This is a genomic window from Actinoplanes lutulentus, assembly GCF_003259845.1.
Taxonomy (GTDB): Bacteria; Actinomycetota; Actinomycetes; order Mycobacteriales; family Micromonosporaceae; genus Actinoplanes; species Actinoplanes lutulentus.
The window spans coordinates 230,687-288,357 of sequence record NZ_QLMJ01000009.1 but is presented as its reverse complement, the minus strand read 5'-3'; the positions used below and the strand labels follow the sequence as shown (position 1 = coordinate 288,357).

Annotated in this window: 42 protein-coding genes (2 of these 42 running past the window's edge); 25 read left to right on the top strand and 17 right to left on the bottom strand. The window is 70.8% G+C overall.

What is annotated here, in order from left to right:
• Positions 1–466, top strand: partial view of a GTP-binding protein gene (locus B0I29_RS21260; RefSeq protein WP_111650769.1) — the 3' portion only. Its footprint begins 146 nt before the window's first position; 466 of the gene's 612 nt are visible here — the last part of the coding sequence; its start codon lies beyond the left edge, outside the window; the stop codon is at positions 464–466.
• Positions 460–1,416, top strand: a complete 957-nt coding sequence (locus B0I29_RS21255; RefSeq protein ID WP_111650768.1) for an ABC transporter substrate-binding protein — start codon at positions 460–462, stop codon at positions 1,414–1,416. The genes B0I29_RS21260 and B0I29_RS21255 overlap by 7 nt, the downstream gene beginning before the upstream one ends.
• Positions 1,417–1,439: 23 nt before the next feature.
• Here B0I29_RS21255 and B0I29_RS21250 read toward each other — a convergent pair whose 3' ends face one another.
• The gene (locus B0I29_RS21250; protein ID WP_111650767.1) at positions 1,440–1,853 is read right to left on the bottom strand and encodes a hypothetical protein; all 414 of its coding nucleotides are present in this window, start codon (positions 1,851–1,853) and stop codon (positions 1,440–1,442) included.
• A 172-nt stretch (positions 1,854–2,025) separates the two neighbouring features.
• Between B0I29_RS21250 and B0I29_RS21245 the strand changes: the two genes are divergently transcribed.
• Positions 2,026–3,243 carry an IPT/TIG domain-containing protein gene (locus tag B0I29_RS21245; RefSeq protein WP_111650766.1) on the top strand — a complete coding sequence of 406 codons (1,218 nt, stop codon included), beginning with the start codon at positions 2,026–2,028 and terminating at the stop codon, positions 3,241–3,243.
• A 6-nt stretch (positions 3,244–3,249) separates the two neighbouring features.
• Here B0I29_RS21245 and B0I29_RS21240 read toward each other — a convergent pair whose 3' ends face one another.
• Genes B0I29_RS21240 through B0I29_RS21230 form a run of 3 tightly spaced genes read right to left on the bottom strand, consistent with a single transcriptional unit; the run spans position 3,250 to position 7,245 of the window.
• Positions 3,250–4,257 carry a lipase family protein gene (locus B0I29_RS21240; protein ID WP_111650765.1) on the bottom strand — a complete coding sequence of 336 codons (1,008 nt, stop codon included), beginning with the start codon at positions 4,255–4,257 and terminating at the stop codon, positions 3,250–3,252.
• The gene (locus B0I29_RS21235; protein ID WP_111650764.1) at positions 4,257–5,927 is read right to left on the bottom strand and encodes a CHAT domain-containing protein; all 1,671 of its coding nucleotides are present in this window, start codon (positions 5,925–5,927) and stop codon (positions 4,257–4,259) included. The genes B0I29_RS21240 and B0I29_RS21235 overlap by 1 nt, the downstream gene beginning before the upstream one ends.
• Before the next feature lie 10 nt (positions 5,928–5,937).
• The gene (locus B0I29_RS21230) at positions 5,938–7,245 is read right to left on the bottom strand and encodes a CHAT domain-containing protein (protein WP_111650821.1); all 1,308 of its coding nucleotides are present in this window, start codon (positions 7,243–7,245) and stop codon (positions 5,938–5,940) included.
• Here B0I29_RS21230 and B0I29_RS21225 point away from each other — a divergent pair.
• Positions 7,219–9,195, top strand: a complete 1,977-nt coding sequence (locus tag B0I29_RS21225; protein ID WP_181557905.1) for an NACHT domain-containing protein — start codon at positions 7,219–7,221, stop codon at positions 9,193–9,195. The two genes, B0I29_RS21230 and B0I29_RS21225, sit on opposite strands and share 27 nt — an antisense overlap.
• Here the strand turns inward: B0I29_RS21225 and B0I29_RS21220 are convergent.
• The 8 genes from B0I29_RS21220 to B0I29_RS21185 all read right to left on the bottom strand — a co-directional run bounded on the left by B0I29_RS21220 (position 9,167) and on the right by B0I29_RS21185 (position 19,019).
• Positions 9,167–9,607, bottom strand: coding sequence for a hypothetical protein (locus B0I29_RS21220; protein ID WP_146616844.1), 441 nt, complete (start codon positions 9,605–9,607; stop codon positions 9,167–9,169). The genes B0I29_RS21225 and B0I29_RS21220 overlap by 29 nt on opposite strands.
• Positions 9,604–10,314, bottom strand: coding sequence for a PP2C family protein-serine/threonine phosphatase (locus tag B0I29_RS21215; protein ID WP_111650761.1), 711 nt, complete (start codon positions 10,312–10,314; stop codon positions 9,604–9,606). Before B0I29_RS21215 ends, B0I29_RS21220 begins: the two co-directional genes overlap by 4 nt.
• A complete protein-coding gene (locus B0I29_RS21210; protein ID WP_181557904.1) occupies positions 10,311–10,751 on the bottom strand; it encodes an FHA domain-containing protein in 441 nt (146 codons plus the stop codon). Before B0I29_RS21210 ends, B0I29_RS21215 begins: the two co-directional genes overlap by 4 nt.
• Before the next feature lie 71 nt (positions 10,752–10,822).
• A complete protein-coding gene (locus B0I29_RS21205) occupies positions 10,823–11,458 on the bottom strand; it encodes a 4Fe-4S single cluster domain-containing protein (protein ID WP_111650759.1) in 636 nt (211 codons plus the stop codon).
• Complete coding sequence (locus B0I29_RS21200) at positions 11,455–13,308, bottom strand: AAA family ATPase (protein WP_111650758.1); 1,854 nt, start codon at positions 13,306–13,308, stop codon at positions 11,455–11,457. The genes B0I29_RS21205 and B0I29_RS21200 overlap by 4 nt, the downstream gene beginning before the upstream one ends.
• Positions 13,305–14,585, bottom strand: coding sequence for a hypothetical protein (locus tag B0I29_RS21195; protein WP_111650757.1), 1,281 nt, complete (start codon positions 14,583–14,585; stop codon positions 13,305–13,307). The genes B0I29_RS21200 and B0I29_RS21195 overlap by 4 nt, the downstream gene beginning before the upstream one ends.
• A gap of 25 nt (positions 14,586–14,610) precedes the next feature.
• Entirely contained in the window at positions 14,611–17,142 is a 2,532-nt protein-coding gene (locus tag B0I29_RS21190; RefSeq protein WP_111650756.1) for a protein kinase domain-containing protein, read from the bottom strand.
• Complete coding sequence (locus tag B0I29_RS21185; protein ID WP_146616843.1) at positions 17,139–19,019, bottom strand: hypothetical protein; 1,881 nt, start codon at positions 19,017–19,019, stop codon at positions 17,139–17,141. The genes B0I29_RS21190 and B0I29_RS21185 overlap by 4 nt, the downstream gene beginning before the upstream one ends.
• A gap of 205 nt (positions 19,020–19,224) precedes the next feature.
• Between B0I29_RS21185 and B0I29_RS21180 the strand changes: the two genes are divergently transcribed.
• From B0I29_RS21180 to B0I29_RS21150, 7 genes are all read left to right on the top strand, one after another.
• Positions 19,225–20,523 (top strand): sensor histidine kinase, encoded by a 1,299-nt coding sequence (locus B0I29_RS21180; RefSeq protein WP_146616842.1) that lies wholly within the window; start codon positions 19,225–19,227, stop codon positions 20,521–20,523.
• The gene (locus B0I29_RS21175) at positions 20,511–21,164 is read left to right on the top strand and encodes a response regulator transcription factor (RefSeq protein ID WP_111650753.1); all 654 of its coding nucleotides are present in this window, start codon (positions 20,511–20,513) and stop codon (positions 21,162–21,164) included. Before B0I29_RS21180 ends, B0I29_RS21175 begins: the two co-directional genes overlap by 13 nt.
• 184 nt (positions 21,165–21,348) lie before the next feature.
• A complete protein-coding gene (locus B0I29_RS21170; RefSeq protein ID WP_111650752.1) occupies positions 21,349–23,367 on the top strand; it encodes a hypothetical protein in 2,019 nt (672 codons plus the stop codon).
• Entirely contained in the window at positions 23,364–26,285 is a 2,922-nt protein-coding gene (locus B0I29_RS21165) for an acetate and sugar kinases/Hsc70/actin family protein (protein WP_111650751.1), read from the top strand. The genes B0I29_RS21170 and B0I29_RS21165 overlap by 4 nt, the downstream gene beginning before the upstream one ends.
• Entirely contained in the window at positions 26,285–27,562 is a 1,278-nt protein-coding gene (locus B0I29_RS21160) for a hypothetical protein (protein WP_111650750.1), read from the top strand. The genes B0I29_RS21165 and B0I29_RS21160 overlap by 1 nt, the downstream gene beginning before the upstream one ends.
• Positions 27,563–27,567: 5 nt before the next feature.
• Positions 27,568–29,085 carry a vWA domain-containing protein gene (locus B0I29_RS21155; protein ID WP_111650749.1) on the top strand — a complete coding sequence of 506 codons (1,518 nt, stop codon included), beginning with the start codon at positions 27,568–27,570 and terminating at the stop codon, positions 29,083–29,085.
• A 17-nt stretch (positions 29,086–29,102) separates the two neighbouring features.
• Positions 29,103–32,162 (top strand): tubulin-like doman-containing protein, encoded by a 3,060-nt coding sequence (locus tag B0I29_RS21150; RefSeq protein ID WP_181557903.1) that lies wholly within the window; start codon positions 29,103–29,105, stop codon positions 32,160–32,162.
• A gap of 24 nt (positions 32,163–32,186) precedes the next feature.
• On the opposite strand, the gene B0I29_RS21145 is transcribed toward B0I29_RS21150, so the two are convergent.
• Both B0I29_RS21145 and B0I29_RS21140 read right to left on the bottom strand, forming a co-directional pair.
• Entirely contained in the window at positions 32,187–34,346 is a 2,160-nt protein-coding gene (locus B0I29_RS21145; protein ID WP_111650747.1) for a putative bifunctional diguanylate cyclase/phosphodiesterase, read from the bottom strand.
• A 79-nt stretch (positions 34,347–34,425) separates the two neighbouring features.
• A complete protein-coding gene (locus tag B0I29_RS21140; RefSeq protein WP_245972657.1) occupies positions 34,426–35,208 on the bottom strand; it encodes an IclR family transcriptional regulator domain-containing protein in 783 nt (260 codons plus the stop codon).
• A gap of 100 nt (positions 35,209–35,308) precedes the next feature.
• Here B0I29_RS21140 and B0I29_RS21135 point away from each other — a divergent pair, with 100 nt between their 5' ends.
• Genes B0I29_RS21135 through B0I29_RS21120 form a run of 4 tightly spaced genes read left to right on the top strand, consistent with a single transcriptional unit; the run spans position 35,309 to position 38,643 of the window.
• The gene (locus B0I29_RS21135) at positions 35,309–36,283 is read left to right on the top strand and encodes an ABC transporter substrate-binding protein (RefSeq protein ID WP_245972656.1); all 975 of its coding nucleotides are present in this window, start codon (positions 35,309–35,311) and stop codon (positions 36,281–36,283) included.
• On the top strand, positions 36,280–37,083 hold the full coding sequence (locus tag B0I29_RS21130) for an ABC transporter permease (protein ID WP_181557902.1): 804 nt from the start codon (positions 36,280–36,282) through the stop codon (positions 37,081–37,083). Before B0I29_RS21135 ends, B0I29_RS21130 begins: the two co-directional genes overlap by 4 nt.
• Positions 37,080–37,856, top strand: a complete 777-nt coding sequence (locus B0I29_RS21125; protein ID WP_111650746.1) for an ABC transporter permease — start codon at positions 37,080–37,082, stop codon at positions 37,854–37,856. The genes B0I29_RS21130 and B0I29_RS21125 overlap by 4 nt, the downstream gene beginning before the upstream one ends.
• 10 nt (positions 37,857–37,866) lie before the next feature.
• The gene (locus B0I29_RS21120) at positions 37,867–38,643 is read left to right on the top strand and encodes an ABC transporter ATP-binding protein (protein ID WP_111650745.1); all 777 of its coding nucleotides are present in this window, start codon (positions 37,867–37,869) and stop codon (positions 38,641–38,643) included.
• Positions 38,644–38,691: 48 nt separating this feature from the next.
• Here the strand turns inward: B0I29_RS21120 and B0I29_RS21115 are convergent, their stop codons facing one another.
• On the bottom strand, positions 38,692–40,293 hold the full coding sequence (locus B0I29_RS21115; RefSeq protein ID WP_111650744.1) for an alpha/beta hydrolase: 1,602 nt from the start codon (positions 40,291–40,293) through the stop codon (positions 38,692–38,694).
• Between the two features lie 174 nt (positions 40,294–40,467).
• Between B0I29_RS21115 and B0I29_RS21110 the strand changes: the two genes are divergently transcribed.
• From B0I29_RS21110 to B0I29_RS21090, 5 genes are all read left to right on the top strand, one after another.
• Positions 40,468–42,036 (top strand): M28 family metallopeptidase, encoded by a 1,569-nt coding sequence (locus tag B0I29_RS21110; protein ID WP_111650743.1) that lies wholly within the window; start codon positions 40,468–40,470, stop codon positions 42,034–42,036.
• Between the two features lie 165 nt (positions 42,037–42,201).
• Positions 42,202–42,825, top strand: coding sequence for a DUF2510 domain-containing protein (locus tag B0I29_RS21105; RefSeq protein WP_111650742.1), 624 nt, complete (start codon positions 42,202–42,204; stop codon positions 42,823–42,825).
• Between the two features lie 920 nt (positions 42,826–43,745).
• Positions 43,746–44,354, top strand: a complete 609-nt coding sequence (locus B0I29_RS21100; protein ID WP_146616841.1) for a hypothetical protein — start codon at positions 43,746–43,748, stop codon at positions 44,352–44,354.
• Between the two features lie 20 nt (positions 44,355–44,374).
• Positions 44,375–45,103 carry a class F sortase gene (locus B0I29_RS21095; RefSeq protein ID WP_111650740.1) on the top strand — a complete coding sequence of 243 codons (729 nt, stop codon included), beginning with the start codon at positions 44,375–44,377 and terminating at the stop codon, positions 45,101–45,103.
• A gap of 204 nt (positions 45,104–45,307) precedes the next feature.
• Entirely contained in the window at positions 45,308–47,137 is a 1,830-nt protein-coding gene (locus B0I29_RS21090; protein ID WP_111650739.1) for an adenylyl cyclase, read from the top strand.
• Here B0I29_RS21090 and B0I29_RS21085 read toward each other — a convergent pair.
• Complete coding sequence (locus B0I29_RS21085) at positions 47,134–47,553, bottom strand: universal stress protein (protein ID WP_111650738.1); 420 nt, start codon at positions 47,551–47,553, stop codon at positions 47,134–47,136. The genes B0I29_RS21090 and B0I29_RS21085 overlap by 4 nt on opposite strands.
• 97 nt (positions 47,554–47,650) lie before the next feature.
• Between B0I29_RS21085 and B0I29_RS21080 the strand changes: the two genes are divergently transcribed.
• The 3 genes from B0I29_RS21080 (at position 47,651) to B0I29_RS21070 (ending at position 50,502) form a co-directional block, all read left to right on the top strand.
• Positions 47,651–49,009 carry an APC family permease gene (locus tag B0I29_RS21080; protein WP_111650737.1) on the top strand — a complete coding sequence of 453 codons (1,359 nt, stop codon included), beginning with the start codon at positions 47,651–47,653 and terminating at the stop codon, positions 49,007–49,009.
• Positions 49,010–49,113: 104 nt separating this feature from the next.
• Positions 49,114–50,085, top strand: coding sequence for a helix-hairpin-helix domain-containing protein (locus B0I29_RS21075; protein ID WP_146616840.1), 972 nt, complete (start codon positions 49,114–49,116; stop codon positions 50,083–50,085).
• A gap of 171 nt (positions 50,086–50,256) precedes the next feature.
• The gene (locus tag B0I29_RS21070; protein WP_111650735.1) at positions 50,257–50,502 is read left to right on the top strand and encodes a hypothetical protein; all 246 of its coding nucleotides are present in this window, start codon (positions 50,257–50,259) and stop codon (positions 50,500–50,502) included.
• A gap of 138 nt (positions 50,503–50,640) precedes the next feature.
• Here the strand turns inward: B0I29_RS21070 and B0I29_RS46820 are convergent, their stop codons facing one another.
• Positions 50,641–51,060, bottom strand: coding sequence for a DUF559 domain-containing protein (locus B0I29_RS46820; RefSeq protein ID WP_245972655.1), 420 nt, complete (start codon positions 51,058–51,060; stop codon positions 50,641–50,643).
• 1,309 nt (positions 51,061–52,369) lie between these two features.
• Between B0I29_RS46820 and B0I29_RS47480 the strand changes: the two genes are divergently transcribed.
• Both B0I29_RS47480 and B0I29_RS21045 read left to right on the top strand, forming a co-directional pair.
• Entirely contained in the window at positions 52,370–56,932 is a 4,563-nt protein-coding gene (locus B0I29_RS47480; RefSeq protein WP_146616839.1) for a beta-propeller fold lactonase family protein, read from the top strand.
• A gap of 23 nt (positions 56,933–56,955) precedes the next feature.
• A protein-coding gene (locus B0I29_RS21045; RefSeq protein ID WP_111650731.1) for a transaminase crosses the window boundary here: on the top strand, positions 56,956–57,671 show its 5' portion. 652 nt of this gene lie beyond the right edge of the window; 716 of the gene's 1,368 nt are visible here — the first part of the coding sequence; the start codon lies at positions 56,956–56,958; its stop codon lies beyond the right edge, outside the window.

Sequence of the window (57,671 nt, the reverse complement as noted above, 5' to 3'; positions counted from 1 at the left end):
GAAGTCGATCGGGATCGACGACACCTCCGCGGTGTCCGGCAAGACCACCACCACCGTCGCCCTCGACTTCGGCCGGATCACTCTCGACGACGCGTTGCTGCTCTATCTGTTCGGCACGCCCGGACAGGACCGGTTCGCGTTCCTCTGGGACGACCTGGTCGACGGCGCGCTGGGCTCGATCGTGCTGGTCGACACGCGGCGGATCGAGGACTCCTTCCCCGCGATCGACTACTTCGAGGAGCACGAGATCCCGTTCATCATCGGCGTCAACCGGTTCGGCGGCGCGCAGCGTTTCCAGCTCGAGGAGGTCCGCGACGCTCTCGGCGTCGGTGCGGGCGTCCCCCTGGTGGAATGCGACGCCCGCGACCGCGAGTCGGTGAAGAACGTCCTCGTCTCGCTCACCGAAGAGGTCCTGGTCAAGCGCACCGAGAAGGCCAACCGGGAGCGGGCGGGATCAGCATGGTGAACTCATTCGTTCGTCTCGCGGCCGCCTTTCTGGGTGTGGTCACTCTGGCCGGCTGCGCCGGCTCCGAGGCCGCGATCACCGCGCCACCCGGCGTCCCTGCCGCGACTTCCTGCGGCGAGGTCAACATCGCGGTCAACCCCTGGAGCGGGTACGCCGCAAACGTCGCCGTGGTCAAGTACCTGCTCGAACAGGAGGTCGGCTGCACGGTCGGCGCCATCGAGCTGAGCGAGACCAGCTCCTGGGCGGGTCTCGCGGACGGCAGCATCGACGTGATCCTGGAGAACTGGGGACACGACGACCTGAAGAAGAAGTACATCGACCGTCAGAAGGTGGCCGTCGAGCTCGGTCTCACCGGCAACAAGGGTGTCATCGGCTGGTACGTCCCGCCGTGGATGGCCAAGACGTACCCGGACATCACCGACTGGACCAAGCTCAACGATTACGCCGAGCTCTTCCAGACCGCGGAGTCCGGCGAGAAAGGGCAGTTCCTCGCCGGAGACCCGTCGTTCGTCACCAACGACGCCACGCTGATCAAGAACCTCAAGCTGGACTACACCGTGGTCTACGCCGGCAGCGAGGACAAGCTGATCGCCGCGTTCCGCAAGGCGCAGACGAAGAAGACCCCGCTGATCGGGTACTTCTACGAGCCGCAGTGGCTGCTGTCGGACATCAAGCTGGTGCACATCCCGCTGCCGAACTACACGCCGGGCTGCGACGCCGTCGCGGACGCGGTGGCCTGCGACTACCAGCCGTACGACCTCGACAAGATCGGGCGCAAGGCGTTCGTCGACTCGGGCAGCCCGGCCGCCACGTTCCTGAAGAACTGGACGTGGACCAACGCCGATCAGAACGCCGTCGCCAAGGACATGACAAAGGGTCTGACCGCCGAGCAGGCTGCCCGCAAATGGGCCGACGCGCACCGCACCACGTGGGAGAAGTGGCTGCCCTAGTCTCCGGCTTCCGTTTTCGCAGCTCAGCAGGCCGCCGCGGCATAGAGCGGGCGGCCTGCTGAGCGGCAGCCGAGCCACGTCTCGGTGTAGCCGTCGTTACTGACCACCCAGGTGTCGGCGGACTCCGAGTAGTCCACGCCGGTGATCCGCTGGGTGCCGCCGTACACGAAGGTGTGCAGTGTGTACTCGGCGCCGGATTTCTCGAACGTGAAGTCGGTCTGCCGCTGCACCGGCCAGCCGGTGAGGCTCGGCTGGTAACTGCGCTTGAAGCCGGCGCCGCTGTCGAAGTCGAACCTCCACAGCGTCGCCGGGGCGAACTGGTCGCCCGGGTGGAACCAGACCCGGACCCCGGACGCGGCGTGGGCGGTTCCGGGAACGGCGGTGAGGATGCCCGCCACGACGGTGGCGGTGGCGATGGCGATGCTCTTGATGTTCATGAGGGCTCCCTCTTCGCTCCTGCTGACTGGTCGCCATTGAGAGAGAGCGGTGCGGCAGAAAGTTCCCGGGTCACTCGTTCGGGGTTCACTGATATGCGCAAATCGGGACCAACGTGAACGTTACGCTGTTTTGCGGTATCAGCTCTGATCCGGCAGGCCCTGGGGAGATCCGATGATTCGCCGCATAACCCGTGCCGTCCTCGCGTCGGTCGTCCTGACCGCCACCGTTCTGGTGGGCGCCGGCTCACCGGCGTCGGCGGCCGCCGTGGCGATGACGCTGAGCAAGACGTACGGAACCAGCGGCGCCGGCGGCACGATCGTCGGATCGGTCCCGCCCACCGCGATCGCGCCGTTCCCGGCCGGCAGTGTTACCCCGGTGGTGCAGTTCCAGTTCGTCGGGGCCGCGACGACCGGGTGCGCGCTCAAGGCGCAGACGCGTACCCAGATCGCCGGCCCGGCCGCGGTCACCACCGCCGGGGTGCTCACCGCGGAGCTTGCCAAGGTCAAGCGGATCACGCCGTGGAAGATCGTGTTCAAGGTGCCGACCGCGGCGTACCCGGGTGACTCCATCAACCCGACCGGCCTGGTCCTGACCGGCACCCAGGCACAGGCCCGGTGGTACGTCTGCGTCTACGACACCGAGTCGACGACCACCAGCACCCTGCTCGCCACGTCGGTCTACACGATCACGCTGCGTCCGACCATCACCTCGATCAGCCCGGCGAGCAGCCCCGCCGCCGGCGGTCAGACGATCACCGTGAACGGCACCGGCTTCTCCCCCGTCACCACCGCGATCACCGGCTCGATCGACGGCGCACCCCTCTCCAACATCAGGGTCGCGTCGAACGGCAACAGCTTTACCGCCACCACCGGCGTACGCGCGGCCGGCACCGGCCTGGCCCTCACCGTGGTGGCCCCGGGCGGCACGGTCAGCAGCCTCGACCCGGACAACAACCCGGTCACGCTGACGACGTACCCGTTCGCGTACACGAACGGCATCACCATCTCGCCGAGCACGGGTGTCACCGGCGCCCAGGTGACGGTCTCGGTGACCGGCGCCGGCTTCTCCGCCCTGATCTTCGACCCGGCGGCCGCCGCCACCAGCTCCGACCCGCACGTCTTCCTGGTCGACGGCGCCTACGACGCGGCCACCAACCGCGGCGTGGCCGAGTGCACGGTGGGCATCGTGGTCAGCGACACCGAACTGATCTGCGACCTCGACCTGACAGCGACCCAGCTGAGCCCGACGACGAGCGCGCCCACCTCCGGCGTGGTCCCGGACGGCGCCTACATCATGACCGTCGTGGCCAACGGCGACACCGGAGCAGCCGGCGCCGCCAGCCCTTCCATCATCAGCAGCGGGGCGGCCTTCGTGGTGGGTCCGTACTGAGTCCGGTCACGGGCGGCGGGTGAAGGTCTGTGACATGGCGGCCACCAGCTCGGGACGGGTCCAGTAAACGGAGTGGGCGTACAACTCCTCGGAGAACAGGTAATCCACCCGGATGTCCTCGACGCCTGAGAAGATGCGGCCCGCCACAAATCCCAGCGGGTCCAGTGGATGCCACAGGTTGGTCCAACGGCCGACAGTGGGCGGCAGCGAAACCGGCGAACCCTGGTACGCCTCGACCCCCGCCCGGGGATCGACAACGTGAATCAACGGCCACTGGCACCCGAACGTCACCAGACCAGACACCCAGACCGGCTCGTCCACCGCGGTGGCCAGATCCAGCGCGATCACCGCACCGAGACTGTGCCCGACCAGATGCACAGCGGTCTCCGGTGACCGCCCGGCCCCCGGAACGGCCGCCTCGATCTGCGACCGGATCCGCGCCCGGATCTGCTCACCGTGCCGCTGGTACACGAGGATGTCCCCGAGCGTCTTGGCGACGTACTCGGCGTGCCGCGTACGGAACCACGTGTAGAACCGCTCCCCCGCCGACCCGATCGCAGCACCGGCGACCCGATCGAGCTCCGGCAACCGCTCCCCGATCAATCGCCGGATCCGCCCCGGCTCCCGGACCACGTAGCCGTCCGGAGAAGACGCCGCAACGGCCGCGGCGAGAACGGCACCCACCTCAGCGAGCACCGCGGGATCCTCGGTACGCGACAACCACCGGGTCTCCTCCCACCCCTCGGCGATCGCCTCCCGGGCCTCCTGATCGTCAACCGCCTCGAGAACGACGGCGAGCCCCTCGGCGGAGTCCCGGACCACCGGCCCGCCACGAGCGGACGGCGGCATCACGAGATCCACCCCGAGATGCGCCGCCCCCAGATCCCCCCAGAAGGTCGGATGGAGGTCCCACCGCCCGAGCGCCGCCTCCCGCAGAGCCGCCACCCGTTCCTCCAGCACCGACGGATCACGGTTGCTGATCCCATGCACCACGAACACCGGCCGCCCCGCCACTACCGCTCCCCTCCGGTCACCACCACCGCCGACGGATCCCCGTAGACGGCGTACGCGAGCCCGGTCGGGTCCGCGTCGTCACCACGCACCGCACGCCGGGCGGCGAGCGAGGCCGCACCCAGCGGCACACCGGCGACGAACTTCTCGTAGAACGCCGACGCGAATGCGAACGCGGTTTCCGACCGCACCGCCCACGACGAGCCGACGAACGCGCCGGCACCGGCGCGCATGAACTGTTCCGCCCAACCACCCATCACCGTGTCGTAAGACCCACCGTCCACGCTGCGGCACGCGTTGAAGAAGACCAGTGGGCAGCGCCGGCCGAGCGCCGCACTGCGCACCGCGCGGGCCAGCGACACCGGCTGGAACGGCCCGTCACTCATCGCGACGCCACCCTGCCCGGTCTCCGGATGCGTCTGATGGCAGGCCAGATGCAGCAGGTTGAAGTCACCGGCGTCGATGCGCTCCAGAAGGTCGCGCTGACGCATGACCTGTGCCGGCTCGCCCGGGTCGGTGAGCAGCCGGTACACCGCCCGGATCTCGGCCTGAGCGTCCGGCGGCGGGTTGCTGCCGTGCACGAACACCGGATCGACGAGTGTCAGGGCACGGGCGGGTGGCCGCGCGCCGGTCTGCCGGACCAGCGGCATCCGGTCGACGAGGAAGCCGTCGGACAACGGGTCGGTGAGCAACTCCCACGGGAGCGCGCTCACGTCGGTGCACAGCGTCAACCCGGTGACGCCATCGCGTTTCAGCCGTCCGGTGACCTCCTCACGCACCTCACCCGGCAGGAGGTCCCACATCGTCAGGCCCCAGTCCGTGAGCCGCCGCCGCGCGCCCATCGAGTCGAACAACGTCCGGCCGGTGGCCATCCGGTGCGCGTCACCGAGGATGTCGCGGATCATGTCGGGCGGCGCGGCCGCCGAGAACACCGCCGGCATGTCCGCGCCGACCACCCGGAACTTCAGGCCGCCGGCCGCGCGGTCGATCTGCAACGTGACGCCGTCCGGGTCGGCGGTGAGGTGGTCCAGCCGGGCGGTCAGCGTTCGCGGCGTCTCGGTCGAGCCTTCCGGATCAACCACGAGCGTACGCGTCATCGCGCTGATCTCTCCGCCACCGCTGGCGACGTACGCGCGTACCCGGAGCTCATGCCGTCCGGGTGCCGGGGCCGTCACCACGAACAGCACGGTCTCCGAGTCGGCGGCCGGGCGTACCCGTACCGTCTGCACCTCGTCGTTCTCGAACAGCAGCGTCTCGGAGGCCACCGAGATCAGCACGTCCACACCGGACGGCGGGATCGGAAACGGCCGGGCCGGCACGCTGCCCGGCCCTCCGTCCAGGGTGATCGCGGCGTGCAGGGCGAGCCGTTTGCCGCCGCGGGCACGGGCCGGCATGGCGGTGGTGAGGTACCGGGCGGGCGGCGCGGTACCGGGCTCGGCGCGCAGCCGGCTCTCGGCGACACGCATCGCGGACCGCGCCCACCGTTCCAGCCCCGGGTCGGCGCGCAGCGCCCGGTGCAGGGCGAGCTGGCTGAGCGGCCCGGACGGGCGGGCCAGGGCGTCGTCCAGCAGCCGGGCGATCCGGTCCGCCGCGCCCGCGTTCTCCAGCAGCGCGGGCAGCTGGGCCCGAGCCTGCTCCGCGACCTTGCGGAGCGCGTCCTCGTCACGATTCATCGACGGCCTCTCACGCGCCGGTGAACGTGAAGGCGGCCCAGAGCGCCGGCTCGGACCAGGGCCGGCTGCCGGAGTCACCGGCCGTGAACACGCCGTTCAGCAGCGCTTCGGCCACCTTCTCGGGCAGCCATCGCTCACCCGCGTCCAGCGCCGCGGCCCAGTGCTCCTCGACCCCGGCCGGGGTGGCGTCGCGCAGCCATCGCTGTGCTTCGGCGAGCGCGACCGCCGGGTCCCGCGCCGGATCCCACCGGCGGTAGAACTCGATCATGAGCAGTGCGGTCGCGTGATCGTCGATCGCCCACATCGACGCCACCACACCGGCGACGCCGGCCTGCAGCAACCCGGTCGGCAGGTTGATCACCTCGTCCGGCAGGGCACGGCCCGGCACGAACGTGTCGCACGCCGACAACACGGCCAGCCGCAGGCGCAACCGCAACGGCAGCACATCGGCGAGCCGCAGGGACGCGCCACCGGCGAGACGGACGGCGCTCTGCAACGGTTCGGAGTCGGCGACACCGTGACAACCGAAGTGAACGGCGTCGGCTTCACGCAGCTCCGCGCGTACCGCATCGATCGTGGCGTCCGCACCCACCAAGATCTTGCTGACCGGGAAGGCCGCCGCGGCGGCCTGTCCTTCCCATCGGGAATGCGGCAAGCGGGCCGCGAGCGCGGCCTCCGGGTCGGTCACCGCGAGAAGCCGCCGGGGTACGGTCTCCGCGGCCACCACCCGCGCGGCAGCCAGCGCCCGTGCGTTCGGCGTGTACCCGGGCGTGACCTCGTCGATCAGGTAACGGTGACCGGAGGGCCGGCTCGCGTCGGCGGTACGGGCGGCGTGCAACGGCAGCAGCCCGGTGTGCCCGGCCGGGATGAAGGTGATCCGGGAGCCGGCCGGCAGTGCGCCGAGCAGCGGGCCGGCCATCGCGTCCCACAGCCAGTTCGTCAGCCCGGCCAGATGTCGTGACCAGACGCTGCGAGAAGCCGGGAAGTTCTCGCGATGCCGCTCCGCCCACTCGTGCACCCGCCGGTCGGTGAGACCCGGCAACGGCACGTCCACGATCTCGTCACCGCGCACCACGAGAGCCAGCCCGGAGCGTTCGGACGGCACCAGGTACACCAGCGGGTGATCCGCGGTCGCCGCGACATCGGCGAACCGGACCGGTGCCAGGAAGGTCTCGAAGCCGGGAATCTCCTGAATGGCCTGGATGGCGCCGCCGAGCTCGGCGTGCGCCTCCCGCAACTCCGCGTCGAACGAGGGCAGCGCGGATTGCCCGGAACCCCCATCATGGGAACCGTGCGGCGGCTGGCTCGGGGAAACCATCGGAACCTCATTCCGTTCATCGTCACGGCCGTCGTCGCGATCGCCGTAACCCTGATCTGGCAGTCCGGTCTGGACACCGCGGACAGGCTGGCCAGCGTGGGCAGTTTCGTGCTCGGCGCGGCCACCCTGCTCGCCGCGCTGCGCTCCCGTGGATCGTTCACCGCCGTGCCGCTCGGCGAGCAGGCCGCCGCACTGCGGGAAGCGGTCCGCGAGCAGTGGCGCGCCGAGGAACGCATCCGCCGGGTGCAGGACCCGGCGCCGATCCCGGTCCGCTGGGCGGTTCCCGAACCCGCCGCCGGGGTGCAGGACCACTGGGCCAACGTGCGTCGTGCCGGCGGACCCGGCATCGCCGCCCTGGACCTGGCCGGGCGGCTCGACGAGATCACCACGGTGTTCCGGCGGGTGCCGTCGCGGCGGCTCGTGGTGCTCGGTGAGGCGGGCAGCGGCAAGTCCGTGCTGCTGATCCGGCTGCTCCTCGACCTGATCGAAACCGGTCAGGCGGAGGAGCCGGTCCCGGTGCTGCTGTCGCTGACCACGTGGAGCCCGGACCGGCAGAGCTTCCCCGACTGGCTCGCCGAGCGGCTCGCGGCCGGCTATCCGGCCCTGTCCGCCGGGCATCGCGGTTTCGGTACCGCGGCGGCCGCGCTGGTCGCCGGCGACCGCATCCTGCCGGTGCTCGACGGGCTCGACGAACTGCCAACGGCGGCGCAGGCCACGGCACTGCTCGCGCTCAACGCGGCGCTCCCCCAGCCGGCCGGGTTCGTGCTGGCGGCACGGACCGAGCCGTACCGGGCCGCGGTCAGCGCCGGGGATGTGCTCACCGGTGCCGCCGTGGTCCGCCTGCAGCCGCTGACCGCCACCGATCTGGCCGCGTACCTGCCGCTCACCGCACGGCCGGCCGGCGCCGCGCCGGCCACCCGCTGGGATCCGGTACTGCGGCGGCTCACCGCCGGGCCCGGGGACGAGCCGGCCCGCCTGGTCGCCGGGGTGCTGTCCAGCCCGTTGATGACGTCGCTGGCACGGGCGGCGTACAGCGACACCGGCGCGGACCCGGCCGAGCTGTTCGATTTCCGGTCCCCCGGTGACCTGGAGGAACACCTGCTCGATCAGGCGGTGCCGGTGGCCTACTCCGGTGACCCCCGGCCGGCCGGGGAATGGCTGACCTGGCTGGCCGGCCACCTGCCCGCCGACATCGCGTGGTGGCGCCTGACCACCGCGCTCCCCCGGCCACTGCTCGGCGCGACCGGCGCACTCATCGGCGCGGTGACACTCGCGGCCACAGCCTGGTTCGTCGGCGGCGGCCCGCTCGCCGCCGCGGGGACCGGAGTGCTCGGCGGGGCAGCGACCGCGCTCGTCGTGCTCCACCAGCCGATGGTGCCGACGGGTGCACGGCTCGGGATACGGCGTACCCGTGGGCTCTGGATCCGGGGCCGCACCGGCGCGCCCACCGCCGGCGTGCTCGGCTGGCTGGCCGGCGGCACCGCCCTGGCCGTGGCCCTGTGGTTCACCGCCGGTCCGCTCGCCGCCCTGGCCGGCTGTGGCGCGATCGCCGCGGCCCGCGCCCTCGACGTCTGGCTGGACGTCCCCGCCGACGTGGGTGCGGCCGGCCCGGACGAGCTGCTGCGCTCCGACCGGCGCACCGCCCTGTCCCGCGCGGTGCTCCGCGGCGGCATCCTCGGCGCCACCGCGGCCGCCTTGATCAGCGTCCCCGCCGGCCTGGCCGTCGCCACCGCCGCGGCGGTGACCAGCGTGCTGTTCACCGCGTGGGGCCGCTTCACGATCGCCCGCTGCTGGCTCGCCCTGCGCGGCCACCTCCCGTGGCGCCTCATGCCGTTCCTGTCCGATGCCCACCGGCGAGGCCTGCTGCGCCAGTCCGGCGGCACCTACCAGTTCCGCCACGCCCGCCTCCGCGAACGCCTGCTCAGCCACCAGCACGCCGAGTCCTCCTGAACCGCCCCCGCAACAACCCGTCCGAGCGGCCGCCGTCCCCGGCCCCCCACCCGATCCGGCTGCCGAAAAACGGATGCCGGAAGTGGTAGACCGGCCCGACCCGGCGCAACACCCCTCGGTCACACACGTCGTCGAGGAAGCCCAGCAGGCGCAGCGGAAGCCGTCCGCACGCCGCCAGCAGCGCGGCGGTGAGGAGATACCAGACCCCGGCCAGACCCAGGGCGGCGCGGAGCAGGAACCGGGGCACCAGCCAGTCCTCCAAGGACTCCCGCTCGGGGTGCCAGGTCGACGCGGAGACGAGGATCGGCACCGGATCGTCCGGTCCGACGTGCCCGAGCAACTCCCCGGCGGGAACGGCGGCGAAGACCAGGAACACCGGCAGTGCGAACTGGGCGAACCGTGGTGATCTCACGTCGTGAGGTCGGCCACGAGCACGGAGAGGTTGTCCGGGGCGCCGGCCGCGTACGCCTCCGACCGCAATGCCTCCACCAGTTCCCGGGAGTCCTCGAGACGGCACGCCTTGCGCAGGATCCGCTCGTCGACGGCGCCGTGGATCCCGTCGGTGCAGAGCAGGTATCGACCCGGCTCCCGCGGCGTGAACAGCACGAACGGGTCGAGCGGGTCGGCCGGCGGGTCACCGAGGGCCTGGGTGACCGTCGACCGGCCGGAGGCGTGGTCGACGGTGAGCTGCTCCAGGTAGCCGTCGGTGATCCGGTAGACGCGGCTGTCCCCCACGTTGAACACGCCCACCGCGTCCGCCGTCACCAGCACGCCCGCCACGGTGGTACGCATACCGGCGGTGGCCGCCGCCCGCGCCCCGGTGTAATGCAGCGTCTCCCCGGCCGCGATCAGCCCCGCGTGCACCGCCTCCGGCGAGTCCCATCCGGGATGGCGGGTGGCGAGTTCGGCGGCGGCGAGGCGGCTCGCGAGGGCGCCGGCGTTGTGGCCGCCGAGGCCGTCGGCGACCGCGAGGAGCAGCGGGGGTTCGCCGTCGGTGGCCAGCTCGACGACGCGCGGGCGGGCGGCCTGGCTGATCCAGCCCAGGGCGAGGACGGCGTCCTGGTTGTCGGTGCGGACCGCGCCGCACTCGGTGAGCGCGGCGACCCGTACCCCGGTCATGCCGCCGCCGATCGGCGGACCCGGACCCGGAGCACGCTGGCGAAGCGCACCTCGTCGCCCTCCTGCAGACGCCGCCGGTCGTCGTCGGTGAGCCGGCGGTCGTTGACGAACGTGCCGTTGGTGGAGCCGAGGTCGCGGACGAACAAGTCGCCGTCCTCGATCCAGAGGACGGCGTGCTGGCGGGACACCTTGTCGTAGTCACGCAGGGACTCGGCGATCGCGCCGAACTCCTCGGAGCGGCCGATCCGCAGTTCGCTGCTGCCGATCGGTATCGGCCCGAACGGGAAATCGAGCTGGAACCGGGCCGGGTCGGCGTAAACATCGGCTTCGGCCGCCAGGTCGAGGTTGTGCAGCGGGCAGGTGCCGTCCGGATCGAGCTGGTTGCCGCAGCCGGGCACCGGGCAGACCGGATCGGCGATGGCCGCCGGCGCGGGCATCAGGAACTCCATGCAGCCGGGTTCGGTGCACATCGAGCCGCCGGTCCGCTGTGGTCCGTGAAGGGGACAGATCAGGGACGCCATGACACGCCTTCCAGTTCGATGCCCTGGTCACGAAGCACGCGCTGCAGCCGGGCCAGGTCGCCGCGGCCCGGGATGCCGATCATCCAGACCCTCTCGTCGCCGACCTGCAGTTGCAGCTCCGGCCGGTCCCGCTCGGCGAGCGCCCATCGGCGGTAGCGCTGTTCGCCCCGCTCCGAGCACGGGATGAGCCTCTGGTTGGCCGAGCCACGCCAGACCAGATCGGTCGGCTCGGTGATCCGGAACGGCCCGGTGATCAGCGCGTCGATGCCGGTGAGGGCCTCCGGGCAGCGCCGCTCGAACTCGTCGAACTCCACGCCGGTGTAACAGAGCACGTCCCAGTCGTCGTTCAGCGCGTGCAGCCCGTGCACCAGCTCGGCCAGCGCCGCCGGCTGCTCGGACGGCTCGCCGCCGGTGATGGTGACCCCGGCGGCGTCGCCGATGTGCCGGGCACACCAGGCGAGCACGTCGGCGACTTCCACGTCGTGCCGCGGCTCGGCGACCCATGTATCGCGGGCGACGCAGCCGGGGCAGCCGATGCCACAGCCCTGCACCCAGATCCCGATCCGGCGGCCCGGCCCGAGCGTGGTGACCGGATGGTGCGTACGGGCCAGCCGCAGCTTCACTCCATCACCAGCTCGTAGTTCTGGCCCTGGCGCTCGATCGAGGCGACCCGCAGCGTCCGCCCGGGCTCCGGCGGGTGGGCGAACAGTTCCCGGGCGAGCGGGTTGAGCAGCGTGCTCTCCATCGCGGCGACGATGCCCCGGCCACCGTTGCGCAGGTTGAACGTGGCTTCCTGCAGCAGCTGCTCGCGGGCCTCATCGCTGAACTGCAGCTCGGTGCCGAAGTTGCGGCGGACCGCGTCGGCGACCCGCCCGATGGCCCGGTCGGCGATCTCCAGAGCCGCCTCGGGACGCAGGAAGTCGAAGACGACGATGCTCTGTTCGACGCGGTTGTAGAGCTCGGGCCGGCCGATCAAATGCCGGAAGAAGATCTCGATGTACTGCCGGACCCGCTCCTCGATCTCCGGAAGCTCCTGCTCGTCGGTGACGTTCTCGACGGGTTTGTTGTCCTCGCCCGGCACGATGATGCCGAGGTTCGTGGTGAAGACGATGAGCGCCTCGGTGAAGTACACGGTGCCGCCGCGCCCGTCGGTGAGCCGGCCGTCGTCGAGGATCTGCAGGAACTTGTCGAGCAGCTTCGTGTGCGCCTTCTCGATCTCGTCGAAGAGCACGACCCGGAACGGCTGCTGACGGATTCCGTTGGTCAGCTCGCCACCGGCGTCGTGGCCGATGAAGCCCGGCGGCGCGCCGATGAGCCGCGCCTCGGAGTGCTCGGCGGAGAACTCCGACATGTCGAAGCGCAGGTACGCGTTCTCGTCACCGAAGAGCAGCTCGGCGAGCGCCTTGGCGAGCTCGGTCTTGCCGACGCCGGTGGGCCCGGCGAAGAACAGCACGCCGCGCGGCTTGCTCTGCCCGCCGGTGTGCGCGCCGGAGAGGCCGGTGGCTGAGCGGGCGAGGATGTCGAGCACCCGGCGGACCGCGTCGGGCTGCCCGAGCACCCGGTTGCCGAGTTCCTTATCGGCGGCGCGCAACCGGTCGCGCAGTCCGGCGCTCTGCCAGGGGTTGTCCGGCACGCCGACCCGGAACGCGCGGACCGCGTCGTCGACCCGGCTGCCGGGGATGCCCGCCGCGCGCGCGAGCCGGACCACGTCGCGCATGCTGCGGATCCGCATCCCGTGGCTGGCCTCCGCGAACCGCCGGATGACGATCTGGCGCTCGTCGATGTCCGGCGACACGTCCGGCAGGACCGCCACCAGGTCGGACGCGGTCTCCAGCCGGGCCGTGAGATCGGGCTCCGGGATGCCGGTGATGCGCAGCGTGTGGTTGCCGCTGGCGAACCAGGCCGGCAGGTCGTGCTCGCGGTCGAGCACCCAGAACACCGTGTTGTACCCGTTGCCGACCGGGGTGGCCCGGTAGGCGAGCCGGTCCGCGGTCGCCAGGAAGAGCCGCTCGTCCGGAGAGAGCTGCAGGTCACCGGTGAAGAGCCGGGCCGCGTCGCTGAGCACCAGCGCGATCGGCGGTCCGTTCTGGCGGCGGCGGGCCAGGTCGGTCACCGCGGTCACCAGGTCGCGGACCTGGGTCATGTGCAGCGGCCGGCCGGCTTCCACGTCGGCCTCGCGCAGCACCGCCTGGGCGGCCTGCAGACCGCCCTCCGGGATGTGGTGGCTGATCTCCACCCCGACACCGTTGGAGTAGGTGAGCAGCGCGCCGTAACCACGGGCCTGCGCGACGCTCCACACCGCCTCGGTCAGCACCATGAAGCGGACCATGCCGTCGTGCGCCGGGTCGGGCAGCCGGTACAGGTCGCGGACGTTGCCGGTGAGCAGGATCTGCGGGTGTGCGCAGAGCGCCAGGTCGATCTCGCGCAGCCAGGCGGGCAACGGCACGGACGTACCGTCCGGTTCGGGGTTCACAGCTTTTGCTCCCTCTGCTGTTGCTGCCGGGCGCCGGAGGCGGCCCGGGCCGGGACGAACTCGTCGGCGACCGCCTGCACCGGCCGTTTGCCCGGAGCCTGCCGGGCCGCCTCGGCGACCTCGACGCCCTGCTTGCGCATGCGGCGGGTCATCACGTCGTAGTCGTCGCAGAACTTGCGCTCCGCGCCGATGTCGTCGGCCTGCGCCGCGTGGGTGCTCGCGGCCCGGACCACCTGCGTCCGGATCACCGGCTGGTCCGGGTCGAGCAGCACCTTCACTCCGTACCCGCCCCGATCGCCCATCGCCGCGAACGCCACCCCGGAATCGGCGAGCCCGGTCTCGAAACCCTCGGCGACCTGGTATCCGAGGTCAGCGAGCTGAGTGCGCATGGCGTTCGCGACGGCTCGGCGGCGGCGCGCCTTGTCCGCCCGGTCCAGTGCCGCATCGGCCTCGGCACGCAGGCCGTCCGGCACGCCGGTGACACGCTGCTCGATCAGCCGTCCGATGCGAGCACGCAGCTTTGCGGGCTCGTCACCGGTCACCGTCTCCAGCGGCGCGGCCACCGCGAGCAGCTCACGCCTGACGCGTTCCACCTGCTCATCGGTGCGCTGCTCGGCGCGTACCCTCTTCTCCAGATCGACGAGCAACAACCGCGCGCGGCCGTCGGTTGCCCCACCCGCGATCTCGGCGGCGGCCTCCGCGCAGGCCGCGCGCGTCTCGCCCGGCGTCGCCGCCGGCAGGCGGGAAACCAGGTCGGCGGCACGCTCGGCGGCGGCGCGGCGGCGTGCGATCACTTTTTCGGTACGATCCACAGCACCCGAATCCGGCTCGGCGTCCACTCCCGCTGGACGGTCCGATGGCATTGCGGTACCCACCGCCGGGGCGTCGGCGGCCGGCGTGACCACCGAGTCGTCCCAGGTCCGCGTCGCGGTGACGGACGCCGCCGCACCGGAGGCGGCGAGCAGCCCGCTCACGTCGCTGCGGGACGCCGCACCCACCGACGCCCGCAGCGTCTCCCGCTCGCGCCGGACGAGTTCGCGCAGCTCGCCGGTGGCCGCCGCGATCCGGGCCGGTGACTGACCGGGCTTGGCGGCCTTCCCGGCCGGCACCTTGGCGATCCGGTCGCCGTAGACCGACCGGTATGCCTGCGCCTCGGCCCGTAACGCCTCGACCTCGCCCCGCGCCGCGACGTAGCGTTCCCACTCCTGGCGTTGCTCGCGGGCAAGACGCTCGGCTGCGGTCTCCACCACGTACCGTGCTCCGGTCATCGAGCTCATGCCGGTTCTCCTTCCGGTGCCGTGGTCACCACACCCACCACTCCCGCACGGGTGACGGCAGGAACGGCGGCGACCACTGCTGCCATACGTAGAGGGGTGCGATCAGGTAGAGGACGACGACCGCGCCGATCAGGACGGCCCGGATGTCGCGGGAGGTCCGCCCACTGGGACCGGACTCGGTGCCGGCGGCCCGGTTGACCAGGCGGCGACCGGCCCAGATCGCCACGACGACCGCGCCGATCACCGCGTACGGGAAGATGCCGGCGTAATTGCTGTTCAGCCCGAACAGCGTGTCCCGGACCCCGCTGCGCAGGATGATCGGGAAACGCACCAGGGCACGGATCTCGGCCTGCTCGGCCTGCACGATGATCCCCACGGCGATCGCGAACAGCCAGCAGAACAGCCGGGCCCGGCGCAGCGCCCGCCCCGGTTCGGCGGGCCGGATCAGCAGGCAGCCGAGCACCACGAGGATCGGCAGCGCCACCATCGTCTGCACGCTGGTGACGTATGCGAGGTACTCCGGCGTCCGCGTCTGGTCGAGGGAGAACTCCTCGAACCGGTTGGCGGCCGCCGCCGCGAACGTGGTCAGGTACGCGAGCAGCACCGCCCACAGCATGTTCCCGGTGTCTCGCCACGCGTTGCGCACCACACCGCGCCCGCGCGCCGGGACCGTGCCCACCTGGGCCGCCCGCTCGTTGCGCCGCTCCTGCTTGACCTGCGCGTCGCGGGCCTGCTCGGCGGCCGCCTCCGCGGTGGCGACCGGGATCAGCGCGCTCGCCACCGCACCGGCGGCGAGCTGCCGCACATCGGTGCCACCGGCAGCGTCCTCGCGCAGCGCCCGCCACCACACGCGGCGGCCGGCCACCTTCTGCTTGCGCAGCACCCCGAGCATGTGGTCACGGTGATCCGGATCGGCGAGCAGGCGTACGGCAAGCGCGTACGCCACCGGCAATGCCTGATCCACTTCGGTCATCCGTGGTGGGCTGGCCCAGCCCACCGGGGTGCCTCCGGCGGCCAGCGACACGGCCAGCCCGTCGATCCGCTCGCGGACCGCCGCGTCGATCTGGTCGAGCCGGTCGGCGGCCTCGGTGAGCACCGCGCAGCCCGGCTGGCCTCCCGCGCACCGCGTGTGCAGGCGGCATCGGTGCCGGGCCAGCGCCCGCAGCAGCCCGACGTCGAACGCGCCCAGCAAGCCGGCGGCGGTCGGGTCGCCGGACGCCGCCGACTGGGCGATCATCGCGATCCCGTTCGCGTCGGCCGCGCGTTGCTCGTAGGCCGGTGGCATCTCCGGCGCCACCCACGCGATGAACCGGGTGAGCCGGGCGGCCGCGTCGGCCCGGCCGCTCACGTCCGTCCGGAACAGGTTGCCCGGCAGGTTGATGTTCGGGAAGTTCTCCTTCATCCAGTCGGAGAGGTCGAGCCGCTTGGTGCGGTCCTGGAAGTGGGCGAGCCCGGCCGGCCAGTTCTCCGAGAACGCCGCGCCGACGTGCTCCGGGCTCCGGCAGAGCCGCCCAGCCACTTCGAACGGTGCGACCGGCGGCGCGGCGGGCGGCTCGGGCTCGGCGATCGGCGCGTCGCGCACGGCCGGGCGCTCGCCGGCCAGCCACGCGCGGACCTCGGTGACGCCCCAGCGTTCCTCCGGTGACCGGGTGAGCAGGCCGTGGCAGAGCAGCCGCCAGTCCGGGTCGGTCACCCCGTCCAGGTCCACGCCGTACTTGGCGATGTGCTCGAAGATGGCGCGCTCGTTCGCCGCGTGCCCGCCGACACCGCTGTTCGGGTTGCGCCCGGTGAGCAGTTCGACGATGACCACGCCGAGCGACCACCAGTCCTGCTCCGGCTCCTGGCTTTTCTGCCACCACGTCTCCGGCGCCTGATAGGCGGGTGTGCCGGCCCGGCCGGTGGTACGCCGGGTGGCACGCAGCTCAGCGACCAGCCCGAAGTCGCAGAGCACCAGGTCGAGCGGGTCCTGGTCGCGCAGCAGGATGTTCTCCGGCTTGATGTCGCGGTGCGCCATCCCGACCTGGTGGCCGTGGCGCAGCTCGCCGTGCAGGTACGCCAGCGATTCGGTGACCTGCTGGAGCACCACCCGCACCTGGTCCGGTGGCAGCGCGCCGCCGTGGCCGGTCGCGTAGGCCGCGAGCGAGCCACCGGGCGCGTACTCCTGCACCTCCCAGCTCATCTCCAGTCCGTACGCGACCGACTCACCCCAGTCGATCACCCGGACCACGTGCCGGCGCTCGGCGGTGCGCAGCGCGTCGAGCAGGCTGGTGGCCGGGCGCACCGTGGTCGGGTAGACCTTCGCGACCCGCTGCTCGCCGGTGTGCCGGTCGCGGACAAGCATCACGAGGTGCGCCTCGCCGCCGATGGCGAGCGCGCGCTCCGGCTGGTAACGGGTGAAGACCGCGTCCGGCAGTCCACCGGAATCCCGCACCGGCGCCGCGTTCTCCCGCGTCGTGGCGGGTGGAGCGTTCTCCCGCGTCGTCGCGGGCGCCGCGTTTTCCCGCGTCGTCGGCGGGGTTCCGGGGGTGTTCTCCTCCCGGGTGGTCTTACCGCTCATGCCTCCTCCGTGGAGAGCTGTTCCTGAATGGCCCGGTCCTGCAGCGACCGCAGGCGTTCCACCGCCCGCAGGTACCGCTCGCGGACCGGCGCGTGCTCCGGCGCGGTGAGCCCCACCAGGTCCCGTTCCAGCGCCGCCGAGAGCAGCACCGCGCGGCCGCCCTCGAGGACCTCGATCGCCTCGGTGAGGCGGCGGCGCCGGGTCAGCGCGTAGGCGGCGCGGGCCGGCATCCCGTAGGCGGCGCGGCGCAGCACGAGTTCGCTCATGGCTCGCGTCAGCTGCGCCCGGACCAGCTGGTTGAGCACGTCGACGGCGATCAGGTACGCCTCACCGGCGTCCGCCATCCGCTCGTGCCGCCACGACCAGTCGGCCCACTGCACCGCCGTGTCGTACGCCCAGATCAGGCTCTTGCCGACAATCTCGTTGATCGCCTTGCGGGACGCGGCGGCCGCCGCGAGCCGGTCGTCCTCCTGCTCGGTGGCCTCGGCCCGCAGGTGCAGGCCGGCGGCGAGCCGGGAGCAGGCAAGCGCGTGCGGCAGGGTACCGGGTGCGTATCGGTCGCGGACCATCTGGAACAGCTCGACGCCCTCGTTGACCGCCCCGATGTCGCCGTCGCGGAACCCCTTGCCGATCAGCGCCTCGGCGAGCGAGCTGCGCAGGGTCCGGCGCAGCGGCGGTGACAGGGCCTGCCCGGAGATCGCCCGGCGTAACAGGGTGACCGCCTCGTCGAGCACGTGCTGGTCGGGCCCGTCCGGGCGGTAACCGTCGAGTTTGCAGTTGGCGAGTACCACGCGGGCCTCGTCCTGGCTGCCGGCGCCGAGGGCGAGCACGCGGGTCGCCAGGTCCTCGGCCCGCCGGCGGTCAGCCGCGGCGGACGGGTCGCCGGAGAGCCCTTTGGTCCGTGACCGCAGCTGGTAGAGGTTCGCCAGGGTGGCCAGCTGGGAGGGGCGATCCGGTTCGAACCTGCCGGGGGCGTCGAGTTCGGTCTCCAGGTCGTGGATGCCCTCGTCGAGTGAGCTGAGGTCACCGGTGGTGCCGTAGCGGCCGCCGATCCGGACGCCTCGGGAGGCGACGGCCAGCCCGTCGTTGACGCCCGGGAACGGCGCCAGGTCACCGACGTCGAAACCGGCGGCCATCTTCGCCGCGTCCTCGGCCGGCTGGCCCTCGAAGCCCTTCATCTCGTACGCGCGCAGGAGAGCGTCACCGACGTGTGCCACCGAAGGGGCGAGCCGGCCGGCCTGGTCGACGAGGCGCCGGATCCGCTCGTCGTCGTCACCGGCGTGGTCGGTGCCGGAGCGGGAGACCAGCAGCGCGGCCAGCCCCGCGCGGGCGGCTGAGGCGCTGGTGGCGAAAACCTCGGTGTAGCGGGGGTCGGGGCGGGGCGCCGCGAAGGCCCGGTCGATGACCGGCAGGGCGCGCTCGATGCGGTCGAGGGCCTCGATGAGGTCGGCCTCGCGGTGGTAGCGCTGGTACTGCGGCACGAGCACGGCACCGATCATGGTGTCCAGGACGGCGTGCTCCGGGTTGCCCTGGCGCAGGCCCCGCTGCCCGTCTCGCAGACTTTCGAGCGCCGCCTCGGTGTCGCCCTGGCCGTTACGCACCGCGAGCAGACTGGCAAGACGCAGCGTGACCTGCCGGCGCTCAGGGCGGCCGCGCGGCACCAGATCACCGGCGTCACGCACGATCGCGATGCACCGGTCCAGGTCATCGGCGATGCGGCGGCACAGAAAACGGCTCTGCAGCGCCTCGGCGAGCGCCAGAAGCGCGCCCACGCGGTGTGCGGCGGACCGCCGGCCGGATGCCGACACACGGTCGTCGGCAGCCACGACCGCGGCATCCACCTGTTCGCAGGGAATGGATCCAACTAATAGGTTCATGCACTCATCCGAACGGCGGACTTGTTGCAGTCCAAAGCGGTAAACAAAGCATAATAGTGACCCCCGAGCCACGACAGCCTTGCAGTTCGTCATTGCCGTCGTCAATGGGATACGGCTGGAAAATCGCCGCCCTAAGTTGATGTTGAAACGGTGTCCGCCGATATGCGGACTGTCGCCGCGCGCCCGGGCATGCAATTGTCGGCCGGTGGGGAAAACGGGTTGGCGGACCCCGGGCACGGCGGCGGCCCGGGTCGACGCGTTATTGATCAAGGCCACTGCCTGCCTGCGCGCTGTCCAGCTCGGCGTCTGGCTGCCCGTGCCATTGACCGGCGGCATGGGGGTCTACCAGCGGCCGGCCCTGGTGCTGGCCGGATATCTCGGTGCCGTCGCCTGGACAGTGCTGCTCTTCACCGGCCTGCTCCGTGAGGCCGCGCGACAAAGCGGTACCGCGCCCGCGGTGGCCGCTCAGCAAAGCGGCACCGCGCCCGGGGAGGCCGCTCGGCAAAGCGGCATCGCACCCGGGGAGGCCGGAGATCCGGCGCCGGGCGGCGCGGGCGGGGTCGCCCGTCGCTGGATCCTGGCCGATGTGGGCGTCGCGGCCGCCGGGCTGCTGCTGGTGCCGGCGGCCTGCTCGGCGGCGTGCGAGCCGAGCTGGCCGCACTGGGTGCTGCCGCCCGCGATGGGCACCGCCATCACGGCGGCGGCGCTGCTTCCACGTGCCGTTGCGGTTGCCGCGACCGGCCTGCTGCTGGCCGCCTACGTGACCGGCTCGCTGGCCGGTCCGGCCGGCGCGGACGGGTTCGGTGCGGTGGCGCACAACGCCGTCTCGCTGGCCGCTTTCGCGGCGCTGGCCGGCCTGGTCGCCGGGCACCTGCGGCAGAACGCCCGGGACCTGGACGCGGCCGGCGAGGCAGCCCGTGCGGCGAGCGCCCGCGAGGCCGCCGCGCGGGCCCGCTTCGACGAGCGGACGCTGCACTACGACCGCCTGCACCACACGGTCCTCTCCACCCTCAGCAAGATCGCCCGGGGCCGGCTCGACCATCGCACCGACGAGGTCCGTGCCCTGGCCCAGCGCGACGCCGACTACCTGCGCGGGCTGGTCACGGCCGGGCCCGCGCCGGGCGCCGGGCTCGCCACCGCGCTGGCCGGGGTGGTCCGCGACAAGCAGGCGCTCGGCCTGCACATCCACTCCCAGTTCCACGACCTGGGGGAACCCCTGCCGGAGGCGGTGGAGATGGCGCTCACGAGCGCGGTACGCGAGGCACTCACGAACGTGGACAAGCACGCCGGGACCGACGAGGCCTGGCTCACCGCGGTCGGTGACGACGGCGGCGTGACCGTCCGGGTGGTGGACCGGGGACGCGGCTTCCGCCCGGAGGAGGTGTCGCCCGGGCGCGGCCTGATCCGGGAGCTGCGGCACTGCGTCGTCGAGGTCGGCGGCCGGGCCACCGTGGACTCCGCGCCCGAGCAGGGGACCGTCGTGGAGGTGTCATGGCAGCGATGATCGAGATCGGGGCGATCGACAACGACCAGATGCTGCTGGAGGGGATGGCCGCCTGGATCGCACGTTCGCGGGAGATCGCGCTGACCGCGATGGCCACCTCGGTCGAGGAGTACCTGGCGATCCCGCGCCGGCCGGAGACCGTGATTCTGGACCTGAATCTGGAGAACTTCACCGATCCGGCGGAGAACGTGCGGCGGCTGGTCGCGGCCGGCCATGTGGTGATCATCGTGTCGGTGATCCCGGATCCGGTGTGGATCGCGGCGACCACCGAGGCCGGCGCGCGGGCGTACGTGCCCAAGGCGAACAATCTCGGCACGCTCGCCGAGGTGATCCGGAAAGTGGCGGCCGGCGAGGCCCCGCTCACCCCGGAACACGCGTTCTGGCTCGGGCGCGACAACCGGCCGGGACGCCCGGAGTTGTCCGCCCGCGAACGGGAGGTGCTGGTCCGTTACGGCAGCGGGATGACCCTCGACGCGGTCGGCCGAGTACTGGAGATCGCGCCTGGCACCGTGCGTACCTATCTTGAGCGGATCAAGGAGAAATACGCGAAGGCCGGCCGCCCTATCACCCACCGCGTGCAGTACGGGGAACGGGCAAAGGAGGACGGATTCGGCCGTACCCGACTTCCACCGGCAACATGAATACGATCATGAAAAGTGATTGACCGAATGGACTACCCCATTCGATGACCGCACTATTTCGGGGGCGGTTTAGCCTTTCCCAGGGACGAGCCAGAAGATTTACTATTCCCCGAATAGCACGGCTATAGCCGCCCACCTTTCATTCGCGCCTTGATGACGCACACCCAAAAACGGGAGGGAACGCGTGTCCTCGCAGAGCGCAGACCCCGCACGGCGTATCGTCGCCCGGCTCGACCGGCTGCTCCCGGCCATCACCGGGCTCCTCACTGACGGTGGCCACCAGCGGCGGGTCACCGAGGCCGCCGGCCGCGTGCTCACCACCGCCACCAGCCGGCCCGCGGTGGCTCTGCTGGCCGAGTCCGGCGGGGACGACCGGCTGGTCAGCCATCATGTCTGGGCGCCGTTGCTCGGTGACGGCGCGGCGGGCCTCACCCCCGCACGCACGACCATCGGGTACGTCACCACCGTGCGCCTGAACCCGGTGGCCGCCGAGCGTGCCGCGATCCGGGGCGCCTCGGTCTCGTTCCTGACCCACGCCCACGTGCTGGAGTGCCGGACCCGGCTGCTCGGCCAGGTCGGCGACTCGCCGGCCGGTGACGCCGCCGACGTGGACTGGCCGGCCGCGCTGGAGCTGGCCCGGTCGTGGTGGTCCGGCGCGGACAGCGCCCGCCAGGCCGGCATCGCCGAGCTGGCCGCCCTCTACCGCGCGCAGATCTTCGCCGAGCGCTTCCTCGGCCGCGACGGCGTCCGCATCCGCCTCGACGCGGTGCACCACGCGACGATGCCGGTGCGGTGGGGCGGCGCCTCAGGTGGCCGGCTGCCGTTCCCGGACACCGGCGGCGCCGGGCCGTACGAGGCCGACCAGGACCTCGGGCAGAACGTGCTGCACCGCGTCCTGCCGGTGGTGCGCCGGGTGGTGGTCGACGTGGACGTCCCGCAGGAGCGCTGGCCGATCGGCGAGGACGGCCTGGACCTGATCGACCTGCCACTGCTCGACCCCCGGCTGCGCACCGGCCGGGCGGATTGGCTGATCGAGGCGGAGCTCGCCACGGCGGGCGCGGTGGTCACCATCGACGGCTCGCAGCGGGAGGCGGAGAAACTGCTGGTCCAGCTGCGTACGCCCACCCCGCTGACGCTGCCCGGCCCGGACAGCTACCTGGTGCTGCGGGACGGCAGCGCCCTGGCCGGCATGCGCGCCGACATCTGCGAGCGAGGTCAGGCCGCGTGCCTGACCGAGCGCGGACGGCGGACCGGCGCGGCCTACGACGAGTTCCGCCGGACCGTGCGCCGGGTGGTCGTGGCCCTGGACGAGAGCCCGCTGGCCGCCGCGCCGCCGCCGGCACCGGCCGAGATGCGGGTGCGCGACCTGCTCGCCCGCATCGGCGCCGAGCTGTCCGCGATGACCGCCGACGTGGAGCGCGGGATCGCCGGTCCGGCCGACGGGCACGACGGCGGCGCCACACCGTACGCGGCCCTGCGCCAGTGGGTGACCGCCCAGATCTACGCCTGGCCGCAGTGGCCGGTCCTCTTCTCCGCTCTGCGCAACCACGTGCTGGCGCCCGGCACCCGGTACGCCGACGAGATGCCCGCCACGCCGGAGGTCTTCGAGATGCGCTTCCGCGCGCTCGCCCGGGACATCCCGGAGGCCTGCGCACGGGTGATCGACGCGGCCGTTGACGGCTGGCTGCGGCGCTGGGCGGTGCGGCTGAGCCTGCTGCGCACGGAGTTCTTCGAAATGGTGGTGCCGCTGCGGGACAGTACCGACAAGACGGTGGGCCAGCTGCGGCGCGGCGTGCAGATCAACTGGATCGCCGACCTCCCCCGGCCGGAGCCGGTCGCACCGGCCGCCACCGCGGTCCGTGCGGCGTTCCCGCTCGACCCGGCCCGGCATCTGCCGTGGCATCCGGCCGCCGGCCGGGCCGGTGGCAACGGCCGGCACCTGATGACGATCATGCGGGTCCGCCGCGAGCTGGTGGTGGCCGCTCAGCGCATCGCCGAGGAGCAACTCGCCACCGCGCTGACCGCCCGGATCGAGGCGGTGCGCCGCGAGCTGCGGATGCAGCAGCAGGTGCATCAGCGCGCCGACACGCACGTCCGTGCGCTCTTCGGCGACGAGCCCGGCGGCCCGGTGATCTCACCGCAGGCGGTGGCCCGCCGGATCGAGGACCTGCTGGACCGCGCCGACGCCGAGGACGAGCGATGACCGACGACTTCACCACTCCCGCCCCGGACCGCAGCATCCGGCCGGCCCGGCGCCGGATCCGCGACCGCCGGCACGGCGGCCTGGCCGCGGTGGACTTCGGCACCACGAACTCCACCGTCACGCTCTACGACCCGAACCTGCCGCCGCCGGTCGTGCCGATACCGGCCGACCAGCGGGCCGCGCTGAGCCGGGCGGTGGTGCGGCTGCTGCGCGGCGAGCCGCTCGCGGAGGAGGTCGGCGAACCGAGCGTGGCGCAGTGCCGTGCCGAGTGGGAGACGCTGCGCACCCGCCTCGGCGGCGAGCTGGCCGGCAGCGCCGGTGGCACGCCGCGAAACCTGGCCGAGGCGGTGCACGCCGAGGAGTCGGCACACCACGCGCTGCTCTACGACGTCCTGCTGGCGCTGGAGGCGGCGCAGGCCGGCGGCACCGCGCCGTTCGCCGCGTGGCTCGCCGACCAGCTGCACCGCTGCTACGACGAGGCGTTCGAGACCCCGGCGCTGGAGCACTACTCGCTCTTCCCGGTACGCCTGGACAACGCCACCGACCAGGACGAGGTACCGAGCCGGCTCGACGTCACCGCGGTCGAACCCGAACTGCGGGTACGCCTGGGCCGACCACTCGGCGACGGCTCCACCCTGGCCACCCTGCGCGGCCTCAAGCACCACCTCGACAAGAGCGACTTCCGGCTGCCGCTGCGCGACGGCACCCACGCGGTCGACCTGGAACCGCTGCTCGGTGGCGCGTTCGGCTTCCTGCTGGACCGGACCGACGAATTCACCCAGGCACATCCCGACCGGCTGGAGGACGCCCCGATCGACCACGTGGTGGTCACCTATCCCACGATGGCGCCGCCGGCGGTCCGCCGCCGCCTGGAACACGTGATCACCGCGCTGCTCGGGGTCGGTGAGGTGGACCTGCGTTACGACGAGGCGATCGCGGCCGCACTGTTCTTCCTGATGCGCGACCTCGGCGCGAACCAGACGACCGGGGTGGAGGCGCTGCGTGCCCGGTTCCGGGCGAAGAACGGCGACGAGCGGCACCGCACCGAGAACACCCTGGTCGTGGACGTGGGCGGCGGCACCACCGACATCGCCCTGATCACCACGAACCTGTACGACCAGACGCCCGAGCTGCCGGGCGCCGCGCCGGGCAGCACCGGCCGGTACTACCGTCTCGTGCCCAAGCTGCGGGGTACCAGCGGGCGCAGCCGGCGCGGCGGCGACTTCCTGACGCTGCAGGTGTTCCACCTGATCAAGGCAATGATCGCCGACCATCTGCTGACGCTTGAGCATCCGGGCGGCGTCAGCTTCCCGGACGAGCCGGAGACCTGGGCCGACTGGCAGCACCAGATCACCGCCGAACTCGACAGCACGTACCGCACCGGCGACGGGCAGTACCAGCCGGGCAGCCTGGTCGCCCAGGCGCGGACGGCATTGCAGCAGGACACCTCGGTCCCGGACCCGGCGGGCGGGCAGCGCTCGCGGGACAACGTGGAACGGGTGGTCGGCACCCGGACCGCCGGCCGGCCGGCGACCGAGGTCACCGCGGCACGGGAGAAGGCCTTCTACCAGCTGTGGGACCTCGCCGAGACCGCCAAGATCCAGGTCGCGCCGGATCAGCCGTTCGCGCTGCGGGCCGAGGTCGTGGAGGACGTGGCCCGGGCCGTGGTCGCGGTCCCGGCCAGTGTGCCGCCCGGTTTCGGCAGCAGGCTGCCGGCACTGACGTACGCCGACTTCGTGGCCGTGGGTGAGCCGATGCTCGTGGAGATCAGCCGGTTGGCGGCGGCGCTGGCGCGTACCCGGCTGGACGCCGGCGAGCGGCTGGACCGGGTGATCCTCACCGGCAAGGCCAGCCAGCTCGGCCTGGCCGCGCGGGTGGTGGCCCGCGAGCTGACCACTGGACAGGGCATGGACAACGGCCCGGTGCAGGTCGTGGTGGAGCGGACATACGCGAAGAACGCCGCCTCGATGGGCGCCGCATGGGCCGCCTCGATGAGCTCGCTCGGCACCTCCGAGCCCGACGAACAGCTGCTGCGCCAGGGCGCCACCGAGGTTTCGATCGAGGTGGACAACCTGCTGCTCGACCTGCCGTGCACGCTGAGCATGCGCGGGCTCAGCGACCAGAACCGGGTGCTGCTACGGGCCGGCACCGCGTTCCGGGAGCAGCCGGGCGGCCGGCTGCGGGCGTTCGCCCCGATCGGGCGGCTGCCGGACCGCCTGGTGATCGTGCGGGAGGTGGACGGCGGCCAGCCCTTGCCGTGGGGCGTGTTCCGCTGGTCCGACCTGGACGTGCGCCTCGGCGAGCAGACGCCGGGCGTACGCCTGGATCGGCAGGTGTGGCGAAACCAGATCAACTGCGGGATCGAGGTGGACGGCGGGCTCGACGTGAACCTGCTGCTGTGGCGCGACAAACAGCCCTATCACCTCGTCGGCCGGTCGGTGCCGTCGTTACGCGTACCCGAGGGGGAAGAGGGACCGGATCCCCTGGATCTCGACCGACTGGCCGGGCGCATTCATGTGGCCGGCGCCGCGCCGGCGCGGCCGGCGTTGGGGTGTGGCGAGCCGCCGGGCCGGGAACGGTTCGCCGACGAGGACGGGACGGTCCGCACCGCTCTGCTCAGCCGCGTCCCGCTACCGCCACCGGACGAGGACGGGCGCTGGGCCTTTCTGATCCAGGACGACCAGGGACGCCAGCGGCTGCTGGGCCGGCTGCCGGCCGAACCCGGCCCGCTGATCCCGCACCTGGTCAGCCTGGACGCCGACGGCGTCATCCGGGTGCACGCCGGTGACCCACCGCTCTGGACCACCGATTCCCCGGTGGACGTCGAGCACCGGCCCGGTGTCGTCTACCGGCACCCGCTCGGCACGCCGAAAGCCGAGAACGACGACCACGACAACCCCTTCGACGGGACCCACTGATGACGACCACCGACCGGCCTGTCTCCCTCGACGACCTGCTGCGGGCCGCGGTGCTCACCGACGATCCATTGGGCGCCGTGGTCGCCGGGCAGGTGGCCGAGCTGACCGGCGCCGTCGAGAACCTCATGAACGCCACCCGCCTCGAGGCGGCCCGCCACCGCAGCGACCTGCGGCCTGATCAGGAGGCGATGATGGGACGAGCCCGGGACCTGGCCCACCGGCTCAAGACATTCTTCTGCGACGGTGCCACCGGCACTGCCCGCGACGAGGACCCCTCGCGGACGCAGGTGCTGGTGTCCACCCCCACGCCGGAGGGCCGCGACCGGACGTCGCCGCCACCCCGGGCCGGTGGTCTGGAACGCCGGCGGATCGACGTCGGCGTCGAAAGGGTTCTCCGGGACTTCGCCGACGACCCGGAGGTGTTCGCAGCGCTGGGCCCGGAGACGCTGCCCGGACGCACGTCGACCCAGCAGTGGCTGGCATTCCACCTGGGACTGCTGCGCCTGCCGCGCGGCCAGGCCGATCAGTGGCGCAAACGGATCGGACGCGACCTGCCACAGGATTGGAATGTCTTCACCAACGGCTGGTACGACCTGCGCGCCGACGTCGACCCGCCGCAGGTGCTGATCCCGGCGTATCACGACACGCCGGGCGTGCTGGCGCGGTCCGAGGCGATGCCCGAGGAACTCGTACTCGGCGCGTTGAACGACCGCGTGCTCACCCACCCGCGGATCGTCGCGATCGCCTCGCAGATGCTGTGGCTGGCCCGGACCGACAAATCCGCGTGGTACGCCGGCAAGACCGAGCTGGTCCCGGCGCAGTCGGCGGTCAGCGACCTGCAGGCGACCATGCGGGACCGGCTGATCGCCTACCGCACCGCGGAGACCAGCGGCGACGGCGCCACGATGGTGGTCCGCGCCGCCCAGCTGGCCGAGGTGCTGCGCTCGGTGGTGCACCGGCCGCTGCCCGCACCGGACAGCTGGTGGGGTGCCGCACGCACGGCGGCGATGACGTTCGTCGACGAGGTCGCCGCCAAGAACACGCCCCATCTGCGGGTGAAGGATCTCGGGAAACGGCCCGTCCTCTACAAGGAACTGCTGAGCAACGGCGAGGTCGACGCCGAGAACGACATTCGTCTCAAGCCGAGCAAGGAGGCCGAGGTCGGCCGGATCTTCGACTGTCTGCGCCCGAGCCTCATGGACAGCACCGTGGTCTACCGGACCGGCCGTGTGATCTACACCGGCGCGCTCGAGGGCATCCAGCGGGAGCGGAGGTGAGGATCATGGCGGCCCTGCGACGGCTGGTCGCGTGCCTGACGGTGCTGGTGCTGGGCGCGCTGGTGCCGGTCGCGCTGGTGCCGGCCGGGCCGGCGATTGCCGCCGCACCACAGGCCACTCTCGCCGAGGTGCTGCGGTCGCTGCGCATCGACGAGCTGCCGGCCGACTACGTGGTGCTGCTCGACGTCTCCTCGTCGATGCAGCAGCCCGGCGGGCCCGACCTCTACGCCCGGGCGCGCGCGGCGCTGCGGCCACTGCTGGAGGCGTTGTCCCCGGTCGACCGGCTGCACCTGGTCGCGTTCGCGGACCGGCCCGACCCGGAGTTCTCCGGGAGGATCGGCGACGCCGGCGCCGGCGTGCTGGACCTGCTGCCGGACCGGGCCGAGGGTGCGAAGACCGACATCGGCGCGGCGATCGAGTCCGCCCTGGACACCGTCGACCTGCCGGACAACACCGATCCGGCGATGGTGGTGCTGCTCACCGACGGCAAGCAGGACGCGCCGGCCGGGTCGACGTACGCCGGGAACATCGGCACGGCGATCGAGCGGCTGCGGGACAGGGCCACCGGGGTGGAGCGCCGCCGGCCGGTCCGCGCCCTCGGCCTGCCGCTGACCGGTCAGACCGATGTGGCGATGCTCGACCGGGTCTTCGACGACACCGTGCTGATGGACCTGCCGCCGGCACAGGTCGGCGACTACCTGCGCCGGGTGGGCGGCCGGGTCGCAGTGGAGAAGGCCGCCGCGCGGGTGTCACGGGACCGGCTCGCCGTGACGCTCACCCCGGAACAGTCACCGGTCACGGTCTCCGGCGAACCGGTGACGGTGACGGCCCGGGTACGCAACGAGGCGTCGGACGTGCCCCTCGAGGTGACCCTGACCGCCCGCGTCGACGGCGTTCCCGTACCGGTCGAGCCGCTCTCCGGGCCGGCCGTCCTGGCGCCGGGTAAGGAGGAGACCTTGCGCCTGCGTGTCTCCCCGCCGGACAGCGCCGGACGGTGGATCGGTGGCGAGCGGGTCCGCACCGGCACCCTGCACCTGGAGGCCTCGGCCGGCTCGCCCTGGCGCGACGTGATCGTGCAGGACCTGGGCCTCGAGTTCGCCCCGGCACCGGCCACCGCCGACATTCCGGTACGGGCCACCGCGAACGGATACCCGATCTGGCTCGCGGTGCTGGCCGGGCTGGTGCTGGTCGCGGTGATCACTCTGCCGTTCTGGCTGTCGCACCGGCGCTGGCGGGCGATGGGTGGCGGGCGGCTGACCATCTCGGAGCCGGGCGGGGCCGGCCCGTACCGGCAGCTGCTCTCCGGGCGCAAAGTCCGCTTCCCGGCGCCGCACGGCACTGGGACCGCGCCCCGCGGCACCGGCACGGTCCGCGCGTTCCGGCAGCGCAAAAGCACCGGCCGGGGCCGGGAGCTGGTGCTGCGCATCGAGTACCGGCGCGGCGGCAAGAAGCACAAGGTCATCTGCCTGCCACGACAGACGAAGCCATTGACCGACGGCACCACCTTCACCTATCAACCCTGACCCTCGGAGGTTCTCTCGTGCTTCCCGCATTGGTTATCGGGCTCGGTGGCACCGGGAGCGCCGCCGCCGCCCATTTGAAGGCCCGGCTGACGACCGAGCAGCGCTGGCAGGATCTGCGGCACGACCCGTCCGCGCCGGCCCGCGTGGACGGTAAGCCGTACGACTGGCCGATCCTGCTGCGCGCCCTGGACGTGGACCGGCGTAACCGGCCACGGGTCGACGGCGTGACCCTCGACGAGAACGTGGAGGACCTGTACCTCAACGGCTCGATCGGCGGCATGATCGACAAGATCCGGCAGGGCCGGGAGGTTGCCGAGGCGTTCTACCCGACCGTGGTGCCGTGGTTCAGCCCGGAGGACGCCCGCCGGATCCGCGATGACGAGGCACTCTCCTTCCTTGTCGAGGGCGCCGGGCAGATCCGCTCGTTCGGCCGGCTGTCGTTCTTCGCCGACGTGCTGGGCTCGACCCCGATCACGAAGCGGCTGGAGGACGCGCTCGACCAGTTGACCCGGGTGCACGCGGACACCACCCCGAACATCTACGTGATCAGCTCGACGGCCGGCGGCACCGGTGCCGGGATTCTGCTGGACGTGCTGGCCTCGTTGCAGCGGATCCGGCAGGCACACGGCGGCGACTTCTCGGTCACCCTGTTCTGCGTGCTGTCCGGGGCGTTCCGCCGCCGGCTGGACGGCCCGCAGCGTCAGCGCAGCGAGGCCAACGGATACGCGCTGCTGCGCGAACTGGACCGGCTCATGAACGTGGGCCGCGAGCACCCCGCCGAGTTTCGCTGGGCGCCGAAGGACGTCCATCAGATGACCGCCGCGCCGGTGCAGTACACGTACTTCCTGGACGGCCGCCGCTCCCGCTCGGCGGCACGCCACCTGGAGGGTTTCGGACCGGAAACGGTCACCCCGGTCGCTGTCGCCGACGCGGTCTACGCGCACCTGCTGCCGACCGTCGGCGCGGCGTTCAGCAGTTACCGGGTCAACGCGCGGCAGTACCGCCAGGGCGCCACCGACCTGTACTCGACGTTCGGCGTCTACATCATCGAGTACGGCTGGGAGCCGGTGATCCGGGGCCTGGTCAGCCAGGCGGCGCTGACCGTGCTGCGCGATCTGCCGGACCGGGCCGGGTCGCTCGACGGTGATGTGAACCCGTTCCTGCTCGGCTCGGTCGACGTACCGGACGCCGGCGGCGCGCTGCCGCCGGCGGTGCTGCAGGAGCTGGACAGCGAGGCGGCCCGTGACGGGCTGCTGTCGCCGACGGTGAGCTGGCTGCAGTCCCGTGACGGGAACCTGGCGTTCCCGGAACCGCCGAACTTGATGCTGCCGTTCGAGGACATCACGTCGTTCCGCACCGACCACCGCGGCCAGGTGGTGATCGACCGGACCCAGGAGACCGTGCAGGCATTCTGGGGCGAGCGCAACGTGCCGATCACGGTGAAGACCCGGCAGCAGTGGCACCCGGTCGCTGAGCACCACGAGCGGCAGATCGCCGCGGACTGGGCGGTGGCGCTGCGGGGTGCGGTGGCGCGGGTGATGTCGCGGCGGGACGGCGGGCCGCGTACCGGACTGCGGTTCCTGGATCTCGTCGGGCAGCGGCTGGAGTTGTTCCGCGCACGGGTCGAGGCGGCGCCCCGGCAGGATCCGGCGCTCGCCAAGGTGGCCCGCGACAGCGCCGAGGAGCAGGCCCGCGAGGACCGGGGCTTCCGGCGCGGCAAGCATCAGCTCAGCTACCTCTCCGCTGAGTACGCGCTGCTGCTCGCGCACGTGCAGGCCGACTGCCACGACCGGACGCTGCGGATGCTGGACCGGATGGCGCAGGAGGTGAGCGCGGTCCACGCCGAGGCGGAGCTGTGGCGGGTCACAGTGAACGACGCCACGAACGTGCTGTCCCAGGAGATCGACGACGTACGCAAGGAGCGCCGTGACGCGGAGAAGTTCCCACTGCGGCACATGCTGCCGAAGGTGGACGACAACGACACCGAGCAGTGGCTCTACGAGCGGTCGGTGTCCTCACTGGACCCGGTCGCCGAGGCGCTCACCTGGCGGGTCAGCACCGGGACCGGCCGTCCGTCGCTGGTGCTCGCCGGCGCGGGTCCGGTACCGCCGGTGACCCAGGTGGTGGACGCGCTCTCCGACCGTGCCAGGCCGATGTTCGCGCCGCTACGCCAGTTGTCGATCTTCGAGCTGCTGGAGCGGACCGGCCACGGCGCTGAGGAGATCGGCCGGGAGCTGATCACCGGGGCGGAGTGGCTTGTCGACTACGACGAGCAGGAGCATCGCCGGCTCATGAACGAGTCACCGGAGGACGACGGCGCCGAGCAGCAGCAGGTCTACGCGTTCGCGGCGCTGCCGGCGGCCGGTGCGCCGGGTGCGCCGCTGAGCCGGGAGCTGTGGGGGTACCTCGGCCAGCAGCGCGTCGACCTCAACAACATCGTCCCGTCGCCGGAGTCCCAGGAGCGCCCGGCCACCGACAAGATCATGCTGTTCGCGTCCCGCCACTCGCTGCGGCTCGGCGCCTTCGACGGTTTCAACGACCTGCGGCAATCGTACGAGGAACGCCGTGCCGCCCCGCCCTCACCGCATGTGATCGCCGAGGAGAAGAACGCCGCCCTGCTGGAGGCGAAGTCCGTTGACCTGTTCGGCGCCGGGGTGCTGCCCCGGCCGCTGCCCCGGCTCACCGGCGACCACCTGCTGCTCTGCCGCGACTTCGACCTGCTCACCGGCGCGGCGGTGGCGCTGGCGAACGAGCGGCTCGCGCCGGTCTTCGCGGGCGGCGACTCGGAGCAGGTGCTGGGCTGGCAGACCCGCTCGCACCGCAGCCAGCCGAACCAGGAGCTCGGTGACGAGCCCCGGCTCGGCCGCGTGCTCAAAGGCATCCTGACCGCCGGCACGAAGGTGGCCGCGGGACGCCGCACCGCGGTGCTGGCCGCGGCCGAGGACGCCGTGCGGGACCTGGACTGGGAGTACGGGACGAGCCGGTTCTACGGGCTGCCGCCGGCGTACCGTCTCGACGACGCGCTATGGCAGCTGCTGACCGTGGCAGCGCACGTCTTCATCGACAAACAGAGCTGACCCGGCGCAGAGCCGCCCCGCTCTTCACACGATCGGGGCGGTTTCCAGGGTGAAGGCGGTGAAATCGGGTGCGTCCACCGGGCGGCCGAAGTAATAGCCCTGCGCGTAGTGATAGCCGAGCTCGCGCAGATAACAAGCCTGCTCAGCGGTCTCGACACCCTCCGCGACAGCCCGCAACCCCAGCCCGTTGCTCACATGGATCAGCGCGTCCACGATGACTGCCTTGCGGCCCGGCTCACTGATCTCGTCGACGAACGACTTGTCGACCTTGAGCACGTCGACCGGGACAGCGCGCAACAACCCGAGCGACGAGTGCCCGGTGCCGAAGTCGTCGAGGGCGATCCGCACCCCCGCCGCGTGCAGCGTCTCCACCGCCTCGATCGCCACACCGCCGCCGAAGATCGCGGTCTCGGTCACCTCGACGAGCAGCGCGCTCGGGCGAACGCCGGTGTCCATCAGAATCCCGGCGACCACGTCCGGAAACCCGGGTTCGCTCAGCTGACGTGCCGAGACGTTCACACTGACGTACTGCGGCGCGGCGTCGCCGAGATCCCGGCGCCACTCGGCGAACCGGGTGCAGGCGGTCCGCATGATCCATTCGCCGAGCTCGACGATCAGGCCGTTGTCCTCGGCGATCGGGATGAAGCAGACCGGGCTGACCGGCCCGCGCACCGGATGCTCCCAGCGGACCAGCGCCTCGACGGCCACGATCCGGCCGCTGCCGAGTGACACGATCGGCTGGTAGACGACCCGGAAGTCACCGTCGTCGAGACTGTGCCGCAGGTCCGCGCCGAGACGCTCCGCGGCCTCCGCGCGTTCGTCCAGCTTCATCGTGTACGCGACCAGAGGCGCCCCGGCCGACTTGGCCGCGTACCGGGCGGTGTCGGCCCGGCGTACCAGCTCCGCCGCTGTCATCCCGATCTCCCCGGCGGCGATGCCGAGCCGTGCGGTGAGCAGCAGCTCGTGCTCCCCCGCTTGAATCGGGTGACGCAGCACCTCAAGAATCCGGTTGGCGGCCGTCTCGCCGTCGCCGCGTACCAGGACCGCGAACTCGTCGGCGCCCATCCGCGCCGCGACGTCGCCGTCCCGCCCGCAGCAGGAGTTCAGCAGCTCACCGACCGCGCCCAGGGCCAGGTCGCCGACCGACCGCCCGAGACGGTCGTTGACGTGCTTGAAGCCGGCCAGGTCGATGACGATCACGTGGCAGGGGCCGCGGCTGAGCGCGACGGTGACCCGGGACTCCAGCTCACGGTGGTTGGGCAACCCGGTCAGGTCGTCGTGCATGGCGAGGTCGCGCAGCTGCCGGGCCTGGTCGTCGACCCGGGCGATGTAACCGGACATCCGGGTGGCGACCAGCACGAACAGCACCATCGAGCCGCCCGCGACGACACCCCAGCTACGCCAGTCCCCCTGGATCAGCAGCACGGCCGGTACCAGCAGCATCGAGGTGGTGAGCACGATCAGCCGGCTGCGGCCGAGGCTGTCACCGTCGGCCTGGACCGGCGCCGCCATCGACGGGTGGGCCGCGGCGGCAGCGAAGAGGACGTAGGCGAGCAGATATCCGGCGTACAGGATCCGGCTCGCCCCGCCTGGCGCCAGCATGTAGATCACGTTGCCGGCCAGAGTCATCGCGCTGCCGGCGGTGAGCAGCCACAGACTCCCGGTACGCGGCCCCCGCCGCAGCAGGATCGGAGTGATCACCGCGAAGAGCAGCACGCCCGCGGTCGGATAACCGGCGGTGACCACCCTGGTCAGAATCGGTGTGGAGCCGTCCGTGACGATCGGCTCGATGACGAACGTCCAGTACACGATGCCGACCGCGACCGCGATGATCGCCGAGTCGATCAGGTTGCCGGACCAGACCGGCCCACGATGCCGGGTGAGCCGGAACAACGCCACGGTGAGCAGCGGATACGCACCTAGATAGAAGGCGTCGGCCCAGGACGGATAGTCCAGCCCGAAGGCATAGAGCACGTCACCGAGCACCCACGAGCTGACGCCGATCGCGAAGACGTACCAGAAGGGCTCGGTGACCGGGCGGTAGCGCCGGGCACCGGCCACCATCACGGCGATCGAGCCGAGCGCGACGGCGCCCGCGAGGCCGAACGACACCCAGCTTTCCGGGATGAGGACATACAGCAGCGCGGCTCCGGTCCCGGAGGCCAGCCAGACGCGCCACCCCATCACGGAATGTCATTTCGGCCGAAGATGACGAACGTTGAGGCCAATGTCCCCTTCGGGCCTGCGGAAGTCCGCACGAACCTCAGGGACGAGCCGGCCGGGCGCCGATCCGCAGATCCGACTCGATCGCGGCCGCGGCGGCCAGCAACGGCGGCAGCAGGCGTTCCCGGATGTCTTCGACAGTGGCGCGGGCCGCGTGCACCGACACGTTGATCGCGCCGGCCGCCGTCCCGTTGCGGTCCCGGATCGGCGCCGCGAGTGACCGCAGCCCCTCCTCCAGCTCTTGATCAACGATGGAGTGCCCCTGCGCGCGAACCCGCGCGATCTCCGCGCGGAGCGCGCTCGGCGAGGCGATGGTCCGGTCGGTCAGTGGTTCCAGCTTCGCCCGATCAAGGTACGCCTCAAGCTCCCCCGCCGGCAGCGCGGCGAGCAGCACACGGCCCATCGACGTGGCGTACGCCGGAAAACGCGTACCGACGTTGATCGCGACCCGCATGATCCTGCTTGTTGGGACACGTGCGACATACACCACATCGTCACCATCGAGCACCGACAGAGACGACGACTCGTGCACCTGCTGGACCAGACGTTCCAGGTGCGGCTCGGCCACTTCGGGCAGCGACACGCTGGAGAGGAACGCGTACCCCAGCTCGAGAACCCTCGGTGCCAGGGAGAACAGCCGGCCGTCGGTGCGCACATACCCCAGATCGGTGAGGGTGAGCAAGAACCGCCGCGCAGCCGCACGGGTCAGACCGCATGACCGTGCGACGTCACTGAGGGTCAATTCGCGATGTTCTGCGTCGAATGCACGGATCACCGCGAGCCCCCGCTCGAGCGATTGGACGTAGTACGGTTCCCGCGGCATCAGTTGATCGAAACCAATCGTTGACGTGACACGGGGCACATCATAGCGTTCTCTCTGAGAACTCATGTTCGTGATGCGCACAGATTTCTAAGGAGTAAATATGCGGCGGCGACTCCTCGCGGGGATGGTGGCGGTAGCCCTCGCCGGCACCCTTACGGCATGCGGCACCTCCAGCGACTCGGACTCGGCGGGTGGCGACAGCGGTACCGGCGGCGTGGACAAGGTGAAGGTCGGGGTCATCCCGATCATCGACGTGGCACCCATCTACCTGGGCCAGAAGCAGGGATTCTTCAGCAAGCGCAACATCGAGCTGACCATGGAAGCCGGTCAGGGCGGTGCGGCCATCGTCCCCGGTGTGGTGAGCGGCCAGTTCCAGTTCGGCTTCAGCAACTTCACCTCGCTGATGATCGCGCAGACCAAGAGCGTGCCGATCAAGGCCGTCGCCGCGGGCGTGGCCTCCACCGGCGTCCAGGGCAAGGACTTCGGCGCCGTGGTGGTCAAGGGCGACAGCCCGATCAAGACCGCCGCCGAGCTGGCCGGCAAGAAGATCTCGGTGAACACGCTCAAGAACATCGGTGACACCGTCACCCGGGAGTCGGTCCGCAAGGCCGGCGGCGACCCGTCGAAGATCGAGTTCGTCGAGATGCCGTTCCCGAACATGCCAGCCGCTCTCGACGGCGGCCAGGTCGACGCCGCCTGGGTCGTCGAGCCGCAGCTCACCGCGATCAAGGCGGCCGGTGGCCGGGAGATCGCCTCGACCTTCGTGGACGCGGCGCCGAACCTGACCGTGGCGGCGTACTTCGCCTCCACCGAGCTGATCGCCAAGGACGCCGACCTGGTCACGCGGTTCACCGAGGCGATCAACGAGTCGCTGACGTACGCCGACGCCAACCCGGACGCGGTCCGCGCCATCCTCGCCGACTACACCAAGATCGACGAGAAGGGTCGCGCCGCGGTGGTTCTGCCGAAGTGGCCCGTCGAGATCAACAAGGCCTCGGTCGAGACCCTGGCCAAGCTCGGCGAGCAGGACGGCATCTTCTCCGGCACTCCGGACCTGGCGAAGCTGCTCCCGTGACATCGGTTCGTCGTGGCAACCCGGCTTGGCTCGGCCACCCCGCATTTCTGGGGTCGGCCGGCCTGGCCGGGTTGCTCCTTCTCATCGAACTGCTGCCGCGGCTGGGGGTGGTCGACGAGCAGTACCTGCCGCCGACCAGCGCCATCCTCGCCGCGCTGGCCGACGAGGCCGGCACCGGACAGTTCTGGATCTCGCTGAAGGACACCCTGGTCGCGTGGGGCTGGGGTCTTTTCATCGCGGTCGCCGCCGGCGTGCTCGCCGGCATCCTGATCGGTTCGGTGCCGGTGCTGCGCGAGCTCACCGCCTCGACCATCGAGTTCCTGCGCCCGATCCCCTCGGTCGCGCTCATCCCCTTGGCCGTTCTCCTCTTCGGTACGGAAATCGGCTCCACCCTGCTGCTCGTCTGCTACGCCGCGTTCTGGCAGGTCCTCGTCCAGGTGCTGTACGGGGTGGCCGACGTCGACCCGGTCGCGTACGAAACCGCGCGCAGTTACCGGTTCTCCGGCTGGGCCCGCATCCGATACGTGCTCTGGCCGACCGCCCTGCCGTACGTCTTCACCGGCGTGCGGCTCGCCGCGTCGGTGGCGCTGATCCTGGCGATCACCGCCGAGCTGGTCATCGGCTCGCCGGGGCTGGGCAAGGACATCGCGATCGCCCAGGCCTCCCAGGCCGTCCCGACCATGTACGCGCTGATCGTCGTCACCGGCGTGCTCGGCGTGCTGATCAACCTGCTGGCTCGTACCGGCGAGCGCCGCCTGCTCGCTTGGCACCAGTCAGTTCGTGGAGAGGTGGCGGTGTGACCGTCGCACGACGTCTTCTCTTCGCGGCGGCCCTGCCGGTCGTCCTGTTCGTCGGCTGGTGGGTGCTGAGCGCTGACAGCGAGAGCTTCTACTCTCCCCCGCTGTCCGAGATCCTGACCGCTTTCGGCAACACCTGGACGCTCGCCGCCATCAAGGCCGAGGTGGTGCCGAGTCTGCTGCGGCTCTTCGCCGGATACCTTCTGGCGTCGATCGCCGGTGTCGGGCTCGGGCTCGCCATCGGCCTGAACCGGCGGCTGCGGGCCACATTGGAGCCGGTGCTGGAGTTCTTCCGGGCCATCCCGCCTCCGGTACTCGTACCCGTGATCATGCTGTTCGCCGGCATCGGCGACGGCATGAAGGTGATCGTGATCGTTTTCGGCTGTGTCTGGCCGATCCTGCTGAACACGGTCGAGGGTGTCCGCGCGGTGGACAGCGTCGTGCTGGAGACCGCGCGTTCCTACCGCGTGACCGGGACGGCCCGGCTCACCAAGGTGATCCTGCCGTCGGCGGGACCGCAGATCGTGACGGGGCTGCGCCAGGCGCTCTCCATCGCGATCATCCTGATGGTGATCAGCGAGATGTTCGCGGCCAGCAACGGCCTCGGCTTCACCATCGTGCAGTTCCAGCGCAGCTTCGCGATCCCCGAGATGTGGAGCGGGATCATCCTGCTCGGCCTGCTCGGATTCGCGCTGTCGCTGTTGTTCCGGCTCGCCGAGAAGCGGGTCTTGCGATGGTACGAAGGCCTGCGCGAAGCGCAGCGCCGGGCCGGCTAGGAGGGCCACGATGCTTGAGGTCAAAGGTCTGAAGAAGGTATACCGGTCCGGGAGTCGCGAGGTGGAGGCACTCCGCGATCTCACGTTCACCGTGGACAACGGCGACCTCGTCTGTCTGGTCGGCCCGTCCGGCTGCGGCAAGACGACACTGCTGCGCTGCATCTCCGGGCTCCTGGAGCCGACGTCCGGAGACGTCAAGGTCAACGGCAAGGCCGTCGCCGGGCCTCCGCCCGGCATGGCGGTGGTCTTTCAGGAGTACGGGCGCAGCCTCTTCCCGTGGATGAGCGTACGGGACAACGTGGAGCTGCCGCTCAAGCAGAAGAAGGTGTCCAAGCCACGCCGCGCCGAACTGGTCGAGGAGGCCCTCGACGCGGTGGGGCTGACCGGCACCGAGACGGCATACCCGTGGCAGCTCTCCGGCGGCATGCAGCAGCGTGTCGCCATCGCGCGGGCGGTGGCGTACGAACCGGAGACGCTGCTGATGGACGAGCCGTTCGCGGCCGTCGACGCGCAGACCCGGGCGGACCTGGAGGACCTGGTCCGCAAGTTGTGGCAGCGGCTCAAGGTGACCGTCCTGTTCGTCACGCACGACATCGACGAGGCGGTCTATCTGGGCCGGCGCGTGGTGATGCTGTCGTCGTCACCGACGGTCGTGCAGGACGAGCTGGTCATCGACCTGCCGGCCGAGCGGGATCAGCTGCACACCCGGGCCGATCCTCGCTTCATCGAACTGCGGACGAGGGTCTACGAGCAGATCCAGCTGGCCAAGAAAGCAGCTGCCAAGTAGCTCACGAGAAAGGGCCCGGGCGCGTGCGCCCGGGCCCTTTCACCGTTTCTAGCGACGAACGCCGATCTCGGCGCGGATGTCGGCCGGGAGGCCGGCAGGCGCCGCCGAGCGCTTCGCGACTGCCGCGCCCGCAGCGGCCGGAACCGGCTGCGGGATCGGGTCGCACTGCGCGTCGGAACGGTTGCCGCGGACCCGGTCCGGCAGTTCGCCGGTGGCCAGGTAGTCCGCGATCAGGTTGTCGGTGCAGGCGATGCCGTTCAGCGAACCCGAGTGGGTGGTGCCGCCGACGCCCTCGATGAGCACCGACTTCGGGAAGCGCTTGCGGACCTCAAGAGCGCCGTCGTAAGGCGTGGCGGCGTCGTTGGTCTCGGCGATCAGCAGGATCTCCGGCGACTTCTTGCCCTTGATCTCGACCGGCTTGCCCGGCTTCGTGCCCCAGTTGATGCAGGGCGCGTTGTACCAGGCGTTGTTCCAGGTGATGAACGGGTACTTGGAGTGGATCTTCCAGTTGTCCCGCTGCCACTTGTTCCAGTTGGTCGGCCACTTCACGTCGCTGCACTGAACGGCCAGGTACATCGCGTAGCCGTTGTCGGAGCCCGCGCCACCCGGCTCCGGGTAGTTCTCCAGCAGCAGCGACGGGTCCTTGTCGTTGACCCAGGCGGCGAACGCCTCGGCCACCGACTCCCAGCCGAAGACGTAGTAACCGGCCGAGACGAAGATGTCGTTCCACTCGTCCGGGCCGATCTTGCCGGCGGCCGGCTTCTTGATCAGCGAGTACAGCGTCGAGTAGTACTTCTGCTTGACCGACTTCGCGGTCTTGCCGAGGTGGTAGACCGAGTCGTACTTGGCGACCCACGCGAAGTAGACGTCCATGTTCTTGTCGAACTGAACATCCTGGTCGAGGTTCGCCTGGTACCAGACGCCCTCCGGGTTCACCACGCCGTCGAAGACGAACTTGCGCACCTTGTCCGGGTGCAGCGTGGCGTAGACCTGGCCGAGGTACGTGCCGTACGAGAAGCCGTAGTAGTTGATCTGCTTCTGGCCGAGGGCCTTCCGCAGGCTCTCCATGTCGGCGACCGTGTCGGTGGTCTTGACGTGGTCGAGCAGCGCGCCGCCCGCTTTGTCGCAGTCCTTCGCGTAGCCCTTGGCCTTGGCCAGCCACTGCTTCTCGAGGGACTTGTTCACCGGGACGTAGAACGGCCGGTTGTAACCGGCGTAGTCCACGTCGCAGGTGAGCGCCGGAACGCTGGAGCCGACGCCGCGCGGGTCGAAGCCGATCCAGTCGAAGTAGCTGCCGGCGTCGTTCGGAACGTACTCACCCAGCACCGACAGGGTGAGACCGGAACCGCCCGGGCCGCCCGGGTTGGTGAGCATGACGCCCTGGTACTCGGCGGCCGTGGACGTGTGCTTGATCCGCGAGACGGCAATCTTGATCTTGGTGCTCTTGGGCTTCGCGTAGTCCAGCGGCACGATCAGGAAACCGCACTCCGCGCCACGGGCGTTCAGGCCCGCGCTCGCGCATTTCCCCCAGCTGATCGCCGGAGGGGTGTAACCCGGCTCCTGGTGAGCAGAAGCCGAGGCCGGGATCACGCCGGCTCCGATCAGGAGCCCGACGGATGCGGCCAGGGTGGCCGCAAGGATTTTTCGCATCCCATGCCTTCCGAAATTCGAGTCACAGTGGTCGCCGTGACTCCGGGGCGATCAACGCACTCTAAACATCAAGGCATGGACATGCGCAGCTTCGGAAACCTTGAATTTACGATTGCGATTCGAAAACGGTGATAGGTATCTATTGATATGGAGGGCTGGCCTGCGGCCTCTGCGATGCTCGTCGATGTTTTAAGTCGTGCTTCGTCGCTTCAAGTCGCGGAGGATCCCGTGCGCGCCCTTCCCCTGCTCGGCGTCTCCCTGCTGGTCGCCGGCGGCCTCACCGCCGCCGCGTCACCGGTACAAGCCGCTGCCGCTCCGGACATCTCGGTCACCAATGTGAAGGCACACCTCACCCAGCTGCAGAGCATCGCCACCGCCAACGGCGGCAACCGGGCGCACGGCCGGCCCGGTTACCTCGCGTCGGTGACGTACGTGAAGAACCTGCTCGACGCGGCCGGTTTCACCACCACCCAGCAGTCGTTCACCTACAACGGCGCCACCGGGTACAACCTGATCGCCGACTGGCCCGGCGGCGACACCAGCGACACGCTGATGATCGGCGCGCACCTGGACAGCGTCACCGCGGGACCCGGCATCAACGACAACGGGACCGGCTCGGCGGCCAACCTCGAAGTCGCGTTGCAGGTGGCACGCACCGGCTTCCAGCCCGACCGGCACCTGCGTTTCGGCTGGTGGGGCGCCGAGGAACTGGGTCTGCGGGGCTCGACCGCGTACGTGAACTCGCTGACCACCGCCCAGAAGGCGGCGATCACCGGGTACCTGAACTTCGACATGGTCGGATCCCCGAACCCGGGATACTTCCTGTACGACGGTGACAACTCGGACGGCACCGGATCGGGCCCCGGCCCCACCGGCTCGGCGCAGATCGAGCAGACGCTCGCCGCTTACTTCACCTCGATCGGCGTACCGACCCGGGGCACCGACTTCGACGGGCGCAGTGACTACGGCCCCTTCATCGCGGCCGGGATCCCCGCCGGTGGCATCTTCACCGGCGCCGAGGGCACGAAGACGTCGGCGCAGGTGGCGCTCTGGGGTGGCACGGCTACCCGCTTCGACCCGTGTTACCACGCGGCGTGCGACACGATCACGAACATCAACGACACCGCACTCGACCGGAATTCGGACGCTATCGCGTACACGGTCTGGGCCTTGGCGGACGGAGGCGGAACCCAGCCGCCCACCGGGACCACCGTCTGGTCCGACGACCTGGAGACGGCCACGACGTGGACCCGGGGTACGGCCGACACCGCGACGTCAGGGCTGTTCGAGCGCGGCAACCCGGCGGCGACGAGCAGTTCCGGAGTGGCGACGCAGCTGGACGCGGCGGCATCGGGCAGCTACGCGCTGGTGACCGGGGCTACGGCGGGCGCCAGCGCGGGCGCCAACGACCTGGACGGTGGTGTCAGCTCGCTGCTGTCGCCGTCGATCACGCTGCCGTCGTCAGGGACGCTGACGCTGTCCTGGTCGTGGTACCTCGCCCACCTGAACAACGCGACCAGCGCCGACTATCTGCGGGTCCGGGTGGTCTCCGGCTCGACGACCACCACGCTGGTGAGCCTCACCGGCGCGGCGAGCAACAAGGCGGCGGCCTGGGCGGCCGCGTCGGCAAGCCTTTCCGGGTACGCGGGACAGACGATCCGTGTCCAGGTGGAAGCCTCTGACGCGGGCACGGCGTCACTGGTGGAGGCCGCGGTGGACAGCCTGAAGATCACCCAGTCCTGACGGGTTGATCATCCCGGCCGGCTCGCACCGCTGTTTCCCGGCGGTGCGAGCCGGCCGGTTGTCGTTATGGCTCAGGGTTGGGCTCGCTGGTTCTCGTTTATGACTCAGAGTTGGGCTCGCCGGGCCGATCGGAAAGCACAGCCCGGTCGGAAAGGACGCCCACCCATGACCAGCCCCGCGCCGCCCGCCGGATGGTATGCCGATCCGCACGGCCTGCCCGCCCTCCGCTGGTGGGACGGCCAGGAGTGGACCTCGCACATCCAGCCGGGCGCGACCGCCACCCCACCGGTGATACCGGCGGCCGCGCCGAGTGGCACGCCGGTCCCGGGCGCCCACACGATCGGCCCGCAGAGCGCGGGCAGCGGTCCTGCGCCTTCCGGGCTCGGCGGTGGCCTGGACCTCACCGGATGGGGCCAGGGTGAACTCAGGGCTCCGTCGATCACCGCGCCGTCGGTAGCGGCCCAGCAGGCCTTCGCACCACCCAGCGGCTATCCGATGCAGCCGGTGGACGCCGTGTCCGCGCAGCTCGGCTTCGTAACGCCGGCCACGTCGCAGGGCCCGCCACCCGCGGCCGGCGAGCACGCGATCTCACCGAAGAACCGTGCCGTCGTAGTCGGCGCGATCAGCCTCCTGATCAACCCGCTGCTGCTGTGCTCGGTCTTCGCGATCGTGCTCGGCGTCCGGGGCCTACCCGCCTCCCGCCCGACCGCGACGCTGGCGATCGCCCTGGGCGCCACCGGCGTACTGACCCACATCGGCCTGGTCCTGCTCCTGATCCACCTGCTCTGACAACACCAGCCAGCCCAAGCCACCGCCAGGCCGGAGAGCCCCGCCCAGGCCGGGGGAACCGCCGGGCCAGCGGCTCGCGCTCGCGGTCGTGGAACGCCCCATTTGTGGAGCCACAAGCACGAGCCGGCTCGCTGCGGCTCGCGCTCGCGGTCGCGGGACGTCCGATTTGTGGAGCCACAAGCACAAGCCGGCTCCGCGCGGCTCGCGCTCGTGGTCGGGCCGGCTGCCGGAGGCCGTCCGATCTTCGAGGCCCGTTTGATCGGATGGCCGTTGTGCCGACAGGGTGTGCGGGCCTGTCATGGTCGCGGCGTGTTCCGACGCGGTGGTTCCCGGCGCCGCGAGGGTGAGCCGTAGCTCAGACATGTTCTGGGGCTGCGATGGCATGTCTGAGCTACGGCTCGTGTCTCGCGGCCGTCGTTCAGGCACCTTATGAGAGCCCGGTGACATGTCTGAGCTACGGCTCGTGCCTCGCGGCCGTCGTTCAGGCACCTTATGAGAGCCCGGTGACATGTCTGAGCTACGGCTCGTGCCTCGCGGCCGTCGTTCAGGCACCTTATGAGAGCCCGGTGACATGTCTGAGCTACGGCTCGGCGGTCGGGCCCGGTTTTTCGGCCGGCGGATCCTCAGTCGACAGGCCCGGCCGTCCGCCGGTGCGTGTCGAGTTCGGGTGGGTATCCGACCTGAAGTCGACACGGGCGGGCACCGGGCGGCGTGTGTGTCGAGTTCGGGGGCGCAGCGGACCCTTAATCAACACACCCGCCTTGATCGTCGGAACTCGGCGCGGAGCAGCCGGGCGGGGCGGTCTGTCGAGATAGGAAGTGACCGATCACGGACAGGGGGTCGCGCTTCGGGCGGTAGGTCACTAACGTGGCGCCCACCGTCCCACCCGGGATGTGCCGTTTCTGCGCGAAAGGCACCTCGTGTCCTCAAGTCACGCGGCACCGGCGCGCCGCGGGCGCCGTGATCGGGCCATCGCGGTGGGCGTCGGGCTGCTTCTGGCGTTGCTGCTGCTCTTCGTCCTGCTCGCCACCTGCGACAACGACGGCGACAACAACGGCGACGACACCGCCGCTCCGGGCGCGTCCACCAGCGCCCCGGGACCGAACGGCTACCCGGGCAACGGCAGCCCCGGCCCGGGAGACAACAGCGCGGGCCCGGGCGACAGCAGCGCCGGCCCCGGCGATGCCAGCCCCGATCCCGGCGGAGTCAGCCCCGATCCCGGCGGAGTCAGCCCCGGCCCCGGCGGCGGAGGCGTCATCCCCAGCGACGACACCGGCACCGGCGGAAGCCCTTCACCAAGCGCGGGAACCGGAGACGGCAACGGCAACGGGGACGGCAACGGCGACGGCAGCGGGGACAGCGACGACGGTGATGACTCCACTCCGCCGACTCCCAAGGGCGGTGTCGACGCCGGTGGCGGTAGCGGTGCCTCCGACCGGCGGGTCCCGTTCCTGGTGATGGGCACGTTCTTGCTGCTGGCAGCGTTCGGCACGGCCGCATACTCAGTGCGCCGCCGCCCGCGCGTCTAACCCACCATCCCCGCGACCCCATGCCGCGCATCCGAGACCGCCGCGCCGCAGCGCTCGCCGCCCTTCTCGCGGTGCTGGGTACCGCCAGCACCGCGATGGGCCTGCGCACCGAAGCGACAGCCCTGCCACCCGTCGCCGTCGACGTTCAGCAGACAGCGGACTCAGAGCAAACTAAGCCGGACGAAAGCCAACAACCCGGCCCGCAAAAAGAACCGCTAAAAGAACCACAAGACGACCCGCAGGACGACGCTCTGCCCGCCCCTCCTCCCACCACGGCGAAACCCGGCGGCATGGCCCGCTCCGAGCCCACCCGCCTCGAAATCCCCGCGATCAAGCTCAACGCCCCGATCACCGCGGTAGGCCTGAACACCGACGGCACTCTCGAAGTCCCCCCGCTCAAGGCCTCCGCCCCGGCCGGCTGGTACCGCCACTCCCCCACGCCCGGCGAGCCCGGCGCCGCGGTGATCATCGGCCACGTGGACAGCGCCCGCGAAGGACCCGCGGTCTTCTTCCGGCTCCGGGAGCTCACTCTCGGTGACACCATTTCGGTACGCCGAAAGAACGGCACCGTGGCAACCCTCGAGGTGTACCGGGTAGCCACCTACCCGAAGCACAAGTTCCCGACCGATGAGGTCTACGGCCCCGTGAACCGCGCCGAGCTGAGGCTCATCACGTGCGGCGGGAGCTTCGACCGTTCCAAGGGGAGCTATCGCGACAACGTGGTGGTCTACGCCGCACCGCGAGATTGACGGTCGTGTGCTTCGTGCGTACCCAAGGGATTTGCTCTCCGGGAACGGTTGCGGAACCGGTTTCGGGGGCTTGAAGTTCCGGAACCTGGGTGTCTCGCCCCAGAGCACCCCGTTATGCCGGATCGATGCCCTTGACATCGAGGTTCGGGGATTGCTTCTGTGACCGGGATCATTGCGATCTTGTTACGGAAGGGAACCCTCCGCATGACGCGAAGCCGCACCACCGCCGGAGCCGTCGCTCTCGGCCTCGTGCTCGCGGCCGCCGGCGCCTCGGCCGGCCCAGCCGCCGCCACGCCGTCCTCAGCCACGCCGAACCTCGGCCCGAACGTCACGATCTTCGATCCCAGCCAGCCGGTGAGTGAGATCCAGGCGACGCTGGACGCCACCTACGCCGCGCAGGTCAACAATGAGATGGGTACGCAGCGTTACGCCTACCTGTTCAAGCCCGGCACCTACGGCACCGCCGAGCAGCCGCTGCAGGTGAAGGTCGGTTACTACACCGAACTGACCGGCCTCGGCGCGAACCCCGGCGACGTGGTGATCAACGGCAAGGTTGAGGTCTACAACCGCTGCCTGACCGCTGACAACTGCCTCGCGCTGGTCAACTTCTGGCGGACCGTCTCCAACCTGACCGTCAACATCAACGCGGCCGGGCAGGACGGCTGCCGGTCGTCGGCCAACTTCTGGGCGGTTTCGCAGGCCACCTCGCTGCGCCGGACGCAGTTCACCGGCGGCGGCCTGTCGCTGATGGACTACTGCACCGCCGGCCCGCAGTTCGCCAGTGGCGGCTTCATCGCCGACTCCAAGCTGCCGTCCACCACGAACGGCTCGCAGCAGCAGTGGCTGACCCGCAACAGCGAGGTCGCCGGCTGGTCCAACGCGGTCTGGAACCAGGTCTTCTCCGGCGTGCAGGGCGCACCGGACGACGCGACGTTCCCGGACCCGCCGTACACCACCCTGGAGAAGACCCCGGTCAGCCGGGAGAAGCCGTACCTGTTCACCGACGCTTCCGGTCGCTATCAGGTACGCGTACCCGCCGCGCAGCGCAACACCAGTGGCGTCTCGTGGGGCGGACCGGGGCGGACGATCCCGCTGTCCGACTTCTACATCGCCAAGCCGGGCGACTCCGTCACGAAGATCAACCTGGCGCTGGCCCTCGGCAAGCACCTGCTGATCACCCCGGGCGTGTACGACATCGCGCGGTCGATCGAGGTCTGGCGCCCGAACACGGTCGTCCTCGGCCTCGGCCACGCCACGCTGACCGCGGTTAACGGCGCGGTGCCGCTGAACGTGGCCTCGGTGCCCGGCGTGATCGTCGCCGGCGTGACCATCGACGCCGGAACCAAGGAATCGCCGGTGCTGCTGCGGGTCGGCGCCAAGAACGCGCCCAGCCTGACCAGCGCGTCCAACCCGATCACCCTGCAGGACGTCTACTTCCGGGTCGGCGGGCCGCACATTGGCAAGACCAACATCGCGCTTGAGGTGAACAGCGACGACGTCCTCATCGACCACACCTGGGTGTGGCGTGGCGACCACGGCGTCGAGGGCTTCACCAACGGCGTGAACGGCGACACCGACCGCTGGAAGACCAACACCGGACGGTACGGCGCGGTCATCAACGGCGACGACGTCACCGCGACCGGCCTGTTCGTCGAGCACTTCCAGAAGTACAACACCGTCTGGAACGGCGAGCGCGGCACGACCGTGCTGTACCAGAACGAGCTGCCGTACGACCCGCCGACGCAGGCCGACTGGATGAACGGATCCACGAAGGGCTACGCCGGTTACAAGGTCGGAGACAAGGTCAAGACCCACACTCTGTACGGCGGTGGCGTCTACGTCTTCAACCAGAACAACCCGTCGATCGAGACCGAGAACGGGTTCGAGGTGCCGAACCGGCCCGGCGTCAAGCTGAACCACATCATGACCGTGAACCTCAGCGCCGGCGTCGTCAACCACGTGGTGAACGGGGTCGGCGAGGCCGCGGACATGACCAAGATCGGCCAGCCGGTCTACCTGGTCTCGTACCCCTAGGACTCGGTGGCCGGGTGGGTGACCACCAGCACCGGGCGGCCCGCCCTCTGGATCAGGCTCAGCGGCACGCTTCCGAGCAGCCGCTGAGCCACCAGGGGGCGGGCACTGGACCCGACGATGATCAGGTCGGCGGCCTGTTCCTCACCGAAACGGATGATCTGATCGACCGGGCGGCCCGGCAGGACCGTACCCGTGGCATCGATGCCCGCCTCCGCGAGGCGCCGCACGGCCTCGTTCTTCGCCCGCTCCGCGCGCTCGATGTAGACGCTGCGCGGCAGTGGCGCGAGATGCTCGATCTCCAGCTCGTCGACGGCCACCACGGCGACCGTGGCGCCGGTTTGCCTGACCAGGTCGGCGGCCGCATCGGTCACCCATGGCTGATCGACTTCGGGGTTGGCGGCGAGCACGATTCGCATGATGTCCTCCCAGGTTTCCCGTCACCCAAGGTACGGGTAACGTCACTGTTCCGCAGTGGTCCTCTTTTGTGGAGGCGCCTTTTCTGGGGAGGCTGTCGTGACCGAGACAGAAGAGGAACATCCCACACTCAATCGCGTCATCGGGCCGGGCCTGTTACTGCTCTTCGTCGTCGGCGACATCCTCGGGACCGGCGTCTACGCGCTGACCGGCAAGGTCGCCAACGAGGTCGGCGGCGCGGTGTGGCTGCCGTTCCTGGTGGCGTTCGTGGTCGCGCTGCTGACCGCGTTCAGCTATCTGGAGCTGGTCACCAAATATCCGCGAGCGGCCGGCGCGGCGCTGTACACGCACAAGGCGTTCGGCATCCACTTCCTGACGTTCATGGTCACGTTCGCCGTGATGTGCTCCGGCCTGACCTCCGCGTCCAGCGCGTCCAAGGCGTTCGCCGGTAACTTCGCCGAAGCGTTCGACCTGTCCATCGCGGACGGGTTCGCCCTCACCGCTATCGCACTCGGGTTCATCGTCCTGGTCGCGCTGGTCAACTTCCGCGGCGTCGGCGAGAGCGTGAAGGCGAACGTGGTGCTCACCTGCGTCGAACTCACCGGCCTGCTGATCGTCATCGGGATCGGCGCGTGGGCACTCGGCGGCGGCAACGGCGACCTGTCCCGGCTCACCGAGTTCAACACCCCGCCGGGCGAGAGCATCGCCCTGTCGGTCACCGCGGGAACCGCCCTCGCCTTCTTCGCCATGGTCGGCTTCGAGGACTCGGTCAACATGGCCGAGGAAACCCGCGATCCCGTACGCATCTTCCCGAAAGTCATGCTCACCGGCCTCTGCATCACCGGGCTGATCTACGTGCTGGTGGCGATCTCGGCGGTCGCCCTGGTCTCGCCGGCCGAGCTGGGTGAGGGCGATACCCCGCTGCTCAAGGTGGTTTCGGCCGGGGCGCCCGGGTTCCCGCTCTCGATCTTCGCGTTCATCACGATGTTCGCGGTGGCCAACAGCGCCCTGATCAACATGATGATGGCGAGCAGGCTTCTGTACGGCATGGCGAACGAGAAGGTGCTGCCGTCTGTTCTCGGGCGGGTGCACCGCAAACGCCGTACCCCATGGGTGGGAATTGTCTTCACGACCGTCATCGCTTTCGGACTGATCTGGTTCGCCGACCTGACCGCCCTCGGCGGCACCACCGCGCTGCTGCTGCTCTGCGTCTTCACCGTGGTGAACGTGGCCGTCCTGGTGCTGCGGCGCGACCCCGTCGAGCACAAGCACTTCAAGGCGCCGACCGTGATCCCGATCATCGGAGCGCTCGCGTGCGCGTTCCTCGCGAGCCCGTTCTCCGGGCGGGCGGCGGCTGATTACCGGGTGGCCGGCGTGCTGCTGCTCATCGGCATCGTGCTGTGGGCTGCGACGTACGCCGCGAACCGGTTCGTTCCGGGCGTGATCACCCGGCGCTGACAGTCTCGGTATTTGAGCCAGACACCCACGTCACGCCGGGTTTGTGGGATGTGGAAAGCTGCCCGCTACCACATGCACCCCCATCTCCTGTCCGGAGGCCCGATATGGCATCATTCCTCTACTTTGTTGCCGGGCTCGTGATCGGCGCTATAGCCGGCTGGTTGGTCAAGGGACGCCTCGGCGCCGCCAAGCCCGCGCCCGCCGAGTCCGCTGAGCCTGCCCCTGCTGCTGTTGCACCGGTTGTCGCTTCCGAGCCGGTCGTTGACGCGCCGGTTGTCGACGAGCCGGTTGTCGACGAGCCGGTTGTCGACGAGCCGGTTGAGTCCACCGTCGAGACGCCGGCGAAGTCCGATGAAGCCGTCGCGGAGCCGGTCGTCGTGGCCGAGCCGGTCGTCGAGCCCGTCGTGGCTGAGTCCAAGTCGGATGATGAGGTAGTCGAGCCGGTTGTCGCCGCGCCGGTTGTCGCCGAGCCCGTCGCCGAGCCTCTCATCGAAGAGAAGCCGGCCGCTGTCGTTGAGCCGGCCGCGCCGGTCGACGAGCCGGTTGCCGCTGCTGAGCCGGTTGCTGACCCGGAGCCCGTCGCTGTCGCCGAGCCCGTTGTCGCCCCGGAGCCGGTTGTCGCCCCGGAGCCGGTTGCCGCCGCCGAGCCTGTCGTCGCCCCGGAGCCGGTTGTCGCGCCGGAGCCCGTTGCCGCCGCTGAGCCGGTTGTCGCTGAGTCGGCTGTTGTCGCGCCGGTAGCTGTCGATGCGCCTGCCGAGCCGGTTGCCGCTGAGTCGTTCGCCGACTTGGAGCCGGTTGCCGACGAGGAGCCGGAGGCCGCGCCGCTCACCAGCGCGGAGATCGCCGCCGCGATTCCGGCCGACGTTCCGGAGCCCGACGATCTGACCAAGATCGCCGGCATCGGCCCGAAGATGGCGATGGCGCTCGCCGCTGCCGGCATCACCACGTACGCCAAGCTGGCCGACTCCGACGTCGCCGCGCTGAAGCAGGCCGTCACCGCCGCCGGCATGCGTCTGGCGCCGACCCTCTCCAGCTGGCCGGAGAAGGCCCGCGACCTGGCCGCCGTCAACAACTGACCCAGCCTGGGCCGGGATCCGGTACCCCGTGTACCGGATCCCGGCCGCTTTTCACAGCAACCGCCCAGGTTGCACAGCTGTTGCATAGGTCACTGGCAAAAGTTGCAGCTCAGGAGCGACCCGGACGATGTTTGGGGCCGTCACGAACGGCCCGACCCCCGAGGAGCCCCGATGTACATCAGCGCCGCGACCACCGCCGCCAGCTGGAGCAGCGCCGCGGCATGGAGCCGCCTCCAGTCCAGCCGTACCAAGCTCGCCGAGTCGATCAGCGCGGGCGACGTAGCCCCGAGCACCGTGACCGCGATCCGCGCCACCATCGAGAACGCGGCCGCCCAGGTCTCCCGCATCGAGTCCGCCCGGGCCAACGACGTAGCCCGGATCCGAGCCGCCCACCAGGTCTTCGACCTCTACGTGTGACCGTTCCCGATCAGTTGCATCCCCCAGTGGAAGGCACCTGACGGCCCCAGTCCCGGCAACCGCCGACCGCGCGCCCAGCCGACCGGGCGCTCAGCCAGCCGGGCGCTCAGCCGACCGGGCGCTCAGCCGGTCCACCGGTTAGTCATGCCAGCCCGCGGCCTCCAGCGCCGCCCGTAGCTGACCAACCACCACATCCGGCCGTGACCGAATCAGGCCCGCCGGGAACCGCAGGATCCGATCCCCCTCGATCCACACCTGGTTCTGCCGCACCATGTCCTCGGCCCACTGGCGTGCCTCGATGTGATGCGAACCGTCGACCTCGACATGCAACCGCCACCTCGGCCAATAGGCGTCGAGATAGCGCAGCCGCCCGGAGTCGTCCCGTCGCCGCTTCTGAAGTTCCGGCGCCGGAATGCTCGCCCGCCGGCACATGTCCACGAAGTCGATCTCCGAGAGCGCCTGCGCCCCACCCGCGACGTCGAGCACGGTCCGCTTGATCATCGCGAACCGCGGCAGCCGCTTCCGCACCCCGAGCACCCCGAACACGTCCTCAGCCACCACCCGCCCCGCTGCTGAAACGTAGCCGCGATGATCGTCCGCGCGGCGTCCTCACTCGGCGCCCACGCCGCCGCGTCCACCAGCGCTCGCGAAACGATCATCCGCGGCGGGCTGCCGGCATTCCGATGCTCTTCCGGCAAGCACCGGGTACGCGTCACCCGCACCACCGGCATGTCCTCAGGCATCGCCGGCAACCGGAGACTCCTGCCCCGTGCTGCCGGCACCACTACCCGCAGCATCCCCTCCTGCAGACCACGCACCCCGGCCTCAGCCAGCGCCGTCACCCCACCGAGCGCCGCTCCCGGCCCCGCCGTCAGCACCGCGACCCATACCTGCTGCCGCCGCTCAAGCCGCCCGTTGGTCGTACTGACAATGCCCCGGCAAACCCGTCGCCACCGGCCTGAATGCAAATGCCCGCGTACGACGCCCCGGCCGAGCAGCGCGACAGCCTGAGCAGTGGTCAGCACACCCGACTGCGCAAAGCAGAGTTCGGCGAAGTCATCGAAATCCCCGGTCATCGGGCCACGCTGACAGCTCCCAAAGATCGTCCGCTCAGCCCCTGTGGATAACGCCGAACTGTGGACAACACCCCCACCAACCCCAACTCAACACACACCAACCCAGCCGCTGTTCCAGCCCAGTCCGGCCCAGCCCTCGCCCAGCCGCGGCTCGGCCCAGTCCCGGCTCGGCCCGGCCCAGCCCCGGCTCGGCTCGGCTCGGCTCGGCTCGGCTCGGCAACACTGTGTCGATTTGCGGTGCAATCCGCGCCCAAAATCGACACGCGGAGGACGGGGCACGCCCGAACCTCGACCGGACCACACACTCAGACCGCCAACCGGGCCGGACCGCAAACCCGGGCCAGGCCGTCAGCAAGCAAACCGTCAACCGGGCCGGGCCGGGCCGGGGCGCGAATTGGATCGTCAACCGGGCCGCGGACCGAGCCGCCAAGCTGTGGGCACCGGCCCGAGCACCGCCTCACCCCGCCCAGCGGTCCGCCACTCAACCTTTCGACGAGCACGTGCGCACTTAGGGCGTACCGCCGCAATTGACGCAAAGCGTCGGCTGCGCTCTCAGAGTGACAAATATCCGTCAGCGTGCCAGATCCACTGAATCCAGTGAATTCCGCACTGTCTTCCGGCCTTCCGATCATGGAGCGCCCGCAGCAACATCATCGCAGGTAGATCGCTATGGCGGCGGCGCGTGAAACCCCGAGATCAACAACGCTCCGTTCTCGGACGATGGCGGTTCGTAATCATCGAGGGGTTTCGTGGCAGGCTTCGGCATCGCACCATGGATGAAGGGTGATGCGATGAGCGGGCGACGGCTGGCAGTTGTGGTGACGGTCGAGCACCAGGATGATCCTGTTCTGAGCAGGTTCGCGGTGCCGACCGGCGATGTTCCTGTGCTCTCCGACGCGTTGAGCGACGGTGGGCTCGGCGGGTTCGACGTGGCGTTTCTGCATGACGCCGGGTCCGCTGAGGTGCGGGAACGGATCACCGCGCTGTTCGAGGGACGCGACCAAGACGATCTTGTGTTGCTCTACTTCCGCGGGATCATGCTGACCGGGCCGGGCGGCGGGCTCTATCTGGCCGGGTCGGACACCGCGATGGCACGACCGGCCGACACTGCCGTCGATGTCTCGCAGATCGCCGCGATGATGCAGCGCAGCCGTGCCGGGCAGGCCGTGGTGCTGCTCGACGGGCGTACCGGTGGGCCGGTCGACGCCGGCCATCACTTCCGGGCGGCGCGCACGGCCGAGTGGCAGAGCCGCGTCGTGATCGCGGCGACCGCCCGTCCGGAACCGCCCACGTTCGCCGGCATGATCGCCGACGGCATTCGCAACGGCGGCGCCGACCGCGACCGCGACGGATTCGTCGGCATCGGCGAACTCCACGACCACCTGCGCGAACGCGACCCGAGCGTGCGTCAGTGGGTCTTCGGTTCGGGACGCCAGCCCTACGTGTCCCGCATCCGCCGTCCCGGCAGCGACCAGATGACGATGATCGCCCAGCTCGCTGTCGCGGCCGCCGGCGCCGACCTCACCCGGGCCGTCGAAGCCCGCGAGACCCTGCGACGCATGGCCACCGGTGAGGGCCGGGTGGCTGCCGCGGCTACAGCCGCTTTAAGGCGCACTTCGGTACGCCTCACCGAGCCCGCCCTGGACTTCGGACGAGTACCGCCCGGGACACGCCAGCTCGCAGCGGGCGTACCCGTGCAGGGCCCGCCGCTGACCGTGGCGTCCGCGGTCACGAGTTCGGTGGAGGGTCTGCACGCCCGGCTCGAGGGCAGCGTGCTCAAGGTTTCCTGGTTCCCGACAGTGGGCCGCCTCGACGGGGTTGTCACGGTCGAGGGCCCGGCCGGCGTGGCCAGGCTCGCTGTCACCGGCGAGGTCTCGGAAGAACTGGAATCCACCGGCGGGTTCCGCCCGACACCCGGCGTCAACGGCGCGCGACCGGCGGCGGAGCTTCCGGTCGGCCCGGCGGCGGGTTGGCAGCCCGCACTGGCGGCACCGGCGCAGGCGCAGGCGGCCCCCGCTGCTCCCGTTGGTCCCGTTGGTCTCCCGGCACAGGCCAGGCCCCCGATCGCTCTGCCGGCGGGTCCGGTCTCAGCAGCCCCGGCCTCAGCAGTTCCGGCGGCCCAGGTTTCAGCTTCGCCGTCGGTGCCAGTTTCGGCATCGCCGTCGGCGCCGGTTTCGGCTTCGCCGTCGGTGCCGGTTTCGGCTTCGCCGGCTGGGATGGACGGGCAACCGCCTGTTGCCGCGCAATCCGGGCAGCAACCTTTCGCATCGGCCGAGCCGCCGCCTGCTTTTGCCCCATCCGGGCAGCCGCCGGCCGTCGCCCAGCCGGAGACGCCCACGAGCGGCGCACCGGCTGCCCCTGAGGCCCAACCACCCACGACGCTTCCCGGCCTGAGGCCGGCTTCACCCACCAGCGGCGCACCCGCCGCCTGGGGCGCCCAACCCACGACACCCACAAGCGCCCCGCCGGCCGCACCCGCAAGCGCCCCGCCGTCAGCGCCCACGAGCGCCCCGCCAGCCGCGCCCACGAGCGCCCCGCCAGCCCCTCCGACCGCACCCACCAGTGGCGCAGCCGAACACCCCGCCCCGTTCATTCCCAGCGCGCGACCCGCCTCACCCACGAGCGGCGCGCCAATCCCCGAACCCCGCTCGGCCTCACCGGTCAGCGGCGCTCCCTCTTCGACCGGCGGCTGGCCGAACGCGGCAGGTGGCGGATTCGGCTGGGGCGGCCGGCCACCGCAACCCCGCGGCCCGGTTCCGGCCGCGTCCGAGTCAGGCGAGCCCTTGGGTACGCCCACCGCAGACGACCCCCCGGCCGTAGCGTGGACGGAGGCGCCCGTGAGTGGTGCGCCCGCGCCCGGGGCGGCGCCGACGTCGGGCATCCCGGCTAACGGCGGCAGTTCCTCTGCTGGAACGCCCGAGGCGGATCAGGGAACTTCGGCGAACGGCGGGCCGGTGCCTGGACCACGACGGGAGCAAAGCCTCACCGGCTGGCCCACGCCCCCAACTCCCGAAACCGACGAAGTCCGCCCCACACCCGCTGAGTCGCCCGAACCATCCACCGAAGCCCCCGAAACGACGGGGCATGCCGACACCCAGACAACTCCGGAACCCCCGGCCGCACCAACCGACCACGCCCCGACCGGCACCGAGTCGACCGCGGCAGAACCGGAACAAGAACCGGAACAGGATCAGGAACCGGCAGCCACCCCAGAACCAACCGGCGCGCAGCAGGACGACTCCAGCACAGCCGGCTACCAAGGGTGGAGCGCCGCCGGCTCCTGGCCGACCGCCTCCGTGGCAGGCGCGGCATGGCTACGCCCCCGACCGGAGACAACCGAGCCGGCCCAGCCGACCGATCCCCCCGAACCCACAGCTCCCACACCCCCGGCTCCCGCGGAGCAAGAAGCTCCCACACCCCCGGTGCCCGCGGAGCAAGAACCCGCAGCGGCATCAGCCGGCGCACCGCCACCGGCTTCCGCCCAGCCCGAAAGCCCTCTCCCTCCACCCGAGGAGCCGACCCCTACCCACCCGTGGCCCGGCCCGAGCCACCACGGCGTGGCCGGCGACCCCTGGCTGACTCCCCCGGCCCGTACCAACTCGCACCCGGACGCCGACGTCACCGACCCACTACCGACGCGTCCGGCTGCCACCAACCCGCAGCCCCACCCCTGGCCGGCCGCAGCAGCCGCCCCCACCACAGGCTGGCCCGGCGGCGGCCCCGGCTCCGACGACCCGTGGGCAGGCGCAGGCCCCCGAGCAGGCGCCCCACCCACCACCAGCGGCCAATCCCACAGCGCCCCCCAGCAGCAGTCCGCCACCCCCACCTCCGCCACCCCGCAGTGGCCCGCCGACGTACCCACCCCCACCACTCCCGCCACACCCTGGCCCGGCACCACACCAACCTCGGGCGCGCCCACCAGTCCCGCCACGCCCTGGCCCGCCACAACACCAACCTCCGGCGCGCCCACCCCTCAACCCGCACCGCCCGCCGACCCCTGGGGCACCCCCGGCGCCGCGACCGCCAACGTCTTCCCGAACGCCGGCACCACCCCCCAGCCTCCCGCCGACCCCTGGGGACAACCCACCGCCCGCGTCTCCACCTGGCCCGCCTCACCGGCCACCCCCGGCTGGCAGTCCACCCCGGAATGGCAGGCGAGCCCCGCTGCCCCGTACCCCGCGACCGTCCGCGGCACAGCCCAGCCCGGGTCGCCGCCGCCGGCCGCCCCGTACCACGAGGAGAAACCGCGCCGCAGAGCCGGCAAAGTCCTGGCGATCCTGCTGGCCGTGGCCGTCCTGGCGGCCGGTAGTTACCTGGCTGTCCGCCTCCTGCGGCCGGGCACCACCGACAACACCGCGACCCCCACGCCGCAGGGGCAACAGGAGCAGAGCACCCCACCGGAGACGACCGGTGCCCCGACGGAGCCGCCCGCCGCCGAGATCCCGGTCTCGCTGACGACACCCGTCATCGTGGACCGGTTCAAGCTGGGCCAGGAGCCGGAGGGTGTCGTCGTCTCCCCTGACAACAAGGTCGTCTACGTCGCGGACCAGAACTCCAAGGACGTCCACTTCATCGAGGTCGCCACCCGCAAGATCACCAAGGTCTCGGTGCCGAACACGCCCCGGTTCATCGCGATCTCGCAGGACGGCAGCCGTGTGTACGCCTCGATGTTCGAGAACGACTTCACCGGCAACGGCCTGGCCGTGATCGACACGAAGAACGCGAAACTCGTGAAGGCCATCCGGACCGGCCCGCGCCCGTTCGAGCCGGCGGTCGGCCCGGACGGTGACGTGTGGGTGCCGATCCACAACGGCGCACGGGTGGAGATCTACGACGACGAGTCGCTGACCGAATCCAGTCGCATCTCGGTGCCGCCGAACCCGCACTGGGTGACGTTCTCACCGGACGGCACTGTTGCCTACACGGCAAACCACGAGTCGAGCCAGATCTCCGTGGTGAACACGGCGGACCGGATCGTGCGGCGCAACATCAAGGTGGGCCGGTCGCCGCACGCGATCGCGCTGACGCCGGACGGTAAGAAGCTGATCGTCACGAACTACGACCTGGACAAGGTGCAGATCTTCGACACCACGACGTTGCGGCAGATCAAGCAGATCAGCGTGGGCAAGGAACCGCAGGCGGTGATGACGTCGACGGACGGCAAGCACGCGTACATCGTGAACGAGGGCTCGGACACGCTGAGCGTGATCGATCTGGACGGCTTGAAGGTGGTGTCGACGGTCAAGGTCGGCGACAGTCCCCGGGTCGTGGCGCTCTCGCCGGACGGTCTGCGGCTCTACGTCACGGACGGCCGCAGTCGTACGGTTACCGTTCTCAGAACCACCGAGGAGTGACTATTCCCTGGTAACGTCGCGCCATGTCGACGGATTCCGGTATCGATCGCGCCCTTCTCCACAAGCTCGCCGAGCGTGAGCGGTCCCTTTTCACCGACCGCCATCCGGGTTCGGCGAGCGCGTACGGCAAGGCCGATCACCTCTTCGGACGCGTACCCATGACCTGGATGAACAAGACGGCCGCGGGTTTCCCGATCTATCTGGCGACAGCTCGCGGGAATCGCATCACCGACGTGGACGGCAACGAGTTCATCGACTTCGCGCTCGGTGACACGGGCGCGATGGCCGGCCACTCCCCGGAGGCGGTCACCAGCGCCGTGACCAGGCGGATCACCGAGCTCGGCGGTCTGAGCACGATGCTGCCGACCGAGGACGCCGCGTTCGCGGGTGCCGAGCTGGCCCGCCGGTTCGGCCTGCCGGCGTGGAGTTTCGCGCTGACCGCCACCGATGCGAACCGCTGGGCGATCCGGTTGCTGCGTGCGGTCACCGGCCGTTCCAAGATCCTGGTGAACAGCTACTGCTATCACGGCTCGGTCGACGAGTCGCTGATCGTTGTCGGTCCCGACGGCGAGGGCGTGAGCCGCGAGGGCAACGTCGGCGCTCCGGTGGACGTGACCGAGACGAGCCGGGTCGCCGAGTTCAACGACCTCGCGGGCCTGGAGCGCCAGCTGGCGCACGGCGACGTGGCGGCCGTGCTGATGGAGCCGGCACTGACCAATATCGGCATCGTGCTGCCCGA

Coding starts and splice junctions, on each gene's coding strand:
- B0I29_RS21255 (WP_111650768.1), top strand. CDS start 460: ATGGTGAACTCATTCGTTCGTCTCGCGGCCGCCTTTCTGGGTGTGGTC.
- B0I29_RS21115 (WP_111650744.1), bottom strand. CDS start 40,293: ATGCGAAAAATCCTTGCGGCCACCCTGGCCGCATCCGTCGGGCTCCTG.
- B0I29_RS21155 (WP_111650749.1), top strand. CDS start 27,568: ATGGCGGCCCTGCGACGGCTGGTCGCGTGCCTGACGGTGCTGGTGCTG.
- B0I29_RS21185 (WP_146616843.1), bottom strand. CDS start 19,019: ATGAACCTATTAGTTGGATCCATTCCCTGCGAACAGGTGGATGCCGCG.
- B0I29_RS21070 (WP_111650735.1), top strand. CDS start 50,257: ATGTACATCAGCGCCGCGACCACCGCCGCCAGCTGGAGCAGCGCCGCG.
- B0I29_RS21110 (WP_111650743.1), top strand. CDS start 40,468: ATGCTCGTCGATGTTTTAAGTCGTGCTTCGTCGCTTCAAGTCGCGGAG.
- B0I29_RS21245 (WP_111650766.1), top strand. CDS start 2,026: ATGATTCGCCGCATAACCCGTGCCGTCCTCGCGTCGGTCGTCCTGACC.
- B0I29_RS21095 (WP_111650740.1), top strand. CDS start 44,375: ATGCCGCGCATCCGAGACCGCCGCGCCGCAGCGCTCGCCGCCCTTCTC.
- B0I29_RS21160 (WP_111650750.1), top strand. CDS start 26,285: ATGACGACCACCGACCGGCCTGTCTCCCTCGACGACCTGCTGCGGGCC.
- B0I29_RS21210 (WP_181557904.1), bottom strand. CDS start 10,751: ATGCCCGCGCCGGCGGCCATCGCCGATCCGGTCTGCCCGGTGCCCGGC.
- B0I29_RS21195 (WP_111650757.1), bottom strand. CDS start 14,585: ATGAGCTCGATGACCGGAGCACGGTACGTGGTGGAGACCGCAGCCGAG.
- B0I29_RS21135 (WP_245972656.1), top strand. CDS start 35,309: ATGCGGCGGCGACTCCTCGCGGGGATGGTGGCGGTAGCCCTCGCCGGC.
- B0I29_RS21165 (WP_111650751.1), top strand. CDS start 23,364: ATGACCGACGACTTCACCACTCCCGCCCCGGACCGCAGCATCCGGCCG.
- B0I29_RS21235 (WP_111650764.1), bottom strand. CDS start 5,927: ATGAATCGTGACGAGGACGCGCTCCGCAAGGTCGCGGAGCAGGCTCGG.
- B0I29_RS21190 (WP_111650756.1), bottom strand. CDS start 17,142: ATGAGCGGTAAGACCACCCGGGAGGAGAACACCCCCGGAACCCCGCCG.
- B0I29_RS21145 (WP_111650747.1), bottom strand. CDS start 34,346: ATGGGGTGGCGCGTCTGGCTGGCCTCCGGGACCGGAGCCGCGCTGCTG.
- B0I29_RS21075 (WP_146616840.1), top strand. CDS start 49,114: ATGGCATCATTCCTCTACTTTGTTGCCGGGCTCGTGATCGGCGCTATA.
- B0I29_RS21250 (WP_111650767.1), bottom strand. CDS start 1,853: ATGAACATCAAGAGCATCGCCATCGCCACCGCCACCGTCGTGGCGGGC.
- B0I29_RS21215 (WP_111650761.1), bottom strand. CDS start 10,314: ATGACCGGGGTACGGGTCGCCGCGCTCACCGAGTGCGGCGCGGTCCGC.
- B0I29_RS47480 (WP_146616839.1), top strand. CDS start 52,370: ATGAGCGGGCGACGGCTGGCAGTTGTGGTGACGGTCGAGCACCAGGAT.
- B0I29_RS21140 (WP_245972657.1), bottom strand. CDS start 35,208: ATGCCGCGGGAACCGTACTACGTCCAATCGCTCGAGCGGGGGCTCGCG.
- B0I29_RS21120 (WP_111650745.1), top strand. CDS start 37,867: ATGCTTGAGGTCAAAGGTCTGAAGAAGGTATACCGGTCCGGGAGTCGC.
- B0I29_RS21105 (WP_111650742.1), top strand. CDS start 42,202: ATGACCAGCCCCGCGCCGCCCGCCGGATGGTATGCCGATCCGCACGGC.
- B0I29_RS21230 (WP_111650821.1), bottom strand. CDS start 7,245: ATGGTTTCCCCGAGCCAGCCGCCGCACGGTTCCCATGATGGGGGTTCC.
- B0I29_RS21085 (WP_111650738.1), bottom strand. CDS start 47,553: ATGCGAATCGTGCTCGCCGCCAACCCCGAAGTCGATCAGCCATGGGTG.
- B0I29_RS21175 (WP_111650753.1), top strand. CDS start 20,511: ATGGCAGCGATGATCGAGATCGGGGCGATCGACAACGACCAGATGCTG.
- B0I29_RS21090 (WP_111650739.1), top strand. CDS start 45,308: ATGACGCGAAGCCGCACCACCGCCGGAGCCGTCGCTCTCGGCCTCGTG.